Below are 57,671 nucleotides of genomic sequence, written 5' to 3'. Positions count from 1 at the left end.
AGAACGGATGTAAAGGCAAAGCTTTCTCCTGTATTTTTAATGAGTCTTGATATGAATAATGAGGTGAAGCGTTTATTCCAAACACTTTCACTGAGATTCGTCTTTTCCATACACAAATCCTTTCAACTGTTCTACAATTACATATTTCACCTTAAGTTTTCTTGTTTTCATACTATTTGTTTGAAAATTTGAACTTATTGTTTTTTATTATAAAGAAAAAAGAGGCATGACACATGCCTCTAAAGACTTATTCATACCGACTCTTAGTCAATTGCTTATGGCTTTCTTTGGTAGGTCCAAACGCGGTTATGGTTCGAGTTATCCGGAAAGACGTCGCCTGCTTTGAGCTTAATCTTTAAAGGATCTTTCACCATACTTCCAGTTTCGCCGATCTCGACATAGACACCGTTATTTGGTGCTTTATTCCCTGATTTAAACTGATTCCTCTGACCCATTTCCATCCTCCTTTCTTGATTGATACTATTATGTCCCGTCACTTGCTTCTCCAATCCTTTATGCAAAAAATCCCTACTCATACGAGTTGGGGACAAATATGGCTTATTTCATTTGATACATGAGCTCTTTAATTAACGCTTTTTGCACATGCAGACGATTTTCTGCCTGCTGAAATACTTTTGAATGTGGTCCGTCAATAATGTCAGTTGTCACTTCTTCTCCGCGGTGTGCAGGCAGACAATGAAGAAAGATATAATCCTTTGATGCATAACGCATAAGATCATCATTGACTTGATATTCTTTAAATTCAGCCAGACGTTTCTCGGTTTCAGCTTCCTGCCCCATGCTTGTAAATACATCTGAATAAATGACATCAGCCTGTTGAACAGCGGCTACAGGATCTGTGGTGACGATCACTTCTGCGCCTGATTGTTTTGCAAACTCACGTGCTGTGTCGGTGACTTCTTGAAGTGGTTCATAGCCTTTTGGTGATGCGACAGCAATATCACAGCCTAGCTGCGAACAGCCGACCATTAGGGAGTGAGCCACGTTATTTCCATCACCGATATACGCCACTTTGACTCCTTTTAATATCCCTTTTGCTTCTTTAATGGTCAATAAATCAGCAAGTGCCTGACATGGGTGTGAGTAATCAGTCAATCCGTTGATAACAGGAATGGACGCATATTTTGCAAGTTCCTCTACCTTCTCATGTTCAAAGGTCCGAATCATAATGCCATCTACGTAACCAGACAATACCTGCGCTGTATCACTAATGGCTTCTCCTCTGCCAATTTGCAAATCGGTTGAGCTGAGGAAGAGCGCATGTCCCCCTAGCTGCGTCATTCCCGCTTCAAACGACACACGGGTTCTAGTTGAAGATTTTTCAAAGATCATCGCTAACGTTTTCCCTTTGAATAAATCTTGATATGGCTTCTGTTTCATTTCTTCCGCTTTTTCAATTAAGCAAGCAATGTCATTGATAGAGAAATCTTTTAACGATAAAAAGTCTTTTCCATATAATGAAAGTTTCACGTCAACTTGACTCATGCCGTCACTCCCTTTTTATATAATTCATGAAGAGATACTGGTGACACATCTCCATCTTTCCCTTGAATGCTTGAGCTGTTTCATATTCGGTTAGTACTTGAACACCTTGTGTGAGGGCTTTTACACTGCTCTTTTGCCTCTTTATCATCCCCTAAATGAATGTGAAGGGATTTGAGGAAGGTTCAGTTCATCAAAAAGCTGATAGAATAAATCACGATCTTCTAAAGCATCTAGTGTGTCAAAGGACGTCGGCTTTTTCTAAACCTTCTGCAGCGTTGATCGCTGTTTGATCGCTTCTACAACGTTTAAAATATGCTCTATTATAATTGGCTCAAAATATAAGCGATCGACAATCTCATAGTCAGTACTTACTGTTTCTGGATTGTTGTTCATCATGATTGTTTCAAATCCATGCTTCTGCAGGGTGAGAACCCCATGAACCGCACTATAATCAAACTCGACCCCTTGCCCAATTCGCGAACCGGACCATATCCAATGATCAATGCACGCTGCTTTGTTTTCTGTTGATGCTCTCTATTACTTTTCCAAAATACGGGGAATAGAAGTAATTCGTTTTCGCATCGAATTCCGCAGCACATGTATCGACTATTTAAAATGAAGCGGCAAAGTCATATGCTTGAACACATGTAAGAAAAATAGATCATTTTTCGTCATTTGATGAATCGTTCAACCGTTTCTTGTCTGAAAAGAAGCCATGACAGCGAAAAAACGACGATCGTCTAGTGTTTTGATTAATTCAACCAATTGTTCAGTCGATTGTTCTTTCAGTTCTGGAAAAAATTTAAATAACCTTTCATGCTTGTGTGTCACCCCAAATTGAATAATTAATTATATAAATGCGTTTTTATGCGTTCTGGTGTAAAAAAATTACACCGTCACCTTTTCATTTGCTAAAACTTGAATAATCGCTTTTATCGCTTGATCCAACTCTGCTTTCTTCACATTTAGAGGAGGTAATAATCGAATAACATTTGGACCAGCTGGAAGTACGAGCAAACCTTGCTCTCTAAGAGCTGTGATGTAATCACCGACTGGCTGATGACACTCGATCCCTGCCATTAATCCTTTTCCTCGTACTTCTTTTACGCTGTTCAACTGTTTGACATCTTGCAGTTTTGTTAAAAGGTAAGCACCCTTTTCTTTGACTGCTGAAAGAAAGTCTTCTTTGAATATTACATCAAGAGTTGCGTTCACAGCTGACATGGCGAGCATATTTCCACCAAATGTTGTTCCGTGTGAACCTGGTGAGAATGCGTCTCCTAAAACTTTTTTTCCTATAACCGCACCGACTGGGAAGCCATTTCCTAGTCCTTTTGCTGCTGAGATAATATCAGGATCAAGTCCCGCTTGCTCGTATGCAAATGCTGTGCCTGTGCGTCCAATGCCCGTTTGGATTTCATCTACGATGAGAAGTGCTTGATGCTTTTCACAAAACGCTTGAACTGCTTTTAGAAATTCTGTTGTAGCTGGATTCACTCCCCCCTCACCTTGTACAACTTCCAGCATGACTGCGGCAACATCCTCGACTTCACACGCTGATATGGCTTCAGGGTCATTAAACGGTACATAATGAAAGCCTTTTAGCATCGGTCCAAAACCGGTTTTGATTTTATCTTGACCTGTGGCAGCCATACCAGCATACGTACGCCCATGGAAAGAGTGCAAAAATGTCAGAATATTTGTTTTCCCTGTGGCTTTACGCGCTAATTTTATGGCACCTTCATTTGCCTCAGCCCCGCTATTGCAGAAAAATACGAGATCCCCTGAACTGTTTGCTGCCAGCTTTTCCGCTGCTTTTTCTTGAAGTCCATTTTCAAATAGGTTCGATACATGCCAGACTTGATCAAGCTGTTCCTTGATGGCTTGATTCACCTTTGAATGATTGTGACCTAAATTTGTGACCGCAATGCCTTGAATAAAGTCTAAATACTTTTTCCCATTTGTATCGACTGCCCAAGAACCTGCTGCCTCTTTAATTTCAACATTCCACCGGCCATATGTTTGAAAGAGATGACTCATAGGACCGCCTCCTTTTGTTTCACAATTCGTGTTCCTTTAAAGGTTTCCCCTGTCAATATACTGCCTTTTCCATTTACGATCATGACTTCATCCACATCTCCTGATAAAGCACTTAAAGCTGATTGTACTTTTGGAATCATTCCCCCGGAAATAATTCCTTCATCAATGAGTGCTAAAGCTTCTTGTTCTATGACGACGTCTAGCAGCTTACCATTTTTTAATATGCCTTCAACATCTGTGACAAACATAAGCTTATCGGCTTTCATGGCTCCTGCGACAGCTGATGCTACTAAATCGGCATTCACATTTAAGGTTTGGCACTCTTCCGTCATAGATAGCGGTGCAATGACCGGAATGAATTGTTTATCCATTAATGCTTCTGCCATCTCAGGATTGACTTCTTTGATTTCACCAACATACCCGTACACGTCTTGATTGAGAAAATCGGCTACAAGCATCTGTCCATCTTTTCCAGATACGCCGACAGACGAAATGTCATGCTTTGCTAACTCTGAAACGAAGTATTTATTGATCGTTCCCGAGAGGACCATTTCGGCTACCTCTAACACAGGCTTCGTTGTTTTACGCTGTCCATCAACAAATTCCGTTTTCACTTCTAATTTTTGCAGCATGTTGGTGATTTCAGGACCTCCTCCATGTACGATCGCTAGTTTAAATCCAGCAGCTTGAAGTGAGCAGACATTTTCATAAAAGGTTTCTGAAAGCTCTCGAATGACACTACCTCCACACTTGAACACGATCGTTTTATCCATGACTCTCCCCTTCATTATGTGCGATAGCTCGCATTAATTTTCACGTAATCATAGGTAAGGTCACAGCCCCATGCTGCCGCTTCACCTTCCCCTTCATTCATTTGAATCAAAATCGTGATTTCATCCTGCTCTAGATACACTTTTGCTTCCTCTTCTGAGAAAGGCTGCGGTTCATTCTGTTTAAACAGACATTGTCCGCCTAAATAGACTTCAACCTCTTCGGGTGAAACGGAAGCTGCGCTATGACCGATCGCTCCGATGATCCGGCCCCAGTTTGCGTCTGTTCCATATACGGCTGTTTTCACAAGACTTGAACCAACGATTTTTTTCGCAATGATGCCTGCTTCTAAGTTATTTTTAGCGCCAACGACTTTTGCTTCGATTAATTTGGTTGCCCCTTCTCCATCTCTTGCAATCTCTTTCGCTAAATCCTCACAAGCTAGTTTTAAGCCTTCTTTAAACAATGGCCATTCTGGATGCTCTTCATTCAGCACATCATTTTTTGCCATTCCATTTGCCATCACAAGTACCATATCATTTGTCGATGTTTCTCCATCGACAGTAATTTGATTAAAGGTCACGTCTGTAATGTCACGAAGCGCATTTTGTAAGGCTTCCTGTTCGACATTTGCATCTGTTGTGAGAAAGCCAAGCATGGTAGCCATGTTCGGATGAATCATGCCAGAGCCTTTCGCTGCGCCAGAAATCAGGATGTTTTGGCCGTCTATCGTAAGGGTGTATGTTGTATTTTTAATGACCGTATCAGTCGTTAAAATCGCCTCTTCAAAATGGCCCTTTTCTGCTTTTGCTTCTTTCAGCTGAGTGATGCCTTTTTTGATTTTATCCATATCCAGACATTCTCCGATGACACCAGTAGAAGAAACAGCAATGTAATCAGGCGCTATCCCTAACATGTCTGCACAGGCTGCCTGCATCTCGTATGCATCCTTCAATCCCTGCTCACCGGTACATGCATTGGCGATAGCACTATTGACAATCACACCTTTTAATTGCCCTATCTTCTTCAAGCTTTTTTGTGTAACTTGTAGAGGCGCAGCTTGAAAGTGACTTTGTGTGTATACAGCTGCACTCGCTGCTGGTACTTCACTAACGATCAAGCCCAGGTCTTTTTTAGAATAGCGTAATCCAATGTGAATCCCCTTTGCTTCAAAGCCTTTTGGTGATGATACGTCCCCGTCTATTTTGATAATGCTTTTTTCATTTAATTCGATCATGTTTGTTGTCTCCCCTGTTCTTATGGATAAAGAGGTGTCATTGTGAGACCCGCCTCTTCATGTAAGCCTTTGATGATGTTGAAGTTTTGAACCGCTTGGCCGGCCGCGCCTTTCATTAGATTGTCTATGACGGACACGATGGTCAATCTACCTGTTCGCTCATCTAAATGAAAGCCAATGTCACAGAAGTTACTGCCATATACTTCTTTTGTTTGTGGATACACTCCATGATCTCTGACTCTTACAAAATAGGAATCTTCATAAAAGCCGTTCATACGCTTCATCAATTCTTCTTTTGTGACATCTGATTTCAATTGTGTATACATCGTCGCCATAATTCCTCTTGTCATCGGGACAAGATGCGTTGAAAATGTGATGTTCGCCGTTTGCGGATTCCATTCTCTTAATACTTGTTCTATTTCAGGTGTATGCTGATGTTCATTCACCTTATATATTTTAAAGTTGTCGTTTAGTTCTGAAAAATGCGTTCCAAGTGAAGCAGAACGTCCGGCACCGGACACCCCTGTTTTCGCATCGATGATGATCATGGATTCATCGACTAGATTTTGTTTTATTAGCGGTGCTAAGCCAAGAAGAACTGCAGTAGGAAAGCAGCCTGGGTTTGCAATGACTTCCGCCTGCTCAATTGTTTCCCGATTCAATTCAGATAAACCGTACACAGCTTGTTGAATGGATGCTTCATCTGCTGCCCTTCGTTTATACCAAGCTTCGTACGTTGCTCCATCTTGAATACGCAAGTCACCTGATAAATCAATGATCGGCACCCCTTGATTCATGAGCTTTGGCGTGAGTTCACTTGATACGCCTGCTGGTGTCGCTAAAAACACAGCATCTGTTTCTGGCACGATGGCAGCCGGATCAATCGCTTTTAATGTTTGATCTTCAATGTTTGTCAGATGCGGATAAGATTGAATGTATGATTGCCCAGCACCACTTGATGAATACAATATACATTCCTCCACATGTGGATGGTGTCTTAAGATACGAATTAATTCCACACCACCGTAACCTGTAGCACCTATAATACCTATTTTCAACGTGAATACACCTTCTTGATCTTTGTGAAATTATTTAACATTATAACATGTATAAAAATTAATTCAATTGTATATTTAATATTTGTTTTTGTTTTTTTTCATCAAAAAATCCTCATATCTTTGTGAGACATGAGGATTTATCTTTCGTTTTTGATATTGATGTCCATGAGCTCACTGCATAAATATAATAAGGAGCTTGCATAAAAAATGAAATGAACGGTAAACAATCAACATCCATTCCGCCAAGCATAATGGCGATGAATGAATAAAGTACTGTCCAAAAATGGTAGTGTCCGACTTCTTTCATTCTTTTCTTCTCAGTTGTCAGTTCGGTGACGAGCAGTTTCTCCCCGTGCTTTTGAAACCACCAAGTGAAAGCTAATCATATATACACTTGCTCTACTTCTGTTATATGTGGAAAAAGTAACAGAAGAAAAGCCATTCCAAACGAAAGAATCATTAAAAAGAGACGCCTGTCGGTTTTTCAGGGAGTTTCCCTAATCATAAATGAATCAACGCACCACTTAAACCAAACAGACCGTGGCAAGACCAAACTGTGAATAACTTGATCCAACAAAAGAATCTTCCCATTTTCTTTTCATTATAGATACTCCGTTCTATAAAAATTACATCTATTATTTCAAGCCATTCTTTTCCCTTACCTTAATTTTCCACAAAAAAAACCTGGTACGAGTCAAACTCATATCAGGCGTTCTTCATATCAGGTTATTGAATTCCAAGAGCGATTTTTGCGTATCTTGACATTTTGTCACGTGTCCAAGGCGGATTCCATACGATGTGAACTTCTGTTTCTTTCACATCAGGCAGGTCACTTAATGCTTTTTTGACTTCATCTACGATAATTGGTGCAAGAGGACATCCCATTGATGTTAAGGTCATCGTGATATCTGCTTTTCCATTCTCATCTAAATTGACATCATAGACAAGTCCAAGGTTGACGATGTCAACATTTAACTCAGGATCAATCACCTGTTCTAGGGCGCCTAAAATATTTTCTTTCATTGCTTCATCCATGATATCCACTCCTTTTTCCACTAGTATAACGTACTTTCTCTTTTGGCTAAATATTTGTGCTTTTCAGATGTGTGTCAAACCAGTCAATTGTTTCAAACATCGCTTGTCTGGTGACCTTATGGCCTGCTTGTTCATCTATGATAAAACGAATCAGGTGCGGGTCTTGCTCATATTGGGTTGCCGCTAACTCGTCATATAGTGCTTTTGCGTGGCGATAAGGGACAACAGGATCGTTTTCCGCATGCCAGAATAAAAGTGGTCTTTTGTTTAATCGATCCGTTTGCAGCGTTAAATCATAAGGACGAAGGGCGTTTAATTGCTGATGCACCTTTTCGTCCGTGATGTCTTTCATCAGACCTTTATGACGCATGTCCATAATTTGCGCCTTAAAAAAAGTGGTATATTTCGGACTGCCCATCAGGCTGACAGCCGCCTTGATCCAATCATGCTTAGCAAGTGCGCCAAAGGTGGTGATGCCTCCCATGGATGTACCAGCAACGCCTATTAGGTCCGCTTCAATCAAATTTTTTTCTTGAAAACGGGTTTTGAGTATGTCGATTTCACGAATTTCATTCAGGACAATTTCCCAAAATTTCGATGCCAATTCCTCTAAGCTAAGATTTTCTGATCTTACACCATGATAAGCACAGTCTGGCAAAATGACTCTCATACCTTTTTCCGCCAAATGAAAGGCGAAGTGTAAGTTGTGCTCGCGTGCACTTGTAAACCCATGAATAAAAAATACAAGTGGCAGCAGTTTGTCTTTATTTTCAGCTTTTACGATATGTAAAAATGGAATATCGTGTTCAATTTGCTCATCAATGCTGATCACAGCCTATGAATCCTCCTTATCATTCCCGTCTTTGTTTATTTTAACATGTAGACAATGAAGATGTGATAAAGATACACTATAGATAGAGGCGCCGCACTAATGGCCTCCTATCACTTACAGATCAAAGGAGATTTTATGGAGACTAAACCTTATTTAATCGCACTTGACCTGGATGGCACGTTATTAAAAGATGATAAAACCATTTCTGCGCATACACTTGACGTCATTCAAAAAGTGAAAGACAGCGGGCATCATGTATGTATATCAACAGGCCGACCATTTCGTTCCAGCTCTCCTTATTATCAACAATTACAACTTGATTCACCGATTGTGAACTTTAACGGAGCGTTTGTCCATCATCCTCTTGATGAAAAATGGGGTAGATTTCACACATCACTTAATCTTCAAGTCGTCAAACAGCTTGTGGATATTAGTGAAGAGTATAAAGTTCACAATGTGTTAGCTGAAGTGTTAGATGATTTGTATTTCCATTATCATGATGAAAAGCTCATTGATATATTTAATATGAATGCAAACAAAGTAACCGTTGGAGACCTTAGGGACAATCTTGGAGAGAATGTGACGAGTGTCTTAATTCATGCAAAAGAAGAAGATGTCGGAGCCATTCGGAGCTATTTAACAGATGTTCATGCAGAGGTAATTGATCACAGACGATGGGCTGCTCCGTGGCACGTGATCGAAATCATTAAAACAGGCATGAACAAAGCCGTCGGACTGCAAAAAATCAGTGATTATTATGGCGTTCCGCAAGAACGGATTGTGGCATTTGGAGATGAAGACAATGATTTAGAAATGCTTGAATTTGCTGGATGCGGCGTTGCGATGGGAAACGGGATTGATGCAGTAAAACGTGTCTCAAATGAAATCACAGATACGAATGAACATGATGGAATTGCAAAATTCCTAACGAATTACTTCTCGCTTTAATTTTTCCATTCATACATAGCCGAAGGAAGCGGGCATACTACCGTTAGACAGGTTGACCTGTCAGCTTGTGTAAAGGGGCGGATTCCGAATGGGTAAAAGAAGCAAATCGAAACGCTTTATACAACAAGGTAAAGATTCAGTCAGTCTACATGACTCGCGTTTTCCTTATCGTTCTACACTTGAAGAAGTTGCAGACAGACGAGATATGAAGACTGATGCTTCTGGAGGTTCATTGTGAGAAACGAACTTTTTGACCAAGCCAAATCATTTACTGAAGAAGCCCTTACTTCTTCATTTTCATCTGGGTTAGAGCGTCAACAGGCTGTAAAGCGAGCAAAAAATGCCGTATCATCTGCATTTGCCAACTCGACAGATGCAGAAAGAAACCAGTTGCATACCTTCCAAGACCTGCTTGATGATCTTTAACGTAAAAAAGCTGTCCTCTATCTGGTCAAGGACAGCTTTTTTATTCTCATCAAGCAACACGGTTATTTTACTTGGAACGTTGTCTTTTCTGTGATTTGCTTCAGCCCTTCTGCTTTTCCTTTAAACGTTACATCCACTTCATACATTCCAGGCTTCACACCGTTTGACCAAGTATCTTGAAAATCATACGTTTCATCTCTCTTAAGCACAAAAGATTGGATGGCCTGTGTGAACATACGATCTTTCGAGTAACGATATTGTTCATTCCCGTTTTCGTCATACACACTTAGCTCGAATATCTGGCTTGTGTTAAATGTAAATTCAATATCTCGATCTAATTCATTTTTCAGTGACATGTTAAATTGAACCGAAGAACCTTTTTGGACGGGGTCTACTGTGAGTACAACTGTTTTTTCTCCCATTTGACCGGATACCTCCTTGTCTGGTTCGTTCTTTTTTTGTTGTCCCCAAGCTGCTAAAGCAAATAGAACGAAAAGAAGCACAAAACCTTTTTTCATCTTATAACCACCTTTTAATCTCGTCTGAAAAATCCAAGAATATTGGTTGTTTGAACAATATTTGTAAAGGCCTTTGGATCAACTTCCTTTATAATTTGTTCAAGTTCATACAGCTCATACCTCGTAATGACAATCACCATCATTTCTTTTTGCTCGTTGGTAAATGCGCCTTTGGCAGGTACTGTCGTAATGCCTCTTACCATTTTTCCATAAATAGCTTCTTTGATCTCATCAGCTTTCTTTGTCACAATCATCGCCGTCAGCTTCTCATGTCTTGTATGGATGGCATCAATGACCCTTGTGGTCACATATAATGTGACAAGCGTATATAATGCTTTCTCCCAACCTTGTAATAATCCTGCTGTAAAAATGATAATTCCGTTTAAAATAAAGAAATATGTCCCTACTGGCTTATCCTTCCATTTTGCTAAGATCATTGCAAGGATGTCGAGGCCGCCTGTTGATGCTCCGTATTTCAGCGTCATCCCAATACCAAGTGCAGAAATGACACCGCCAAACACAGCATTTAACAAAATATCCTCAGAAACGCTCGTCTCTGGTAAAATACCGAGGAAAATGGTTGTCAGTGCAACACTGATAATGCTATACAAAGTGAAGGAGCGGCCAACTTTCTTCCAGCCTAAAATCCCAACTGGAATATTTAATATAAATAATAGGATCCCTGTTGATAAATAAAATGGCGCATATTGATCAATGAAACTGGATAACAGCTGGGCGATCCCTGTAAAACCGCTCGCATAAACGTCAGCTGGGATTAAGAATAAATTCAGTCCAATCGCATTAAGTAATGCACCAATGACGACGACAATGAGTTTTTTTGCTTCTCCAATAAACATATTGTCATTCCTCCACTTACCATTCTCTCAATGGTTTTCCCTAAAATTTAGAATTTGAACACGAAAAGATGATTTCTATGATATAGTTAGTCTAAAAAAGATGTTAATATGGCTAATTTCTTTTAGAAAGAAGGGATTTTGATGACTGTTCATATCATAGCAGACAGTGCTGCTGATCTGCCTCTTTCTTATTATGATGAACATAACATGACACTCATTCCGCTGCGTGTGCTACTTGGCGAGCAGGAATTTGAGGATTTGATCACCATTGAACCTAAACAAGTATTTGATGCGATGAGACAAGGCGCAAGTCCAAAAACGTCACAGGCTTCACCAAACCGGATCAAGGAAGCCTTTGTTTCTGTCGCACAAACCCATACATCTGCCATTTATGTCGCCTTTTCATCAGAGCTTTCAGGTACATACCAAACAGCTGTGATGATGGCAAACGAAGTGAAGGAAGAATACCCAGATTTCGATCTGCGAATCATTGATTCTAAATGTGCTTCACTTGGCTACGGACTTGCTGTCAAACATGCTCAATCACTTGCCATTGACGGTACAATACAAGAAATTGAAACGTCTGTAAAGCATTTTTGTGAATCTTTACAACATATTTTTACTGTAGACGATTTATCGTATTTAGCAAGAGGCGGAAGAATCAGTAAAGCGTCCGCATTTGTTGGTGGTCTATTAAGCATTAAACCCATTTTACATGTAGAGGATGGAAAACTGATTCCGCTTGAAAAAATTCGTGGACGTAAAAAACTGCTAAGACGCATTATCGAGCTGATGAAAGAGCGCGGAACGGACTGGTCAAACCAAACAGTTGGCATTAGCCATGGTGATGATCCTGCACTTGCGGAAGAAATGAAACAATTAATTGAAACAGAATTTCATCCAAATGAAATAGATATTCATATCATCGGTGCAGCTGTTGGGTCCCATTCAGGCCCTGGAACGCTTGCGATCTTTTTTACAGGCAAACAATAAAAAACACCCTTCCCCAACATCACGGGAAGGGTGATTTTCTTATGAAAGCTTAAATCGATGAACAGTTTCATTTAGCCTAGTCGTCATACTCATTAGCTCTTCTACCTGTTTGTTCATTTGATGGAACGATTGTAGCTGTTCATTGGCTGAGGCAGAAATTTCTTCGCTGCCTGCTGCTGTTTCTTCTACAACGGAACTAATATTTTCAATTGAATGCAGCACTTGGCCACCAAGCTCTGTCGATTGAATAATTTGTTCATTTAAAAATGCCATTTCTTGTTTAATATGCTGTGCTTTTGTTTCTATATTTTCAAAGGAGTGTGAGGTTTTGTCCATCGCATCCTGCTGTTGAAGAGAGAGTTTCACTCCTTCTTGTACAGTTTGACTAATGGACTGAATGCCTCTTTCAATATGACCGACCATGTCAAAGATTTGTCTTGTTGCCCTAGACGATTCATCTGCAAGCTTACGAATTTCATCTGCTACAACAGCAAAGCCTTTTCCAGCTTCTCCTGCTCTTGCCGCTTCAATCGCCGCATTTAGCGAGAGGAGGTTTGTCTGGCCCGCAATGTCAGAGACCGTTTTGGCCATTGCAGAGATTCCACTTGCGTATTGAGTAAATTCTCCTGCTGACTGCTCAATTTGTCTTGTTGCATGTGTATTTTTTTCAATCACTACTTTTGTTTCTGTTAACGTGTGCTTTCCGCTTTCCACTGCTTCAATAGCATCCTCTGTACTGCGGATGACTGTATGTGATCTCTCCGAATTTTTACGTCCATGCTGATCCATTTTCTCAATTAAACGAACGCTATACTGAAGATCCTCAGAAATGGCTTGTGAACCGTTTGCCATCTCGTCTGTGGATACAGACACTTGATTCGCTGATTCCATCAGCTTTTTGTTTTCATCGTCTAACTGGATCGAAAATGTCTCCACTTGACTTGATACATTGCTAATTTCTTTAATGAGACTTATGAGCTGATCTGTCATTTGATTGAATGATTCATTTAAGCCGCCAATTTCATCTTTACGCTGGGTGTTCATCCGCTCGACAGCCAGGTTTCCTTCTGCTATCTGCTTTGCTCGGTAAGAGAGTGATTTGATTGGTGTCACAATGGATCTCGTTAAACCAATATTCAAAAAGACGGCAATGACCATCAGTGTAAGAGCTGCGACTGATGCGCTTGTGATAATCCACTGCACGTTTTCTGCTGTATTCACTAAATTTTGTTCATACGCTTCTTGAGCTCTTTTATTCATCGTATGTACGTCGTTTAAGACACCATCAATTCTTGCTGCTACAAGTCTTGCATCGGATGCATTTTTTTCACCAATGGCATTGTTCGCTTCTTTGGTCCACGTATCAAACTTTGAATTTAGCCTCGTTAATGCTTCTTTATTCATTTTCCCTGCATTTTTGTTTAACGTTTGCACATTCTTTTTTGCTGTAGAAATATCGTTTTGAACATCCTCGAGCTGTTCATCTGAGAGTGTCAACGAATAGTTGGTCATAGCTTGTTCGACACTTTCAAAGCTTGCTTTCGTTTTTTGTACGTTCAGTAAGGTTTGAACTTCTGTTTCGTTTGATGATTGAATCTTTGTCATGCTAATAATGATAAAAGCGATGACACCAACCGCTAAAAGAAGTGAGATCAGTGAGTTGAGCAAAATTTTGACATTTAAGCTCATGATGATGCCCCCTCTTCTTTCAGAAGCGTCTGCTTCAGTCCATTTATTTTTTTGGTCAATTTTTCAGCATCTTTGAGCACTCGAATTCTTGCCATATCGATTCCGTCATTGCTTAAATCATAGACAATGTGACCGCTTTTAATTTGATTGTTCTTTACAAGCTCTTCGCTGAATTGATAGACCACTTCATCGACTTTTTTGACCATGGATGAAATGACGGCTTTTTCAGCTGTATAGTATTGATCACTGTCCACACCGATTGCATATTTGCCCTGTGATTGCGTTTCTTTTAATACACCAACACCCGTATAGCCTGCTACCGCATATAAAACGTCTGCTTTCTTTTTGATCATTTCTTTGGCTATTTTACTGCCTTTGCCTGCGTCACTAAACGTACCTGCATAGGTGGATAATATCTTGATTTTCGGGTTCACAAATTTTGCGCCTTTTTGAAATCCTTTTTCAAAACGGTGGATCACATCTGCATCGACGCCGCCAACAAAACCAATGACATCACTTTTCGTTGTCATGGCAGCAAGTGCTCCAGCTAAATAGCTTCCTTGCTCTTCTCTAAATGTCACTGAGGTGATATTTTTCAGTTCAGATACGGCATCAATCAGCAAGAATTGCTTCTTTGGATATTTTTTTGCTACTTTTTCTAATTCCTCTTGGCCGCTGAAGCCTATACCAATGACGAGGTCATTGCCATCTTTTACGAGCTCTGTCAGCCCTTTTTCATATGTATCAGTTTCTGCAATTTCTCTATAATCAAATTCAATGCCAAGCCCGTCACGTGCTTTTTCTAATCCTTTAAATGATGAATCGTTAAATGATTGATCACCAAGACCACCATCTGTCAGCATAACACCAATCCGCTTCACATTTGATTTCGGTGGTCCTCCCTGTTGATTGCTGCATGAGGCGAGCACTATAACCATGGCTGCCATCAGAAGTAATGAAATCTTCACTTTCATCCAAAAACACACTCCTTTTATCATCCTTACTCCTTTCTTATCGGATTTGAGGAGCGTTATTTCAATGATAAAAAGAGGTTCTTCACTGAAAAACCCTATTATTTATAACAAAAATAAAAAAAGTGAGGAAATGCTCACTTTTTCTCGTATGTCCAGCCTTCTTTTTGGTAGGCTTGATCATTTTTCATCAGATGACCTAATGCTCGTTTAAAGGCAGCTTTGCTCATTTGAAATCTTTCTCGGATATCTTCTGGGTCACTTTTGTCCCAGTAAGGCATGGCGCCATTCCGGCTTCTTAGATAGGTCAAAATTTCTTCTGAATCGATAGATAACGCATCTTGTTTTCTAGGAAGAAGGGAGACATTCACAGTTCCATCTTCCTTCACCGCAATCACGCGGCCTGTAACGGTCGATCCCAATCTTGGTTCTTCCTTTCGTTCTGTACGGTGGATAAATCCTCTCACCCCTGTGTCTGTCAACATAAAGGAACCTGTTGCAATTAAGCGATAAATCGTCCCCGTAATTTCTTTGTTCATGAAGGTATCCGGCGCCTCAGTAAACAATTCGCTGATCACATCTTCAGTGGCTGGCTTTGCGAACATTCTACCGTAGCTTGTGACTTTTAGCATACAGTATAGTTTGTCTCCCTTTTTTGGCCATGCTTCCTCAAAAGGCGGAAGATGTTCTGTTGCAACAAGTGCATCCTTTGACAAACCAACATCGACAAATGCACCCATGTCTTCTACAACGTCTACGACTTCTACCCAACCGTATGTATATGCATTGATTTTAGGTATTTTCATCGTAGCTGCCAGTCTTTCACCATGATCTACATATAAGTAGACTTCTACTTCATCTCGATCTTCAATATCCTCTGTCATCTCACTGCGGTGTAAGAGGACAGAATCTTTACCATCTGTTAAAAAATAGCCGTACTCCATCTCTTTATCTATTTGCAAGGTCAATTGCTCACCTGGTCTCATGTTCTCTTCCTTCCTATCTACCCATTAAAGAGCGTTCGTTCATCATTTGATTCACTTTATTCTACTATACTTCTTTCAACATGAACATCTCTAGTTCTGTTAGCTAAAGTGGACAAACTGCACTCGATTTATACCCCATGCAACTCAACTCTTTGATTTGTCTGTTCAATAAAATTTCTTCTTCACCTATTTGCATGATAAGATAGACGCAATATCTACAAATGGAGGTCATGCGTTATGGCAAAAGAAAGTTCATTTGATATCGTATCGAAGGTAGAGCTCCCTGAGGTGCAAAACGCCATTCAAGCAGCGCTTAAAGAAATCAAAAACCGCTATGATTTTAAAGGGAGTAAAAGTGATATTTCACTCGAAAAAGAAGAGCTCTCTCTCATCTCTGATGATGACTTTAAGCTTGAACAGCTAAAAGATGTGCTTGTGACCAAGCTGATTAAACGAAATGTACCAACTAAAAACATTGACTACGGAAAAACCGAGCATGCCCTAGGCGGGACAGTCCGTCAGCGCGCCAAGCTGATTAGCGGCATCGATAAAGACAATGCCAAAAAGATCCATGCACTCATTAAGCAGTCTGGCCTTAAAGTAAAATCTCAATTACAGGATGACCAAGTGCGCGTCACAGGAAAAAATAAAGATGATTTACAAGCGGTCATGTCACTCATGCGAAAAGCTGATTTGCCGATTGATGTCCAATTTATAAATTTTCGATAAATTTCAAATTTTCCATTGATTATTTCCGATTTTTTCGATACAGTTGATGGAAGTTCAATTCATTGACATGTTCATAGCGTTTTCTTATCAAGAGAGGCAGAGGGACTGGCCCTGTGAAGCCTCAGCAACCGGTGTAGTAGAAATAGATGTTTCTATGACCAAGGTGCTAAATCCAGCAAGCAACTGCTTGGAAGATAAGGAGAAGAATTTCGATACAGCCAAAAGTCTTCTTCTTATCAGAAGGCTTTTTTGTTTTTTTGTTACATAGAAATAAGGAGGAACACAATGGGCCTATTACAAGACTTACAAAATCGCGTACTGATTGCGGATGGAGCAATGGGAACACTTTTATATTCTTATGGCATTGACCGCTGCTTTGAAGAATTAAATTTATCAAGAGAAGGAGAAGTGAAAAGAGTTCACGAGGCGTATGTTCAGGCTGGAGCTGACATCATCCAAACGAACACGTACGGTGCGAATTATATTAAATTATCCCGCTACGGCTTAGAGGAAGAAACGAAACGCATCAATACAAAAGCGGTACAAATTGCTAAGGCAGCTGCTCGCTCTGCTTATGTACTTGGAACGATTGGCGGCATTCTAACGTTTAACAAAAATGCGTACTCTTTAGATGAGATTAAACGAAGCTTTAGAGAACAGCTGTATATCCTATTAAATGAGCAGCCTGACGGATTATTGCTTGAAACGTATTATGACCTTGATGAGGCAAAGGCCGTTCTCCAGATTGCACGTAAAGAAACGACTCTTCCGATTGTCATGAACGTCTCCATGCACGAGCAAGGTTTTCTGCAGGACGGTACACCGCTAAAAGACGGTTTATCTGAATTATCCTCTCTTGGCGCTGATGTCGTTGGCATCAACTGCAGGCTGGGCCCTTATCATATGATTCAGGCACTCGAAAGCGTACCACTTTTAGAAAATTCCCATTTATCTGTCTATCCTAACAGCAGTCTCCCATCCCTTGAAGAAGGCAGACTTGTTTATGATACAGATAATGATTATTTCCGAAATAGTGCACTAGCGTTTAGAAATCAAGGTGCGCGCATCATCGGCGGCTGCTGTGGAACGACGCCTCAACATATTAGCGCCATGGCAAAAGCGGTCAAAGATTTAGGACCGATCACAGAAAAAGAAGTGAAAGTTTTAAAAGAGGAAATCATTTCGATTCAAGACCAGCGCACAGAGCCAGGCCTTGACGAGCTGGCTGTTAAAAAACGATCGATTATCGTAGAACTGGACCCGCCAAAGAAGCTGAACTTTGAAAAATTCCTTGTCGCAGCGAACGAATTAAAGAGTGCAGGCATTGATGCCCTGACGTTAGCTGATAATTCTCTTGCTACCCCGCGCATTAGCAATGTGGCTTGCGGCGCTTTATTGAAACAGCAGCTTGATATACGCTCACTTGTCCATATTACATGTCGTGATCGTAATTTAATCGGACTCCAATCCCATTTGATGGGACTTGATACACTTGGATTAACCGATATTTTAGCGATCACAGGCGACCCGTCTAAAATTGGTGATTTCCCAGGTGCAACGTCTGTTTATGATTTAACTTCCTTTGATTTGATCCGTCTGATCAAACAATTTAACGATGGACTTTCTTTCTCTGGGAAGCCTCTTGGCAAAAAAACCAATTTTTCAGTGGCAGGCGCATTTAACCCAAATGTGCGCCATATTGATAAGGCCGTCAAACGGCTTGAGAAAAAAATAGAATATGGTGCTGATTATTTCATCTCACAGCCTGTTTATTCCGAGGAACAGCTTGTAAAAATTCATGAGGAAAGCCGTCATTTGGATAAACCGATTTATATCGGCATTATGCCTTTAACAAGCAGCCGAAATGCAGAGTTTATTCATCATGAAATTCCGGGCATCAAGCTGTCTGACTCGATTCGTGAGATTATGGCAAAGGCAGGAGAAGATAAGGAAAAGCAGCGAACAGAAGGCTTAGCGATTGCCCGATCTTTATTAGATACAGCCTGCGAATTGTTTAATGGCATCTATTTAATTACCCCTTTCCTTCGATCAGATTTAACAGCAGAACTCACGACCTACATCCATCAGAAAGAAAAGGAGTCAAACACACATGTCAACTATCACTGAACAGCTCAAGAAACGCATCCTCGTCCTTGATGGTGCTATGGGTACAATGATTCAAAATGCCAATCTCACAGCAGAGGACTTTGGCGGAGAAGAATATGAGGGCTGTAACGAGTATTTGAATATGACAGCCCCTCACGTCATCTCCACGATCCACCGTGAATATCTTGAGGCCAGTGCGGATTTCATTGAAACGAATACGTTCGGCGCGACAAAGCTCGTCCTTGATGAATACGAACTTGGTCATCTCGCCTATGAACTCAATGTACGAGCTGCTCAGCTTGCAAAGGATGAAGCAGATCGTTTCTCCACACCGGAGTGGCCTCGTTTTGTTGTAGGCGCAATGGGGCCTACAACAAAAACATTATCTGTGACAGGCGGCGCAACTTTTGAAGAGCTCGTCGCAAACTATGAGGAGCAAGCCCGTGCTCTTATTGATGGCAAATGTGATGCCCTTCTTTTAGAAACAAGCCAAGACATGCTGAATGTAAAAGCAGGGTTTAAAGGTATTCAGGAAGCCTTTCACGCTACCGGTAATCAATTACCACTCATGGTGTCAGGTACGATTGAACCAATGGGCACCACTCTTGCTGGTCAAGATATTGAAGCCTTTTATATCTCACTTGAGCATATGAAACCAATCAGCGTTGGCCTAAACTGTGCAACTGGTCCAGAATTTATGACAGACCATATCCGCACACTCTCCTCCATCGCAAAGTCGGCTGTCAGCTGCTACCCAAACGCTGGTCTCCCGGATGAAGATGGTCAATACCACGAATCCCCTGCTTCTCTTGCTAAAAAAATCGCCGCATTTGCAAAGGAAGGCTGGTTAAATATCGTTGGGGGCTGCTGCGGAACAACACCAGCTCATATTCAGGCATTGTCAGATGAAGTGCGCTCGCTTCAGCCGCGAAGCATGTCTCAGGAATCCTCTCCTCATACCGTATCAGGAATTGAGCCACTCATTTACGAAGAAGCCATGCGCCCGCTTTTTGTAGGAGAGCGGACAAATGTTATTGGTTCTCGCAAATTCAAACGATTGATTGCTGAACAAAAGTTTGAAGAGGCGTCCGAAATAGCTCGTGCTCAGGTGAAAAATGGCGCTCACGTCATTGATGTGTGTCTAGCAGATCCAGACCGTGATGAGGCAGCAGATATGGAAGGCTTTTTAAAAGAAGCCATGAAAAAGGTCAAAGCCCCTTTTGTCATTGATTCAACTGATAAACATGTGATTGAAAAAGCGCTCACCTATTCTCAAGGGAAAGCCATCATCAATTCCATTAACCTAGAGGATGGAGAAAAGCGGTTTGAAGAGATTCTTCCGCTTGTAAAACTATATGGCGGCGCACTTGTTGTTGGAACAATCGATGAAACCGGGATGGCTGTGACAGCAGAACGGAAGCTTGAGATTGCTGTTCGTTCCCATGACCTGCTAACGAAGAAATACGGAATTCCTGCAAGTGACATTCTCTTTGACCCCCTTGTCTTTCCAGTAGGCACTGGAGACGAGCAGTATATTGGCGCTGCTGAAGAAACGATCAAAGGCATTCAACTGATCAAAGAAACACTGCCTGAATGTCTCACGATTTTAGGCATCAGTAACGTATCTTTCGGTCTCCCGCCTGTTGGCAGAGAAATCTTAAATACCGTCTATTTATATCATTGCGTCCAAGCAGGACTTGACTATGCGATCGTCAATACTGAAAAGCTTGAACGATTCGCTTCGATTCCAAAGGAAGAAATCAAGCTAGCTGAAACTTTGCTTTATAAAACGAATGATCAAACACTTGCTGAATTCACTCAATTTTATCGCGGGAAAAAGAAAACAGAGAAAAAACCAAAGGTCTCCTTATCACTTGATGAGAGGCTGGCGCTATACGTCGTAGAAGGAACAAAAGAAGGGCTAATCGATGATCTATCCCTTGCCTTAGATCAATTGGAATCACCTCTTCATATCATCAATGGACCATTAATGCAGGGAATGGCGGAGGTTGGACGTCTTTTTAATCAAAACGAATTGATTGTGGCTGAAGTGCTTCAATCTGCAGAGGTGATGAAAGCATCCGTTTCATATCTTGAGCAATTTATGGATAAGCAGCATGCAAGCGGAAAGGGAAAAATTCTTCTTGCGACAGTTAAAGGAGATGTTCATGATATCGGGAAAAACCTTGTTGACATCATTTTGAGCAATAATGGTTTTCAAGTGGTCGATCTCGGGATCAAAGTAACACCTCAAACATTGATCGAAGCAGCACAAAAGGAAAAGCCAGATATGATTGGATTATCAGGATTACTTGTCAAGTCAGCACAGCAAATGGTGCTAACCGCTCAAGATTTACAAAAAGCGAACATCTCTGTTCCTATTTTGGTCGGCGGTGCTGCGCTTTCACGGAAATTTACGAAAATGAAAATTTCGCCTCATTATGATGGACCCGTTCTTTATGCAAAAGATGCCATGGACGGCCTATCATTAGCCAATGAGTTAAAAGCGAATCCCATTCAATTTCAAAGCAAGTCCTCAGCGGAACAAGAGTCACTCACTAAGGAGAAAGAAGTGAAACAGCCGAAAGCCGTCATCGAATTACTAGAAAAACGAGCAACATTGCCAGAGGCTCCGGTTTTTACGCCTGAGAATACGAAACGCCATTATGTGCGGGATATTGATTTGCATCATATGATACCTTATGTGAATGAGCAAATGCTCATCGGTCATCACCTCGGCTTAAAAGGAAAGGTCAAAAAATTATTGGCTGAACAGCATCCAAAAGCATTGGAGTTAAAACAACTTGTCAACGATCTTCTTCAGGAAGGCAGAGAGAAAAATTGGTTCGCGCCTGCATTTGTTTATCAATTCTTCCCTGCCAGTTCAAACGGGAATGATCTGCATATTTATAATCCAGAAGCACCTGAGCACATCATTGAAACGTTTCAGTTTCCAAGACAGGAGAAGCTCCCATACCGCTCCATTTCAGATTATGTGCGGAAAAACGAAGAAAATGAGAAAGATTATATCGCCTTATTTGCCGTCACATCTGGTGCTCGCATACGTGAAGTTGCCCAGCAATTTAAGCAAGAAGGTGATTATTTAAAAATGCATGCTGTTCAGGCTCTGGCGCTTGAGCTTGCAGAAGGGTTAGCGGAAAGAACCCACCAAGTGATTCGTGACAAATGGGGCTTCCCTGATCCAGTCGATTTCACAATGGAAAAGCGGTTCCAGGCCAAATATCAAGGGCAGCGCTATTCCTTTGGCTATCCAGCTTGTCCAAATCTTGAAGATCAAGAAAAGCTTTTCAAGCTGCTTCAGCCTGAAAAAATCGGCATTCATCTGACAGAAGGCTTCATGATGGAACCCGAAGCATCCGTTTCAGCGATCGTCGTTTCTCATCCAGAAGCTCGATATTTTAATGTTCATTAAAGCAGGACCTCCGTTACTGGAGGTTTTTTTGATAAATAGTGGAGTAAATATAAATTTTTACTTTTATTTAGCTATATTACAAATGACAGTACTTCACTTGAAAGGAGATGTTTGTCATGTTCAAAAAGAAGATAGGGTTCTTATGCTTACCGGCCTCTTCATCGCTACACCTCTCTTTCAATCACCTGCAGAAGCAAAGTAAAGCATCTACGAAACAAACAAAATATTAAATGGAAAAATTGGAACACCTTTACCCTGACTGTGATTATGCGAACAATGATACGATGGAAAAAGCTCAATTCTTACAGCATTCTCTTCATCTCAACAAAACGTATTTATACCATGAGGATAGCATCTCTTCTATGGAGGAAAAGAAAAGCAGAACGATCCGGCGCTTCTCTATTTCCTTGTCTCTCAGGCATTTTCTTACAAAGCAAAAAAGCTGTAGACACTTGATGTCTACAGTCTTTCTTTTACTTCTCGCAGGCTGATGAGAGAACATGAGCGAGTGCATTCGTGACCTTCCCGTGCTCTGACGCATGCGGACGGTCATCTCCATCCTTATAGCCATAATCAATCATTCGATTACGGTTTAAGCAAAGCTTTGTCAACTGAGGCTGGAATAGATCAAATAATTCAAAACGATCCTTCAACTGCGGGAATTGCTCTTGATAAAGCTGAATTTCTTCCGCAAGCAATCGCCAAAGCGTCTCTTCATCTAACAGCTGATGATTGTCTAGCACATTTGATACGTAACGCAGGTTACAAATAAACAGTCCTGTAAAGATAAATTGTACAAGACCTTCCGGCGGCTCACTGCGCAGCACTTCTTTTAAATCATCTTCTAGAGATGCTAATTCAGGCAGCGGCTGATCACTAATATTCACATCATCAACGAAATCTTTTATCGCCAAACGATGCGGCTGGTGATCTTTTAACACAAGAATCGTATTTTGCCCGTGCGGTGAAAAGACCGTTCCGTATTGGTACATAAAGTGCAGCAGTGGCGGCATGACGACATGGAAGAATGACGACATCCATTCTTTTGCTGTGAGACCCGATTTTTCAATGAGCTGTTTAATATACGGCTCTCCTTCATGATCTTCATAAGTAAATGCCGCAAGTGTAACAGGGCTCTCCCCTTCATCTAAGTACGTATAAATGCTTTCTCTAAAAATCACACCGAGCATTTCAAGGTATTGATACGGCGCACCAGGCAGTTTGCTGTAGTATGGATGATCGACATTGATACTTGCATTTTCACCTGGTAAAATCACGCGGCATACGTCAGATAAAAATGAGTCTTGATCGGCAATCCCTTTAATATGAGTTGTAATACGAGGAGCGATGACTGTTCGTTCTGACGGAAGTCCTCGGTACACAAGTGTATTTAAAATACTCATTGGCAATTTAATATGATGCTTGCCTTTATTTGAAATATTTGTAAAGGTTCTGATCGACTGCTGAGGAATATATTGATCAAGCCCCTCTCCTAAATACACAATGCGGCTCATGGCCAAATCTTCGGGGAAATGCTGAATAATCATATGCGTCCACTGCCATTTATGAACGGGCATCATATAATAATCAGCAGCATTCAACCCTTCATCCTTTAACACGCGTTGAAATTGACGAATGGTCACTTCATCTAATTCTTTTGCTATCACTTGTTCATAGCTTTCATGTTCAATCGCATGGAATGTGGCAAGCTCGCGGTGCACAGCAATCCAAGACAACTGCACACTTTCTTGCATTTCAGGTGCACAGGTTAAGTAATCATCGTAACTGAATCCAATGCGCCCTTTGTTATACACAATCCAAGGATGTCCTGTCATCTCCCCTTCAATCCATGCGTAATCGGTATCTGTCAGTTCATCCGCACGAAGTGCCTTTTTGGACAGCAAATGAACATCTGCCAGCAGGGTATGGTGAAGCTCTTTAATCAGATGGCCTGTTGTGTCAGAAGACATTGGTATGAGCGGCTGGATGTCTAGTAAAAACACAATGGCATTGACATCCTTCGTCCATTTTCCGTCTTGACAGCACTCTATCGATTCAGCAACCGTATCATAACTATCAAACAAACGAGGTTTTGCGAGATAGCGATACTTCTTATGTTCATGAATGATTAACTCATATTTGGCGATACCATCCTTTCCTTCTAGCTGAACAGGATGAAGCATGTCCTCATACATGTATTCAGACAGCATTTTTGCCACCATTCGCTGGTTTGCCTTTTTCCAAGCAGCAGGATTTACTGCTTTTTTCAATTCATCTTGTACATTCATCGCTTCATCTCCCTTAACCTTTCATTTCTTCAAATGTGTTTGCGTTCTTGTGTGTACCAAATGTCTGGAAGACGTGTTTTTGGTAGAGTGGATACACGGTTTGACGAGCAAGTTCATTGATAATGACACTATTCCGATAAGCCCCAAGTCCTAAATCTGGTGCCCCGATCCCATGTGTATGAAGCTCTGCATTTTGCACAAAAATATCATTTTCACCCATTGTGTTTGTTTTCAAGCGATATTCACGTTCGACTTGGAATCTTCCTTGATCATCCCATTGAATATGATGGGCAATTGGAGCAATAAACGGCGGCAATACCGATTGATAGCCCGTCGCTAAGACAACAATATCCGTCTCATGTGTAAAGGATTCCTCTTTTACCCATTGAGAGCAGGAAAGTGACAAGCCACCCGCTGTTTCCTCAATCAAGTGAACCTCTGTCATCGCTTGCAGCACTGTGTTCAATTGTTCTCCGCAAGCAGAACGTTCATAAAGCAAGTGATAAATATCACGGATCATTGCAGAACTGATCCCTTTATACAGTAAGTCTTGCTGCTTTAATAATGCATCTTTTTTTGATTGCGGAAGCTCATAAAAGAAATCAATATAATCTGGAGAGAAATATTCAAGACCAAGGTTCGAATATTCCATTGGGAAAAATCCTTTAGAACGAGTAAACCAGTGAATATCCTTCCCCTCATCATCTGATAAAATGTCATAAAACACTTCTGCCGCACTTTGACCAGAGCCGACGACCGTTACAGATTTTCCTTTGAAACAACCTTCTTTTTTTCGTTTTAAATACTCCGATGAATGAAACACCTTGTCTCCTAAAGCTGGCTGGAGCGATGTTGGTATGGCTGGCTGTGTACCAATTCCTAAGACGAGATGCTTACTTTCAAATACCTCTACTGTTTGATCTTTCACATGACGGACATGGACTTCATATCGCTTTTCCCCTGATTTCCCGATCAATGAGACAGATTCGACCTTCATACCAAACCTGCAAGAGTCTAATTGGTCAGCGACCCAGCGGCAATAATGACTGTATTCCTTACGCGGGATATGAAAGTCCTCTAAGAAGTAAAATGAATACAAACGGTTTTGCTCCTGTAAATAGTTGAGAAAGCTGTATTTGCTTTTCACATCTGCCATGCTGACAAGGTCCGCTAAAAATGGGACTTGCAGTGTGGTCCCTTCAATCAGCATACCGGGATGCCAGTGAAATGCTTCACTTCTTTCAAAAAACAAGGCGTCAATTTCATTTACTTCTTCAGATAAAGCGGCAAGCCCGAGGTTAAACGGGCCAATACCAATCCCAATTACATCCACTTCATTATTTTGCTTGTTGAACCGCATCATGGTTATACTTCCTTTCAAATCGATCTCGATCACAAAACATCAAAAGACCTGTTTTATCCGGCAAATTCACTGGCTTTATCCGCTCGAAGCCGCATTTTTCAAAAACATGGATCATTTTTTCATTGCGAATATCGGGTTCAGCAACGATTTTTTCTGTTCGTTTGTTCTGTTCAAATTGAAATGCTGTCATTGCCTGTAGCAAAGGAGCGGCATACCCTTTTCCAATATAATCCGGCTCCCCTATTAAAAGGTGAATTCCTTGATCATGCAAAGAAGGCTGATAATACGATTCAATCACATCGCCTTTCACATTGTACGCCTCAAAATAACTCATTGGAGTCCCGTCAATCGTTCCTAAATAAAGGGTTTGATGCGGATCATGAATCGCCTGGTAAAAATGCTTTTCAAAAGCAGGAAACGGAATATTCAAATGCCAAAACGGATGAACGTACTCTTCTTGCATCCACTTGTGGACAAGCCGGACGTCCCTTTCATATTCAGCGCGAATGAACCTAATACGATGTTTCATCCAATTAGAGCCTCCTTATGAAAGAAAAGTGGATTCAACACAGATGTGTATCGAGACTGTGTTTCCAGCGAACCCGTCAGCTCATCCATATCTTCAAATCTTGTTAGCAAATTCGCTTTTGAAGGTAGTTCCTTTGAGCGGAGCAGGCTGTTTGTTAGGTCAGAAGCACCATATTTTTCTTCATGAGCAAGCAGTGTGTCTTTAACAAGTGCCAGCAAGTCTTCTTCCTTTGCCAGCCCTTCTGTTCCAAAACCATTAATCAGACCAAATAAATGATTAAAGAAGAAATAGTAACGGAGTCTCTCGACTGCTACATCATCTGCACAAATGGTTTCACTTCTGACGCTCAAGTTTTGGACAAGATTTGCGAGTAGATTCTTTTTAGATTCACTATAATAGTAGCCTTGGTTGTCACGATAATAGAATGTGTCTGGGTAACCAGCCTTCAGCTGCACCACAGCATTTTGCTGATGGGCTTCCAGCGCAAGACCATACGTTTCAAACAACCAAAGCATCGGCTCTAACGAAATAGTTAAATAGTGTCTAAACCAATCTTGGCTGACTGCCTCTGTTGATCTACCTTCTGCATCTGCTAGTTCATGAATGATCCCTGCTAAGCGTGATTTTCCTCCATACGCATGATCCTGACATAACCCAGCGATTAAGCTGGCCTCTTTTTCATGATGCAAAAATGGATTTTGACGAATGACCACCTCAAAGCCAGATTCCGTCTCATCTCCTTGAATAGATAGATACGCAGGATCTTCAATCACCCGAAATCCAGAGAATCTGTCATATAAAGAAACGCCCAATTCTGTTTTTAATATGCGAGACATCTCCACCCCACGATCAAGTTCCTTTTGTTTGTTGACGCGCAAGGAGTTCGTAATTTTCACAGGGACAGAGAATTTGAGCATGTAAGCAGAATCCTTTTGATAGACGGTTCTAAAGGAAGAGGTCGCTGTGTATTCAGATCCTAGAGGTCCTAGATACGTCAATCTCCCGTCCTCCACATAACGCTTTACAAACACCTTCTCCATAACCACTTTGACTTGGAGTGGATGGATCGGAATAAGCACATATTCTCCGCTTTCTGTTAGTGTATGCAGCCTCTCTTTTTCATCCGGCATCTGGCGTAAGAGCTCCTCTAGCATGAGGTTTGCCGCAGACTGTGAAATAGAAGAATCCTGAAGCACAATAGAATGATGTGCTTTAAAGTAATGAAGCTGGAAAGATCCTTTAAGCTCAGGAGAATAAATCTCTTCCTCCGCTTCTGTCATTCCTTGTCTACTTTTTGGTGTAGGGTGCGTTAAATGTCCAAGGAGTAGTGACTGCTCCGCCTCGATATACTCAAAATCAGCTTGAGAAAGAGCAGCTTGATCACGTTCTCTCGCCTTTAAGAATCGTTCAATATTCCGGCAGCTTAAAATGATGCGAAGCATGAACTCATCCTCTGTATCTGTGCGGCCATATTCAATGAGAAGTTCCTTTGAACATAAAGCAACAAGTGTTGTGTAATCGACTATCGTTCCCTTTTGTTCACTGCCTTGCGGGCGAAATCGAATCGGAAAATCAAATAGATGACGTCCTACAGATGAAAAATATCGAATCGGAATCACGAGTTCAAGATCTTGCTTTGCTAATTTTGCCACGAATACAAGTGAGCCGTCTAATTTGGTCTCTTTTTTTGCAGATCGATCGATTCCTGTTTCACGTAAAAAACAGTTTAAAAAGCTTTGCATGGTTGCATTTTCAGCCATTTGTTTATATTGACTCAACGTAGTACCCTCCCGGATTGAATATGAGCGATCCCGATATCGACGATGTCAGAAAGGATTTCTTCTATATGTGTGATGGTCGTTCTCGGATTTAACAAAGTGAATTTTAAGCATGTATGACCATTTACCACTGTTTTTGCGACGACAGCAGTACCTGTTTGGAATAATGTCCGATGAATGATCTTATTGATGTCATCCGCTCGCTTTTCATCCATAAATCGAAACACAACTGCATTAATTTCTGGCTCAGGATTGATCACTTCAAGATAATCATTCTGCTCAATGAGAGCAACCACATCCTGCGCAAAATGGATCGTATGGTCAATGATGTCACCAAACCCTTCTTCCCCAATCAGACGAAGAGAGAGAAGTAATTTCAGTGCGTCAAAACGGCGCGTCGTTTGTACAGATTTATTGACGAGATGAAGAATTCCTTCCAGCTCATCTTCCTTTGGATTGAGATAATCTGCATGATAATCAATCAATCCAAAATGTCTTTTATCCTTTAGCAAAAATGCCCCGCAGGAGATCGGTTGATAAAATTGTTTATGAAAGTCGATCGTCATTGAATCAGCAAGTTCAATGCCGTCTAGTTTACCTCGGTAGGTTTGGCTTAACACAAGGGCGCCGCCATATGCAGCATCTGCATGAATCCACAAACCGTATGGCTTGGCGATGTCATACACATCTCGAACAGGATCAATACTGCCAAAATCAGTTGTTCCGCAAGTCGCCACTACTGCAAATGGCAGCAGGTCATGTTCCTTTAGTTGATTGAGCTTCTGCTTTAAATCGTTCAGGTCCATTCGATGATGCTTATCCGTCTCAACAAGCACGACTGCCTGTTCCCCTAGACCTAGCTGGGATGCTGATTTCTTCACAGTGAAATGAGCATTCTTAGAGCAGAGAATCCGCATACGGTGAGCTTCGCTTGGTAAACCTTTCTGCTGAACATTCCATTGCCATGTGTTTTCGCAAAATGCATCTCTCGCAAGAAGCAGCCCCATATAGTTAGATTGGGTTCCCCCACTCGTAAACGTCCCATCTGCTACATCTCCATAAGAAAACTTCTTACATAGCCACTGAAGGATGTCCTCCTCAACCAAAGAGGCAATGCCACTTTGGTCAAAGGAATCCATTGATTGGTTAAAGGAACTCACCAACACCTCTGCAGCAAGTGCAGGGATAAGAGGTGGGCAATGAAGATGCGCCAAGCATTTAGGATGTGATACATCAATTAAATGTGGCAAAAGGTGTTCTTTTATATCTTGAAAGACAGATTCAATGGGTTCTCCAGACGGTTGAAATTGAAGTAATGATTCGACACTAGCCGCTAATTTCCCAGGCAATATTCCGCTGTACGGTCCTTTGTCTTTTTGCCACTCAGCAAGTAAGATGTCGATTGATGTATGGAGAGCTGCTTGGAAGGATTCCCTCCCAATCTGGCTTTGATTAATAAATAATGAATCAACAGAAGACTTAGTTGACTGCATCGTAAACTGCCTCTTTAAAAATCGCGATGACTTTTTCAAGCTGTTCTTCTTTCATGATCAATGGCGGTAAGAATCGAATCACACTGCCGAAACGGCCTCCTGTCTCAACAATTAAGCCTTTATCGAAGCAATTCTTTTGAATAAGGCTGGCTAGCTCTGGATACGCTGGATAACTTCCGTCCACATCCTGTTTCTCATTTGGATTGACTACTTCAACGCCGATCATTAAACCTCTTCCTCGCACATCACCGAGAGCAGGTACTTGTTTTTGGATGTCTTTTAGGCTATCCTGCATACGCTCACCCAACTCTTCCACATGATCAAGAAGATTTGTTTCTTTTATAAATTTAAGCGTAGCGGTTCCAGCAGCCATCGCCATTTGATTTCCTCTAAATGTGCCAATATGTGCACCTGGATTCCATTGATCCAAGTCTTTGTCATAAATGACAACTGAAAGCGGCAGACTCCCTCCAATTGCTTTTGACAATACAATGACGTCTGGCACAATGCCTGCATGTTCAAAGGCAAACATCTTACCTGTTCGGCCAATGCCTGATTGAACCTCGTCGATAATGAGCGGAATTCCTTTTTCTTGTGTGATTCGTCTCATTTCTTTCATCCATTCAATGGATGCTGGTATGGAGCCGCCCTCGCCTTGCACGGCTTCAAAAATCATTCCTGCTGGTGGAAGAATACCACTTTCAGGGTCATTTAATACACGCTCAATATAGGAGCTGGAAATGCGGTGCGAATCTTTACCGCCAATCCCAAATGGACAGCGGTATTCATATGGATAAGGTAGGAAGTGAACATCTGGCATTAATCCTTGCACTCTTTCCTTTGGAGACAAATTCCCGCTTAATGACATCGTGCCGTGTGTCGCACCATGATAAGCCCCATGAAAAGAGAGAATCGAACGATTTCCTGTCGCTGTTTTGACTAATTTAATCGCTGCTTCTATTGCATCACCGCCAGTTGGTCCACAAAATTGAATTTTCGCTCTTTTTGCAAACTCCTCCGGCAGGCTAGAAAAAATCTCATTCACAAATTCTTCTTTAATTTCTGAGGTTATGTCCAACGTATGCAATGGCCTTTTTTCACGAAGCATACGTTCAATAGCGTCTATCACAACCGGATGATTGTGACCAAGTGCAAGTGTTCCTGCACCTGCTAGACAGTCATAAAACTCTCTGCCATCCGCATCTGTCACGATCATACCTTCGGCTTTGTGCATGGCTAATGGGAATCGTCTAGGGTAAGACCTTGCATTAGATTCTCTTTGAATTTGCTGCTCTAAAAACTGCTGGTTTTTAGAAATGGTTTTGATGGACATAATAAAACACTCCCTCAATTGATAAAGATTATCATTTTCATTTACTATACTAGAGGATGTGAGATATAAAAGTCAATTATATTCAAAAAGATAATCCGAAAAGCATATGAATGCAATATTCTCTTTTTTACGATTATTTTCGCTTATCTTTCACAAACATCTACTGTCATAAGGAAATGAATCGATTGATGCCAATACTTTTGAAAAAATTACAAATCAATCTTCCCGGTTCTTTTGTTCTACTGGTCACTGAGTACTTGTTTTAGACAGAGAATCTGGATGAAATGAATGAGAAAAACAAAGAAATATAGTAATTTTTATGGACAGTCATTTGTCTTTGTGACATATAGTGCTATTTTAAAAAGCGACGGATTCACAAGAGATACGATGTATGTCACCATCGGAATGAACTTGTTAAACGGTGCCGGTCATTTTTGGTCCGTTTGGCTTCCCAGTATTAAGTGCGATGGTTGTTGCCCTTTTAACATCATTTACTCGGTTCATAGGATTCATGACCATGATCTTTATGTTTCGCCACCAAATGGGGTTTCGCTTTTCAGTGAAATGAATGTTTCATATTCAGCGGACACATTTGAAACAACTGATAAAAATCGGAATTTTCTTCTGCTGGAGAGCAACTTTCTTATAACGGCTCCCAAATGATCATACGCTGTATATTATTCGATTCTGCCTCCACAGATGTATGAAAAGCTTATATTGGGCCATTGCTTTATCTTTGACGCATTTACTTGCTTTTTTCACTACCAACAGCGATATCTTTCAATTGCCGTCACACTGCTCCTATTGACGATTATATTAGAACCTGGACGTTCTTTTAATATGGTCATCATCAACTCCTTAGGGGCAGGTGATGACGAAGTTTCCAGTGTAATGGCGATGGTTTCAATTTGGGGAATCGGCCTTCTGATTGCTTATATTTTAGGTTTTCAGCTTGAGCTAGAACTGATTGGGGTTTGAATTTCTTTTATCGTGGATGGATGAATGGGGAAGAGGCATCTTCATGTATTGGTGATGGCGTCTAAAGGTATGGACGGAGCATCGCTTCCACATAAAAAGGACTGCGGGTGCAGTCCTTTTAAATTTTTGACATTGGGTTAAAATGATCTTTATTTTAGCCCTTTGTTTCATTACATCATATTTTCTAAAATAAGTGCTTTTTCCTGTTTTGAAATAAATGCTCGCTGCGTAAAGACGCGATACTCATTTTCTCTTGTTTTATCTAAAATGGCCTTATAAAAATGAGCAGCTGCTTTTACTGGCACACGTGAATAAAGAGGGAATTCATGAAGATGGTCAAAAAATTCCTCATAGTACGCCTCTGCCTCAAAGGCAATATATTCCCATACGTGCTGGAATGCTTGATTGACGACCCCTTCTTGCAATTCTTTCTCTGTATACCCAAATTGATTCATCACTTGTTTTGGCAAATAAATGCGATCTCTTTTAGCCTTATCCTCGCCAATATCACGAAGGATATTGGTCAGTTGCATGCCAATACCTAGCGAAATCGCTGCTTCTTTTAGCTGTTCCTTTTTACGCGGCGCAATGAACGGAAGCAGCATTAATCCAACTGTACTTGCGACATGATAGGAATAGATGAGTAGTTCATCTAACGTTTCATACCTTTGTTGCTCTAAATCCATTTCCTGTCCTCGCAGCAGGTCGCGGAACGGAGCTTCATCCATAGGGAACTCTTGAAATGTATGCTCTAGCGCCACCCACATTGGATCATTACGGTCTACCTCACCATGTAAGAAACGATCAAACGCCTGCTGAAAGGAAGCTAGCTCCTCCTTTGGTGAAGGAGACTCATCTACAATGTCATCCGCTCTTCGGCAAAAGGAATAAACGGCCCAGACAGCCTGTCTTTTCTTTTTAGGCAGCATGGAAAAGGCACGGTAAAACGTTTTAGAATGTGTTTGTATGGTCTCCTCACATACTTTCAATGCTGTTTGTACATCAACCACTTAGCTTCACTTCCCTTCTGTCGTTCAAATCCTTTAGTAGCACAGAAGCCATGAGCTTCGCACTTTGCATCACGATGGGTACCCCTCCGCCAGGGTGGATGGAGGCACCTACCGCATAAAGATTGTCTGTCTCTGCCACCTTCACTTGCGGGCGAAAGACACCTGATTGGAACAAATTAGGCGCAAGCCCAAAGCTCCCCCCCTCAAACAATCCCTCTCGCATTGAATCCTCAGGTGTTCTTACTTTTTTCCACACAATCGACTCTCTCAATTTCGGAAAGCCTCTTTTCTCAAGACGATCTATCATTTGATCAACAAAGTCTGTCTCCTCTGCCCAGTTGATATGATCTCCTGATGGAACAGGAATCAGCATATAAAGGACACTACAACCTTCTGGAGCAAGAGATGGATCAATGATTGATGGATGAAATGTATAAAAAGATGGATCTTGAGGGACCGTTTTCGTTTGAAAAACCGCTTTCATATGCTGATCAAAGTGTTCTCCCATAAAAAATTGATGAACAGGTGCTTGATGGTACACCTTGTTTAATCCTAGATATACTATCACGCAGCCACAGGATGGAACGTATTTACGCCGGTCTTGTTCATGTAAACCAAGCTGTTTTAGCGCCGCTGGATAATCTCCATTTATGACAAACGCATCGGCTGCTATATGTTCATCATTTACTTTTGCCCTAACAGCCCGTTTCCCCTCAAACTCCAATTGCACTACTTCTTCATTTCGTCTTACATGCACCCCCATCTCTAGTAGTCGTTTCTCCAATATATCAACTAAACTGGCATATCCGCCTTTTAAATAGTAAATTCCGTGTGCAAGCTCACTATATGAAACAAGCGAATAAATCGCAGATGCTTCATACGGGTTTCCACCGACATAGAGGGTTTGAAGTGCGTATGCATCTCGCAAGCGTTCATCTGAGAAGTATTTTTTTAGAGCACTTTGAACCGTTCGGTATGCTTTTAATTTCATCAAAATCTTCATGTTTGCTTTTGTAAAAAATGTACGTTTTTCATGAAACGATTTTTCTAAAAAAGCTTGCTGCCCTTCTTGAAACTGATCCGTCATTTCTTCCATAAATTTCAGAAACCCTTGATCTTCCTTTGGAAACACACGTCTGATTTCTTCAAGCTGACGAAGCCCCTCAAAGTATTTCGTATAGGAGGTTCCATCCTGATATTGAATCGTGTACAGCGGATCAAGCTGCAACAGATCAAGAGATGTTTCGTCAATTCCTACCTCATGTAAAATCCCTTTTAACATATCAGGAAGCAGGACAATAGTCGGACCTTCATCTACTTTAAATCCTTTCTCACGTACAAAAGCAAGTCTCCCTCCAAGCCGTTCATTTTTTTCGACAAGGGTAACATCATGTCGAGCTTGTTTTAAATAAAGCGCTGAGATCATTCCGCCAATACCGCCACCTGCGATCAATATATGTTTTATCATGAGGCGCTCCCCTTTTCGTGATGTGGTATCATTTTGCGCATATGTTTCTCTTTTGAAAGAATAGCATTTGTCGTGATTCGTGCTGATTCTAAAATAGTTGGCAGCCCGCTTCCTGGGTGTGTTCCCCCTCCAACAAGCCAGCAGTTCTTCAATTCATCAAATTCATTATGCGGCCTTAGCACCATCATCTGCGAAAGCTGGTGACCGAGGTTAAATGTTGACCCTTCATACACGTAAAGATCTTCCTCCCAATGTTTCGGAGTGATCATCCTCTCGACTTCTATATGCTGTCTAATATTTTTAAAGCCACTTTTTCGCTCCAGCGTATCTAGCACAAGTTCTCTGAATTCATCTTGATGCGCTTCCCAGTCAATACCACTTTGATTATTGGCAACTGGTGCTAAAACGTAAAGAGCTGACTTTCCTTTTGGCGCAAGCGAGTCATCTGTCACACTTGCATTTTGAATATATATAGACGGGTCATCTGGCAGCTCATACGTTTTGGTAATTCCTTTGACGAATTTTACGTAATCATCCGAAAAAACGATCGTATGATGCGGCTCGTCATACATTGTATCTAATCCTAAATACAGCATAAAGGTGGAGCAAGAGAATTTTTTCTTTTTCAATTTCTTCTCGCTATATTTCTTTAAAAGACCTGGCTCTACAAGCTTCGTCATCACATGAGCAAAGTCTCCATTTACGACAACCTCATCTGCCTGTATTTCTCCCCCAGATTCTAAGCGAATGCCCTTCACTTTTTTGCCTTCAGTCAGCAACTTTTCGACTCCAGATGACAGATGAATGCTTGCTGCAGATTCAACAGCCGCCTTTGCCATCGCTTCTGACAGCTGATTCACACCGCCCTTGGGGTGAAAAACGCCTGTATCATGCTCCATAAACGAAAGGATTGAGAACGCACCTGGGCATTCCCAAGGTGACATTCCTAAATACTTTGATTGAAACGTAAATGCATATTTCACCGATTCATGCGAGAAATAGTCTGATAGCACATCATATAAGCTCTTATTTAATGAAAGCTGTGGAAGTGCTCTGATGACCTTCGGACGCAAGTAATGATGAAAACGGTCCATTTTACTTTGTAAAATTGGTTTAAATCGGTCCATTTTTCGCTTTGTCTCGTTCATAAATCGTAAATAACCATCTCCCTGACCAGGTGCAAAGGCTTCTAACCGTTTGTACATTTCGTCTCGATCTCGAATTATATCAAGCTTCTCGTCTTGAAAGATCAATCTATACATTTCTTTTAATTCAATAACATCAATATAGTCATAAAGATTTTTGCCAGCAAAGGTGAACAGCTCCTCTGCAATATGAATCATGCTGAGAAAGGTAGGACCTGTATCAAACGTGAAATCACCAAGTTGAAACTTAGAGTTACGTCCGCCAACAAAGGGCTGTTTTTCATATACAAGAACGTCATGTCCTTTGCTTTGTAGCATCATAGCTGCCGCAAGGCCTCCTGGTCCTGCTCCGATCACAATGATTTTCATTATCCTTTTTCCTCCAAATTAATTCACTTTAAGTTCATTATAAAAATGAGGAATGTTAGATCAACTTTTGATGTAATCTAAAACTCATGTTATGAGCCGACTCCCTTTCAACAAGTGCAAGAAAGCCGACTCTTTGTTATGCGTCTATATCAATTCGATATGTTTCAAACCAATGATGAATCTGCGCCAGATGGGCGATCAGTTGCGGACCCTTCATTAATTGGCCATACCAAGGAACTTGAAAGGAAGCTCCTTCCGTTTCAATCAGCCGTTTCAATTGTTGTGGATCTAAAAACTCGTGAAGCACAGAATCCTTTTGTGCAAGGCAATCTGTTAACATCTCTTTTACTGCCTGGGTATAGTCTGGATGATGTGTTTTTGGGTAAGGACTTTTCTTGCGATATAGCACTTCATTCGGTAAAATTTCCTCTAATGCTTTTCTTAAAACCCCTTTTTCTCGATTTCCATGCATTTTCATTTCCCAAGGAATATTCCATACATATTCGACAAGGCGATGATCTGCAAATGGGACACGCACCTCAAGGCTTGCACCCATACTCATTCGATCTTTTCGATCAAGCAGCGTCGTCATAAACCAAATCATATTTAAGTAAAAAAGTTCTCTTCGGGCTTTATCTATGCCAGTTTCTCCATCTAAAAGAGGTGTTTCTGCCACGGTTTCTTCGTATTTGCTTTGTGTATATTCCTTCAATGATAGTTTCTTTTGCCACGATTTTTGAAGAAGCTGCGTACGGGCTTCAGTCGATCTCATCCACGGAAATCCATTCGTTTCATTTGCCATGTGAAACCACGGATAGCCTCCAAAAATTTCATCAGCACATTCACCTGACAAGCCGACAACGAAATCTTTTTTGATTTCTCGGCTGAACCAAAGTAAGGAAGAATCAATATCTGCCATACCCGGTAAATCTCGAACTTCAACAGCTTCCTTCAAATAAGAAGCAAGCTCTTTTTGACCGATGACACAGCTGTGATGCCTCGTTTGAAATGCTTTGGTCATGTGATCAATCCATGGGCCGTCAGCATTCGGCTGGAATTGACTGGCCTCAAAAAATTGATCATTTTCTTCGTAGTCAATGGAATACGTATGAAGTGGTGCTTTCCCTATTTTTTCAAAGTGCTTTGCGACGATAGCGGTAATGGCACTAGAATCGACTCCACCAGATAGAAATGTACAAACAGGCACATCAGAGACGAGCTGCCTTGTGACGGCATCTGTAAAGAGATACTTGACATGCTGAGCGGTGTCATCCAGTGAATCTGTATGCTGCTTGCTTTTGACATTCCAATACCTCCACACGCGCAGGCCATCTTTTGAAAAGGTCAAAGCATGGGCAGGTCTCAGCTCTTTCACACCTTTAAATACCCCTTGCCCAGGTGTTCTAGACGGCCCTAAACCAAAAATCTCCGATAGCCCCTCACGATCTACTTTAGCTTTCATATCAGAATGAGCAAGGAGTGCTTTGATCTCAGAACCAAACAAAAAGGAATGATGACGTTCTGTATAAAAAAATGGCTTGACGCCGAGCCGGTCTCTACCTGCAAACAATAATTCCCTCTCACTATCCCAAACCACAAATGCAAAAATACCATTAAAATGGGTTACACACTCTTCCTTCCATTCTGTGTAGGCGTGAAGTAGAACCTCTGTATCAGAATGTCCAAGAAAGCGATGTCCCCTTTTTAATAATTCCTTTCTTATATCTTCTGTGTTATAGAGCTCTCCATTGTATACAATCGTATACGCATGGTTTTGATGAGTATACGTCATCGGCTGCTTTCCGCCTTCTACGTCTACAACCGCTAACCTTTTATGCCCGAAAAGAACATGCTCACTTTTCCACGTATTTGTATCATCTGGCCCTCTTTTAGATAAAGTCTCTGTCATTTGATTAATTACATGATCCTGTTGGATGAGCTGCTTTTTAAAGTCTGCCCAGCCTGTTATTCCACACATCATCATCAGCTCCCATCCGTTTTTCATCAAGTCTTCTCATTTAGCCTTTCTTAGTTTATGCATCGTCTCCTTGATAGTTGATTTGTCCTTTTTTCCCGGCGTATAGGACAAGCATCATTTGGTAAGAAAAAGAAGCTTTCGCCAATGGAGAAACGAATGATCATCTTCGGCACTGTAGCCAACGATGGTGTAATGGGGTATTTACTCATTGAAAACGGACAGTTGATGGAGATAAAAAGTGGTGAAATGATTCATTATACAACGTCTCTTACCGAAGGGTGGCTTGACTTGCTCTTTTTTGTACCTGAAAATGTCTTATATCAAATCATTGAGAACGTAGCACAGCTTGGCTTTTCCGCCTACGATAGTGTCTTCTCCTCCTTTCATCCTTTTCATTGCGTATCTTTCTTTCAGTTTTAGGCAGATACACAATCGCTTGCACTTCAGTGTCACCATGAGTCCGCCGCCGTTTTGAATGGACTACACCGGTCGATTTCTCAGTTTGATGTCACATTAAAAAGAAGACAAAAGGGCACTGCTTCATAAAAGCAATGCCCTTTTTATATTAAAAGATATGAAAACCGATCGGCAGTCGTAAGCCGAGAAGTATGGTCACAATGACGATCACGATAAAGCCAATAAAAACTCCTGTCACCGATTTTCCTTTTTTCTTTCGTACAAGGATCAATTCCATTAAGCCGATCACAAGGATACCAAGTACCATTTTCCCGATATACTCGCCCTGGAATCCTGGAATTTTCATTCCTGTACGAACATACAGTTCTGCGCCTGTTGCGATAATGAGCAAGTAAAATACTCGCACGATCATATGGACAATTTTAGAACCTTTGTCATTTTTACCCACTAAAGCAAAGGCCACAAAGAATAAAATAATACCTAGCACCCACGCTGTAATATGTAAATGTGTTCCCATCTGTTATTTCCCCCTTTATCATAACAAGTACCTTCTCATCGTACCATGAAATAAGTTGGACACAAAGCGACAATCCTGTGTCAACATGCACTTTATTTGACGCGATTTGATAACGTTCCAATCGGTTCAATGGTGATTTCAATATGATCACCTGAAGCCAAAAACTTTGGTGGTTCAAAGCCTTTGCCGACCCCCGACGGTGTACCCGTTGCAATGATGTCACCTGCTTCTAGCGTCATCCCTTTTGAAAGCGTTGAGACAATGTCCTCAATTGGGAAGATCATTGATTCTGTACTGGCTGACTGACGTACCTCTCCGTTTACCTTTGTTTCCACATGCAGCGTGCCATGATCCTCAACCACTGACTTATGGATAATATAAGGGCCTATTGGACAGGATGTATCTAAGCTTTTGCCGATAAAGAATTGTTTATGTTTTTTCTGCAAATCTCTTGCCGTCACATCATTTAAAATGGTGTAACCGAAGATATAATCGTGTACCTTTTCAGGCGGAATATTCTTCCCTGATTTGCCCATGACGATGGCAAGCTCCCCTTCATAATCCAATTCACTTGTCACATCTTTATGAAGAAGGATGTCCGCTTCGTGTCCAATCACAGAGGTAGGTGCCTTTGTAAAGATCATCACGTCCTCAGGTATATCTGCTGCACTTCCCATTTCCATGACATGATCTTGATAGTTCTTTCCGACACACATGACGTTTTTAGATGGCTTCGGAATCGGCGCATGGAGTTTCACATCCGAAAGCGGATAAACATAAGAGCCGCGGTTTTCCTCTTTCTTCTCAGCCCAATCAAGTAGCTGTCTGACGTGGTCCACAAACTTGTCCCCCATGTTGATGCATTCAGATAAAGAGTTTGGCAGCGTCTCAAGCTCAAATAGTTTGGCTTCTGCCTTTTTGATGTCCATCACCCATTCATCATCAATGGCTACCCCAATAAAAATACTGTTATGTATCTCACCTGTAAAAAACTTCATGTCTTCCCCTCACAATCTTCATTTCGCTAAGTTATGATGTCTCATTTTATTTCTCTACAAAATAAAAAAAACCCTTTTTTTATCATACTCTCTTTTAAAAAGGGTTTCAAAAATGATGACCTGATGTTAGCGGTAGCGTCGATACTCCCACATATTCCCTTGATCCCATTTTCGATCAACATTTCCTCTGTTTCGGGAATGATGCTTCTTCCTCCCGCATCCTCGGCAATAGTGACTTCGTCTGTGGTAATGAGAACGTTTAGATCGATGGCTGCGGTGTGACTTTCGGCAGCTTTTCTTATGATGAGATCTGTATTTGCTCCGGCATGATTTTTTCGGTTCACTCTTTTTGCTCCGGCATGATTTTCTACTTTTACATGATTTTTCACTCTTCACGCTTTTCTTTGAACAGCGGCTTTTTTTAGAGCGATAGCTTTTGTGGCTTTTTTTGCTCCGGTGTGACTTTCGGCAGCCACATCCACCAAAGAACCAATGACAGCACTTTGAATGACGAGAACGTGATGATTTGTGTGAATGTCTCGATTCTGGTTCACGATCTAAGTGATGGTCACGTCCCTCACTTCTAAGTGAATCAACTGCATGTTCAATATGTGAATGATCAAATGTGCTCACGAACATTTCCCCTCCCTAGTCTTTGCTTTGACAAAACAAACAGACAAAGCTGTTTATCTTCTCTGCTTTATGTTACGAGAATCGGTAGACAAGTGTTCTTGGCGAATGCCTCTTTCTTGGAAAACTCCATGAATACCTATCAGCGGGTACAGGACATTCCTTCATTTTCATATAGTAAAGAAGAACATAGGAGGTTGATGCACGCATGACCACAGAACCTTTAAAACAACTTGATATCTGGATTCATCCAAAGGATCTTATTGAATTACGAAAGGACGTATGGAACGATGAGCCTGTGGAAGCGATTCTTAAAACCGGTCACACCAAATCATATGTTTATGCTTCTTATCGAGGATCACACATTAGAAAGCTCAAGAAAAAGTCCTATCAAATTCAATATAGAAAACCAAAGCAAAGACAAGGCGAAGCCATTTTTCACTTGAATGCAGAGTATAATGACCCTTCTATTATTCGAAACAGGCTATCCTTTTATTTTTTTGAACAGATAGGCGTGCTAAGCCCTGCAGCTTCTCATGTGTTTCTGACCATAAATGGAAGAAAAGAAGGCATTTATTTGAAAATAGAATCCGTCGATGAGCTATTTCTTCAAAAACGACAGCTAGTTGGCGGAGGCATCTACTATGCAGTGGATGACGATGCTAACTTCTCCCTTTTGAGTTCGTTTGATAAAAAGCCAAAAAAACATCTTCTTCTTGGTTACGAGAAAAAAGTGGGGACATCCAAACATGACGAACAACTAAGCGAATTTATTTACTTTCTGAATACTGCAACAGACGAAGTGTTTGCGAAACACATTGAGCAGTACCTGGATGTCACACAATATTTCCTTTGGCTGATTGGTGTCGTATGCACCCAAAATTTTGATGGTTTTGTTCATAACTATGCCCTTTATGTGAATGACCAAGGGAAGATCCAAGTGCTTCCTTGGGATTATGATGCGACATGGGGCCGGGACATTCATGGAGAAGAAATGGCGTTCGATTATATTCCAGTGAGCGGCTTTAATACATTGACAGCTAGATTACTAGATATTCCTTCATTTAAGAAAGCCTATTATACTCTTTTTCAGCACGTACTAGATGCACATTTTTCTGAAGAACCCCTTTGTCCCATGATTGAGAAATGGCATGCCTCCATTGAACAACGATTGGCCGATGATCCGTATATGAAAGATCGAAAAAAGATACTGCAGTCAGAGCGAGGGCTAATTCGGCAGTATATCCACAAAAGACGACGTTATTTACAAGATGAGATAAGAAAAGAGATAGCTGGCATGTAAGAATGCTTTCGAATTTTGTCACTTTATTACTCATATTGACGAAACAGCTTTTTTTATAGAAAAATAAGGTATAATAACCATATAATTCTATTTGATAAAAAATTGTGAGAGTTGGCGTCTGTTATGATCAATTATGAAATTGAACAAAAAAGATTACATTTGATTAAGACTGCAAAAAAATTCGGTATGAATGCCGAAGAAACTATCAGGTGCAGTCAAGAGCTTGACACACTCTTAAATAAAGGCATCAAATACACCTCTAAAGAATGCTCGAAAAAAGGGTAAACCATACACCTAATTCCTCTTATCAAAAGCTTTCAAAAAGACAATCACACATTAAAAGACCCATCATAAGCTATGGTGAAACGCCCAAAATCAAAGTGCCCTAATTTATAAAGGATGTGCACCGCTATGCCGTCTATTGTTGGCGCCTTTAAAGTAAATGCCGTCGGAACGAGCGGAGTCGTTCATGTTGGAGACTGCATCACCATTTCTCCAAATAGTCAGGTTAAAACGTTTGCTGGCGCAGGCAGTTTTAACACTGGTGATCAATTGCGCATTAGCAACTATAAAAGTGTGACAAATACGTACGACAGTGATGTCATTGATCAGCCGCTTGTTGGTAACTTGTAAGGAGTGAGAATCTGTTGAACTTCTATATTAATCAAGCGATACAAATTAATTATTTACGTGTGGAGGCTGTGAGTAACTCATCTGTTCTGCAAATCGGGAGTGCTGGGTCCATCAAGGCACTTTCAAACCTGTATAACACAGGTAGCTATGTAGAAGCAGCACCTGAGGCAGCAGGCACTCAAGGAATTGTAGAATCACAAGGTCCACCTTTTGTACCGCTTCAGTCACCAACAACTTAAGTTCATCTGCAATCCCCGGAGGTGTATGTAAATGTATGACTATCAAGGCAATGCTTCACAAATGTATGGCATCATTCAAAAGCAAACACAACAAATCATGATTCTTGAAAAAAAGCTTAACGAGCTTCAGGAGGAAATGCAAATGATCAAAGATAAACCGACAACCAATATTGAGCGAATTGATTATCAATTTGATCAACTGAAAATCGTGCGGCTGGAAGGCACATTAAATATTGGCCTCAATCCATCAGATCCAAATAGTGTTCAAAATTTTGAAGTGGGCCAAACAACTACCCCGGGTATTGGAATGATGCAGCAAGAAATGGCTGATCAATTTTTCAATCAAACACGCCAGCTTGTCGATGCATTTTTAAATGAAGAAGCACCAGAACTTCTTGAGGAGCTAGAACAGCGATATGAAGGCACACTTGATGATAGTAACAAACACCATATTATAGAGGACATTCGAAAGCAAATTGATAGCAGAATTAAGTATTATGCGGGACAGCTGCCACAACAGGAAGATATGACCCCGCTGCAGCGCTCAGAACAAATCGCTGAATATGTGAAGCATGATGTCAAACGAGCGATTGAGCACTTTTTAGCCCATATTCCAAGTGAAATGAAAGGAGAGGAAAACGGATGAATTTCACAGTCGTCAACCGCAACATCGAGACCGGAAGCATTAAAATAGTCGGGGTGTCGTCCTCTTCTCTATTTATCATCGGGGATACAGACCATGTACAATTATCCTCGATTTTTGATACACCGCCAGAATCACTTATTATTGGCCCGTTTGTTCCTCTAGCACCTCGATAATGATTAAGCGCACATCTCAAGTGAAGTTCACGAAGGTGAATTCTATCGGGATTTCGAGTATTGTTCAAATTGGTGATACACAGGAGCTATGCCCGAAGGTCAAGGTGTTAGCTGTTCAACGAACGATTAGCTTGTTTTATGGCAATGAAGGCGAAAATTTAAACACAAAAGAATTTGAAGTGTATTATCAGCCAATTCCATTGATGCTGCCTGAACGATCAGTCAGAACGGCGTTTTACCATGAAAAGCCGTTAATTAAAGTTTCTTCGATACATGTAGAAGGGGTGTCGTCCTCTTCTATATATCAAATCGGCTCTACGCATGGAATAAATGGCGTTGCGCGAGTGAGGCATATTCGACAGTTAATTAGCAGCAATGACAGTCCAACAAACTCACAAGTGGACCTACCTGAGCATATGATGGTGATATGACTTCTAATAAAGGATGTCGATTATGCCAGCAATTGTCGGGCCCATTTACATTAACTCTATTTCTGGGGGCGTTGTAAACGTCGGTGACTCATTTTACCTTTCGCCTAAAAGTTCGTCAAAATCTGCTTTAGGCTCTGGAGCAGGGAATACCGGAGATTTCTTAATATTAAATAATGGCATTAGCGCCACCAACTATGTGGATCCTGACTTAAATGATCAGAATATGGTAGGCAATGCATAAAGCGACTCCTCTATTCCCATTTCATTTGGAGGAGCGCTTTTTTATGCTTATTTCTTTCTGCGTTGTCTTGATTTTTTTGTTTTGACCAGCTTGCTTTCCGGCTGTTTGCGAATCCATTTGATGTACGGAACAAACGTTTTATCTTGTCTTAGCACATCAAGCGTGTTCAAACGTGCGGCAAGCTCCTGGTTTGTATAGAGGGCATGAACTTATTTATGGCAAGGGATGTACAGGAAGGCAGTAAGTAAAATGCCCCATCTTCTTCTCTTGACGTTAAGTGATGTTCCGTGAGCAGAACCTCTTGTCTTCCGCACATTTCACATAATCACCCTGACATCACCTCTACATTTACATTAATTCCATTGATACCGTCGTCCCTTTCCCACTTGGATCTGCTGGGTGGACAATCAGTTTCTTCGGCAGTCTCATCTTCAATTCTTCCACATGGCTGATCACACCAACCGCTAAATTTTGAGACTGTAGCTTTTCTAATGCAGTAATAACCGTATCTAATAAATCTTGATCGAGTGTACCGAATCCCTCATCAAGGAAAAAGAATTGCAGGGGGAACTCACCTCTTAGCTGGATTTGCGTTGAAAGGGCAAGTGCAAGCGCTAATGACGTCAGGAAGGTTTCCCCGCCAGACAAGCTGGACACCGGACGTCTTACGCCCCCATTGGCATCATCACGCATCACAAAGCCGCCTTCTGAGTCGACTTCAATCGCATACCTTTGTCTTGTCAAAATGCCAAGTCGAGCTGATGCTTCACGGCTCACACTGTCTAACTGTTCTTCTGCTAGGAACTCAACAAAACTATTCCCTTTAAAAACGGTTTGCAGTTTATCTAGCCGGTCAATTTCTTGCTGCAATTTTTCCAACCGCTCATGAATGCTTGCAAAGCGCTGATGATTTTCTTCAATCACACGCAGGTGCTCATGTGCAGACCCACTTATCACTGTCGCTTCTTCCAGATCCTTTTCTGCCGCTTCTTTTCTTAACTGAATGTCTGTCCACTGATCTTCATCTAGCGATTCATCTTTCAACAATTCAGAAATTCGCTTTAAATTTGCTGCACATTGCTTTCTTTTATCCTCAAATTCTTCAATTTCCTGTTTGGCAGTATAACGTACAGCTCGATCCATTAAAGCAGGCTCAACTTCCTGTGGCTTATGAAAATCAGAGGACTCTGTTTCTTTTTGCCACGCTGCCTCAGCTTCTTGTTTTCGATGCTTAGCCTCTTGAAGTTGACGCTCACTGCTTGAAAAATGGCTCTGCGTTTCACGAAACAATTGCTGCACATCCTTTAATTGCTGATATGACTGCTGTTCTTTTTCATTCAAACAGGTGAGATATTGTTCAACCTCGTTCAGTTCCTCAGAAATAGATGAGGCTTTTAAAGGATATCGCCCTAAATCTGTTTCATACTGATGAATGAGCTGCTTTTGACTTTCTAGTTGATGTGCTAGTTTATCGAGCTCCTTCTCTAAAGTGTATATGGTTGTTTGCAGTTGCTCTTTTACCTGCTGTTTTTCTTCTAAAAATGAAATACTTTTCTCAATACGCTCTTTATAGCCTTCCGCTTGTTGATCCTTTTCATCTATTCGCTTTTGCATTTCTTGCACATGGCTCAATATAAAGTCCGGGAAAGCCTGTTCAAATTGTGTTATTTGCTCTGAAAGCTCAGATTGAAGCTCTTTAATCAGCACCTCTAATTCTTGGATACGCTGCTGTTCAAATTTCAATTGATCTTCTACTTTGCTCATCTCGGCCGCTTGATCATGGGTTTCATCCATTAGACGAGCTCGTTTGCTTTCAGTTCCTAGAATATCTTGTTTCATCCGTTTCCACTCTTGAATCATATGATGCAAGGACTGCGGATGTTGCACTGCTTCTGACGCTGCGGCTACTTCTGGACTAGGGGCTTTTTGAGATAAAAAGGAGAACTGCTTCATTAATTGATTGGCGTGCGTTTCTAGTAGCTGCTTTGCTACATAGATGTCTCTAGCATATTCCTCTGCTACCTTCAGCTCTTTGTCCATCCTCTGTATCACTTCATCGATTTGGACAACGGTTTCCTCATGATCATTGACTATCGCAACCTTTGGATCATGATGAATTGCCCCACAAACGGGACATGGCTCACCATCTACTAGCTCTGCCGCTAATTCTATTCTTAATTCTGCCGCTCTTACAGCATCACGTTGTGTTAATTTTTCGAGCTTCTGATTTTGTTCTCTTTTGCTCCATTCTGTAAGAGCTCGTTCAAATTCACATACATAAAAATAGAGTTGTTCAATCGCTTGAAACGATTGGTCTATTTTTTCATGATGATTTTTTTGCTGTTTTTGAAGCTTTTCATATGCTTCTGCAGTTTGTAAGGATTGCTTTTTTAGGTCCTCGAGCTTTTGTTCTTCCTTTTGAACGCCCAGTTTGATTGTTTGAACATTTTCACTTAAACGCAATGCCTCCTGTATTCTTTTCCGCTCTTTGACAGAGACTTGCAATTGCTCTAGTTCGCTCTTTAGCTGTGTTTGTTTCGTAAGAGCACGCTCTAATAGAGATTGGAGCTTCTCTGCTTCTGCTTTTTTTTGTATCAATTGCTGCGCTTTTTCATTTTCTTGCTGCTCTAGTCCTGTCTTTTCTTGAAGAGCCTTGTCTTTTTTCCGTTCGATTTCCTTTAACTGAATCAGCTGCTCTTTCTTTTGGAGAAGCTCTGGCTCAGTCTCAATTTTCTTTTGCCGTGCTTGCTCATACTCCTGCGTCATTTGATCATAGATCGTTCGTTGATGAAGTAAATGCTTTTCTGCTTCCTGCTTCTCTTTTGACGCTTGAGAAAGCTGCTTTTCAGCCTTCGTTAATGCATCAGCATATGGCTTTAATGTCTCTGCCTGCTCCGCAATACTGAGTTGTATTTTTTTCTCTTCCATCGTTGGTGCTAACAGGTTGAGCTTGTTTTGTTCAGTTTCATATGCCTCTTGTTCCCTTTGATACTGCCATATCGCTTGTGACTTTGTAAAAGCAGTTAATGCTTTGTCCCGCGCTCGTTTTTTCTCATGAAAAATGGCTTTTGCCTGCTCAGCCACTTTCTTTGCTTTCGCTAGCGCTTCTGGTCCAGCTTCCCCTAATCCATTGAGTTCAGCCAATCGCTCATTTTTCTGTCCATACTGATTCTGGGCTTTTGCCCTCAAACGCTTGACGAGCTGATCACCATACTTCTCTAAATTAAACAAGCGCTGAAGCATTTGGCGTCTCTCGGCTCCTTTCAATGAAAGGAATTCTGCAAACTTCCCTTGGGGTAACACAACCGCTCTTGTAAAATCATCAATTGTTAAACCAAGTAATTCTTCTATTTTACGATTGACCTCATTCGCTTTATCTGCAAGAACTGTCTGCGTATCACCGATTTCAATCAGTCGACATAATGTTGTTCTGACCTTCATTTCATCTGCCCGCTTGAAAGCCCGTTCAACTTTATAAGAAATGTGATGCTCCTTTTGCAAAGCGAATGTAAAGGAAACAGACAGCTTTTCTTCAGCTTGGTTCAAAATACCATGTGTATTATTTAACGCACGTTCGACTTTGCCATAGAGTGCTAGTGTCATGGCATCTAATATGGATGACTTTCCGCTTCCTGTTGGTCCAAAAATGCCAAACACACCTGCATCACATAAGGAGCTAAAGTCAATGGTTTGCTCTTCTCTGAAGCTATGAAGTCCTTTAATGGTTAGCGTGATCGGCTTCAAGTCGCTTCCTCCTCTTACATGTCATTGGCAAGCTCTAAAAACAGCTTGACTGTTTTTTCATCAGGCAGCGCGCCACCTGTCTGGCGTTCATAAAATGTAACGAACCGTTCTTCGATCGAGAGCTTTTCCTGTTGTTTGTGTTTTTCAATTTGCTGTAGTTCTTTGAACTTTGGTCTAATGTGAACAAAACCATTATGCTGCTTTCGGAGTTGATGGATCTCTTCAATTGACAGTTGATCTGTTAAATGAATCTCTAAATCAATCCAAGCATGAATATCCCGTTTTTCATCTAACCACTCGTGTACTTGACTCAGTCCCTCAGTCGCCTTCCACTTCACAAGTGGTTTACCACTTGATAAAAATACTTCCTTCCAGCTTGCTTTCTCATTAGGCTTTGCATCCACAATGGTGACTGATTTGGAATAGCCTGATTCTGAAAAGCTATAGGCAAGGGGCGATCCAGAATAGCGGGCAATCGTTTTCGCACGTTTGATTGTTTGCGGACGATGCAAATGACCAAGTGCGACATAGCAAGCGGCTTCAGGCAGACTTTCAGCCGCAACGGTATATGCACCTCCTACTTCAATCGGTCTTTCTGAATCTGTTTGACTTCCTCCTGCCACATAAATATGGCTTGTTGCCATATTGACCGTATCAGCCTGGAATTGAGTGCTTAAATGTTCAAACGCTTGTTGTATTTTCAGATTATAATGATCACGAAGCCGTTTCTCTTCAAATGTTTCAGCCAGCACCTCGTTTAGCCTAGACTCGGACGGATAAGCAAGTGCTGCAATAGATAGACGTTCACTTGAAGAAGGAACATCGACGCGGATAATGTCATTTGTCGGATATCCAATTAAATGAATCCCCTGTTCCGTTGTTAAAGGAGATGCGGCTGATAAACGATCTGGATTATCATGATTGCCTGAGATCACCACAACCTGACGCTTGCCTTTATCAGATAATGCTGACAGACTTTCATAAAAAAGCTGTTCTGCTCGAGCAGGTGGATTGACTGTATCAAAGGCATCACCAGCCATCACAATGACACCAATTTGTTCGTCCTTGACGATTTGATACAATTCATCTAAAAACTCAGCTTGTTCGTCAAGCCGGCTTCTTCCTTCAAGGGTTTTCCCTAAATGCCAATCCGCTGTATGTAGAATTCTCATGTAATTCACCTCTCATTCCGATACATTTATAAGAAAATCTCTACATTTCCATCAAAGAAATAGAGAATTTTCTCCTCTAATGACCTGTTTGTTAAACGTTCTACCGCTTTTGCATATAACGCTATTTGTGTTTCATAGCGTTTTTTCAAAATGGGTTTAGCTGCCTCAAGTCCACCTGCATACCTTCCCTGTACTCTATCTGTTTTATAATCAAGTAAATAAAGCTTTCCATCTACTTCAAACAAACAATCAATCATTCCTTGAATCAGCACAGGTTCATCCTCTGCATCAATATGGCTGTATACCTCTTTGACAGGTAAAACCATACTAAACGACACTTCTCGTTTCACCCAGTCCGCTTTCTTCAGTTTTTGACCAATTGAAGTAGAAAAGAAGGCAGTAATTCCTTCTCGATCCATTGACTGGATTTGCTCGTCTGTTAGTAAGTCTCGCTCTTTTAAAGAATCGAGCAGTTCTTGTATACGAGATTCATCATAGATCTCATCTGAAGGAAGCGGAATGTGCTGCATCACCGTATGCATTGCTGTACCTTGTTCTGCGGCAGTGAGTGTTTTTTTCTTCATAAAAGCCGGCCGGTCATACAATGTCGCACGAGCTTTTCGAATAGAAGAAGGCACACTGTATTCATCCTGTATTTCTTTCATCCTTTTCATCTCTGAAACAGACTGCTTTGTACTCACTTGAGAGGCCGCTAAATAGGGGTATTGCCATGAAAGTCTAGCTGCTACCTCCTGCTCATAGTTACCATGTCCTTCAACAGGCAGACCTTCCATTAATGCTTGTACCACTTCGTCTTGCTCCTTCTTTTCAGATGACACATCTTCTTTTAGAAGATCTGAGGCTTGAGTAAATGAGATGTTGAATGATGATGGATGTTTGAGAACAACGTCGCCTGCTTCTTCTAAAATAGTTAACATCGCTTGATGACGGATGAGGGCAGGCCCAATAAAATCCAAGTATGTTTTGGCTTGATATCGTTCAAAATCAGGGAGGAGCCACTCTTCTCTATTTGCGGCATTTTGCCATTTACTTAATGCTTTCACCTGATTTTTAACGGAACCGACCAAGAATAACTTTTCCTTGGCTCTTGTAAGCGCCACGTATAAAACCCTTAGCTCTTCAGATAGTAACTCTTTTCTCATCTTTTTTTTCATCGCAACAAGCGGTAATGTCGCATAACTTATTCTCAGCTCTGGATGAATATATTTGCTTCCAAAGCCTAGTTCTTTATCAAGCAAGTAGGACTGATTTAAGTCCATCATATTAAAGTTCCTGCCGAGCCCTGCGGTAAAGACGACTGGAAACTCTAAGCCTTTACTGCTATGGATGGTCATCATGCGGACAACATCCTCTGTTTCACTGGACGTTTTCGCCGCTCCTAGATCATCTCCCCGCTCTTGCATTCTTTCGATAAACCGAAGAAACCGAAACAGCCCTCTAAATGCAGCCTTTTCATACTGCTTTGCTCGATCATAAAGAGCACGGAGATTCGCTTTTCTCTGCTTCCCCCCTGGCATCCCACCAACAAAATCTACATATTGTGTGTCGCGATACACTTCCCAAATCAATTCTGCTACCGAATGATTCATAGAGAAATCACGCCACTTACGCATCAGGCGGAAGAATTGCTCTAGTTTTTTGCATGTAGGGTGATCAGATTGTGTCACACTCATGAATGCCTTCACAGCATCATAATAAGTTCTTTTTTTATCAGTTGTTCTAATAAGTGCCATTTCATTTTCGTCTAAATGAACAATAGGTGATCTTAAAACAGCTGCAAGTGGGATATCCTGATATGGATTATCGATCACTTTTAACAGGGAAAGAATCACTGACACTTCTATTGCTTCGAAATAACCAGAGGAAAGATTCGCATAAACAGGGATTCCCTGCTTCTTCAATTCCTCCATCATTTGCGGAGCCCATGGCATGGACCGAAGCAAAATCACGATATCTCGATACTGCAAGTTGCGGGTCATTTGCTGTTTTGCATCGTACACTTGAAAAGGCTGTTCAACCATTTCTTTTATTTTCCTAGCAATGACTCTCGCCTCAAATTGTACGGTCTCTAGTTCTTCTCGTTCTTCATTGCTTTCTGCTTCGTGTTGATCTAGGTGTACAAGGAGCATTTCTGTCGCTGTGTCTTCGCTTTCAGGATAACTCGCTCCAAGCTTTAATTCAGCTTGTTCATCATATTCAATTTCTCCAACTGTTTCTCCCATCAGCTGTTTGAACAGAAAGTTTGTACTGTCTAAAACATTAGATCGGCTGCGGAAGTTTTTATTTAAGTCAATTCTTTTACCTGTTTCGTTGCCATCTGCTTTAAAGTGTTTATATTTGTTTAAAAAGAGCATCGGCTCAGCAAGTCTAAAGCGATAAATAGACTGCTTGACATCACCAACCATAAAAAGGTTGCCTTCTGAAGGATTTTCCCCTTTAGACAGAAGCTTTAAAATCGTTTCTTGTACAAGGTTCGTATCCTGATACTCATCGACAAGCACTTCTTCAAATTGCTGTTGATAGTATTTAGCCGCTTCTGTTTCGATCAAATTACCTTCCGCATCCTGCTTAGCTAAAATGCGTAAACAATAATGCTCTAAATCCGAAAAATCCACAATTGACTTTTCTTGTTTTGTTCTTTCGAAACGCTCTCCGAACTGGATGACAAGCTCCACAAGTGTTTCCACAACTGGCTTCATTTCAGCCAAACTTTTTAGATGCTGGACAGGACTTCGCATAAAGTATTCATCTTTTAGCTTTTCTAATTGTTTTTTTGCTTGATTGCGTGCATCTGTGGCTTTTTCTAACAGAATAGGGTCATATTCATCCCCTTTGCACGTCTTTAGCCTTTTAAAATTGATGTTCGGCAAGATCTCATAAAGCTTCTCAAAATCTTCTTCATGTCTCATGAGTTGATTCACTTGCTCTAAATCATCTATAAAACTCTCTGCTCTCGGTGCTGAACCACCCGGCTCTTTTGATAATGCAAGAGCTTGTTCAAGCAGCTCCTGACAACTCCTTAAAACGAGAGAAATATCCTCTTTTATATATGGATAAAACGGTAATTCTTCTACTTTTGTTTGTGCATCCACATCATAAAGAGACAGGAATGCCCGCAACCATTGCTCCGGAGAAGGATGAGACCTAGAAAACTCATAAACCCGTTTCACGAGCCATTGCAGGTCTAAGTCATGGCGATCTGACGTGTAACGATCAACTAGTTCAAAGAATGATGGCTTTCCAGCCTTATACTCATCCTCAAATAGCTCATCTAACACTTCATCTCCTACTAATTCTCCTTCTGTTTGATCGACCAAACGAAAGCCTGGATCAAGGTCAATCTCATAGTAAAAGGTGCGAAGAACTTGCAAACAAAATGAGTGCAAGGTAGAAATATTGGCACGATTCATAAGTGACAGTTGTCTTCTCATATGAAGCGACCCGGGATTTTTGGATAATTCTTTTTCAAGTGCTTCAGTGATCCGATGCTTCATTTCTGCCGCAGATGCATTCGTAAAAGTCACAACGAGCAGCCGGTCCACATCAACTGGCTGCTCAGGCCGAGTCATTTTTCGAATCAGCCGCTCAACCAAGACAGCCGTTTTACCTGATCCTGCTGCCGCAGCAACAAGGATATCTTGTCCTTCTGAAACGATGGCTTCCCATTGGTCATCCGTCCATGTACTGTTATTTGGTTTTGGAATTTGCATACTGATCCCCTTCTTTTTTGATCCGATCTATCATGACATCATCTTTCTCAGAAGTGAGCACCCTAAATTCATTATCCTCTATTGATTCATCAAACTGACAAATAGACTTGAATGAACAAAAGCGGCAAGCAGTTTGATCCTTCAATTTATATGGATTAATGTCTACCTCACCATTCGTAATTCTTTCTCCTGCCTCTTCAAAAGTGCGCCGAACGTGTTTTGTGAGTATGTGAAACTGCTCTTCATTTAAAACCGCCGAATCAGATCGAAACGACCCATCCTTTTTCAAACCGGCTTGAATGACTTGTGATTTTCCTGATTCAAGCGTCTGATCCATCAGTTTCACTGCCTCTACATCTTCGAGCAATAGACCCTTCATTTTAAATTTCTTGAATATTTCCTGCTCAATTTCATCCTCTGCTAGCGGAATTGGAGCTTGAATGAGAGGATCGTGAAGATGGAAGTACAAAATTCCTGCAGGTGTCGCCTCCATACCAAGCCACTTTTTAGAATAAGTAATCGTCAGGTCTAAGTAAGTGAGCATTTGCAAGGCCAAACCGTAATACACTTCTGCTAGGTCAAGCCCTTTCTCACTCGACTTGTAGTCGACAATTCTCAAAAGCAGTCCTTTAGAACCCTCTGCTTTATCCACTCGGTCAATTCTCCCAACAAGCTCCATCGTGCAGCCATTTTTCAATTGAAAAGTAAACGGAGGCAGAGGACCTTGACCTCCAAACCCTAACTCAAGTCCAACTGGAGAAAATCCACTCACTTTGGCATGTTCACTTAATATAGAAGAGACTCGCACAAGAATTTTTTGGAGCTTTTCTTTAATATAAGCATGCCGATTCGAGCTTAATAAAATTTCCTTTTGAAGTCGAGGAGCAAGCTGTTCAATCGCATGCCTTGAGTAGGTGACACAATCTTTCTTCGTTAAGTTTTTCCAATCTCTTTTTTGTTCAATGAGTATATCTGAAATATATTTTAAAGCTGAGTGAAACAACTGACCGATATCAGGTGCTTCCAATTTATAAAATTGTCGATCCTTTAGCTTTAATCCGTGGGAAGCAAAGTGGGAAAATGCACACGAATTGAATTCCTCCATCCTTGAAACACTGCCTTGAATATGATCACCGTAAAGCTCTTTTGTCACATGTTGTTTTAACCGCTTCGCTCTATTTGTAAAAAACAAACTTGACATAATTTTTTTTGATACGTCGCGAGAGGATGACGTCATTAAATTATTATATACACTCCACCATACGTCACTGATGGGATATTGATTGAGCCATTGCTGTAGCTGCGAGACGGTATAGGATAATGAGACATGTTCATTCGCTACACATTTTAATTGATCCTGATCATCCAGTTGTTCTGGATCTAAAACATAAAGAGCCTGCTGGTGATTTGGCATAAGTTCTTGGCAATACTTAATTAAGGTCGAAGGCAATAGCGAGCGTCCTTCCGCATCTGCCACTGAATAAGATAGATACAGGTGATGTGAAGGGCTTGATAAAGCTTGATAAATTAAAAATTGCTCATCTAGCAGCCGTTCCTTGCCTGTCTCTGCCAGCTCTGCTCCTGCACGCTTTAGCCATTCGCGATCATCCTCAGACAATACACTTTCATCAGAAGGTCGAGCAGGAACAACTCCATCATTTACGCCAATGATAAACGTGCACTTTACTTGATACATCCTCGATAAATCCATACTTCCGATAAATACTTGATCGAGTGAAGGCGGAATCAAAGCGAATTTTAGAGATTCTAGTCCTGTATCAATCATCTGTTGAAATAAAGGAAAAGATAGCTCTTCTTCTCCAAGCATTTCAACAAATTCATCCATTAATTGAATAACAGCATCCCATACTTGTCCATGCTGCAATGCTTCTGCTAATCTACCCGCTTCTTCAGACTCTAGCCTGGCCTTTTCAAGCTTCTCTGGCACTTGTACTTCCTCGAGAAATAAATAAATGTCCTCCACCATGTCCTTCACCTTTTGCGCCTTTTTCAACCTTTTTTGTAATTGAAAAAGGGGGGGAACAATCCACCCTTTTACGTCATTCAGCATTTGTTCCATTTCAATTTCTTGATCTGTTTGTCCAAAATCTCCATCTAATGATTGGAATCTTCGATAATGGAAATGGGAGCCATTTGTCCAGCGCTCTCCTTTTACACCGTATGCAATACAATAGTTTTCAAGCTGATCTGCCTGTTCTCTCGCTATGTGTTTGGATAGGTCCTGCGGGAATAGATACTCTGTTTTCATACAGCGAAACACGGCTTCATACTGCCAGTTCCCTTTGATAACATCCAAGCTCGAACGAATCAATTCAATGAGCGGATGGTATTGCATAGATTCATTTCCATCAATAAAGAAAGGAATATTGTAATCTCGAAAAACCTCTTTTAATGTATCTTTATAGTCGTCTACATGCCTTGCAGCAATGGAAATATCACGTAACCTGAACCCTTTCTCTCTCACTAATTCAAGAATGTCCCTCGCTATTCCCTCAATTTCAGCTCGTTTATTTGCACTTTTAGACACTGTCATTTGAGTTGTTTTTTCTTGATATGGCTGTAGCGGCCTCTGCTCATATTGGCTTTCTAAATAAGCAAGGTCTTGGGTAAGAAGATGTCGTTTATTTCTTTCCAATACCTTCTCAGAAATAGCCGCTCCACACTCTTTAGCAAGCTGATAGAGTTGAAAATACGTTTTACCTGTCATGCGAAATAAATCAAGTTCATTTGGCTGCGTGTCATGATATGAACGATCTACTGTGAGAGCAGCGGTTATTTTTGATGCATGTAACAGGAGCTGCTCAATGACGACGAGCTGCTGCGGCGTAAATTGATAAAAACCATCTATATAAATGTGCGCTGTTTTTAGTTCTTCAGATAAAGGGATTTGCTTTGCCAAAAGTGTCAAATAGTCTTCTGAGTGCACATACTCATCTTGTAAATACTGCTCCATCTGCTGGTAAAGTATATGTAAATCATGTAGTTTTTCTGCTGCCCGTCTTTCTTCTGTGTACGCTGATTGCATGCTGGACGCTGTAATTTTTTCAATATCCTCCGGCATCATGCAGTACCTTTTGAATTCAGCCATCGTCTTTTCTATTTGCTCAACAAATCCCAGCTTCTCACTCGCCTTTTTGAATACCTTAAACTTTTCTTTCTGCTCTTCAATCACTTTTCTTAAAAGCATTTGAATCCCCGAGCTTGTGACAAATTGCCGGTTCGCTCCACCAGTCTGCTGTAAAATAGACCAAGCAAGACGCGTAAAACTAAATACTTTGGCCCTGATCATACCGCCAGCTTCAGACGTTTTTGCAAGCTCATATTCCATTAAAAATGTCATTTGATCCGGTACTAAAAAAATGATTGGCGAACCCAACGGATCAAGCCGAAGTTGTTCTTTGATCTCCTCTAAGATTGTAGTCGTTTTTCCACTCCCCGATCTGCCTGCTAAAAACTGAATCTCCACGTTCCACAACACCTTTCTTATGTAATTATATTCTAGCGAAAATAAAGGTAAATAGCGATTTTCATATCACCTTCCCCATTCTCCTTTGTTAAAAGAAATAGGCACCTTTCCCAGCTCTTTTTCATATCATAAACCATCATGATCTAAAAGGAGGCTGACAATATCATGTATTACGGTTATTATGACTACTCACCATATGACATTCGCCAAAACACAAGGATCATTTCAGACCTTGAAAAAGCAATCAATGGCGAATATTCTGCGATCCAATGCTACGAAAAACTTGCCCTAAAAGCACACAATCCTGAAGCGAAAAAAATCATTCAAGAAATACGTCAGGATGAAGTCAGACACTATCAAATATTCTCAAGGCTATACTATTCTTTAACTGGTAAAAACCACAAACCAAGCGTCGCAGAACCTTGTCCAGATCAATTTAGAGAAGGTCTTCTTTTCGCATTCAAAGACGAACAAAAAACAGTCGATTTTTACTTAACGGTATCAGACTATGTCCAAGATCAAGGAACAAAAGAGTTAATGAGACGCATCGCTCAAGACGAACAGCAGCATGCTGTGTGGTTTCTATATCTTTTAACGCACCATGTTTCTTAGATAATCCTATTTTAATTGGAGATCGTATGTTCCGTCAAAAAATGAAAATATCTTTTCTTTCATTCAATATGTGAAATAAAGGGCTCTCATCAACGAAGCCTGTCTTCTCTTTCACTTTTTCTAACATCTCCTCTGCCATAATTAGCAGTAGGAGTTTTTTTCAAAGCAGTTTCAGTTCATGATTTGATTCCTTACTGGCCAGCACAAGTCAACATTGCTTCACAACTGTTTCTCGGTGCAACCATCGGTTCAAAAATGAATAAACAAATGTTTGTCAGGCTAAAGAACACCTTGATTGTGGCCGTTGTTAGCTCAGCCGGTCTGATTGCTGCGACTGTTCTCAGTTCAATTGCGACTGCTGAGATGACTGGTATTTTTATTATTACAGCCATTCTTGCTTTCTCACCTAGTGGAATTGCAGAAATGGCGACAACAGCGGTCACGCTTCACGGGGATTCCATCTTTGTTGTGGCTGTACAAGTCGTCAGAATTATTCTTGTGATCGCCATGCTGCCACCGTTTTTTCGGTTTTTAAACCATTTATTGGTAAAAAGACAGACTGATGATAAAGCGGCAAAATAAAAAAGAGGTGCCCTGTGAAGTGCACCCCAAATATTAGACACAGTCTAACATTTGGAGGTGCTTTTCTTTGGCTAAATTTACAATTGAAGATAAAACCAAAGCGGTAAAACGATACCTCATTGACCGTGGGAGCTTGCTTAGAATTGCAAAACAGATTGGCGTGAACAAAAGTATACTTCAATATTGGGTCAGAAAGTATCAATATCATGGCGAAAAAGCTTTTTCAAAGTCATATACAAATTATCCAG

General features: G+C 41.0%; 50 protein-coding genes, 5 pseudogenes and 1 riboswitch (1 of these 56 running past the window's edge). Of the genes and pseudogenes, 20 read left to right on the top strand and 35 right to left on the bottom strand.

Annotated elements, in window-relative coordinates; translation table 11 throughout:
* From LC033_RS07165 to LC033_RS07120, 11 genes and pseudogenes are all read right to left on the bottom strand, one after another.
* Nucleotides 1-110, bottom strand: partial view of an MFS transporter gene (locus LC033_RS07165; protein WP_226567586.1) — the beginning only. Its footprint begins 1,156 nt before the window's first position; only the first 110 of its 1,266 coding nucleotides appear in the window; the start codon lies at nucleotides 108-110; the stop codon falls past the left edge of the window.
* Nucleotides 111-275: 165 nt separating this feature from the next.
* Nucleotides 276-455: a YjzC family protein gene (locus tag LC033_RS07160; RefSeq protein ID WP_226567584.1), complete on the bottom strand. Its 180-nt coding sequence runs from the start codon at nucleotides 453-455 to the stop codon at nucleotides 276-278.
* Nucleotides 456-558: 103 nt separating this feature from the next.
* Nucleotides 559-1,506, bottom strand: a complete 948-nt coding sequence (gene argF / locus LC033_RS07155; RefSeq protein ID WP_226567583.1) for an ornithine carbamoyltransferase — start codon at nucleotides 1,504-1,506, stop codon at nucleotides 559-561.
* A 177-nt stretch (nucleotides 1,507-1,683) separates the two neighbouring features.
* Nucleotides 1,684-2,301 (bottom strand): annotated as a pseudogene (locus tag LC033_RS07150) (carbamoyl phosphate synthase preATP-grasp domain-containing protein); the annotation flags it as partial.
* Between the two features lie 93 nt (nucleotides 2,302-2,394).
* Nucleotides 2,395-3,546: an acetylornithine transaminase gene (gene argD / locus LC033_RS07145; RefSeq protein WP_226567582.1), complete on the bottom strand. Its 1,152-nt coding sequence runs from the start codon at nucleotides 3,544-3,546 to the stop codon at nucleotides 2,395-2,397.
* Nucleotides 3,543-4,319 carry an acetylglutamate kinase gene (argB, locus tag LC033_RS07140; protein WP_226567581.1) on the bottom strand — a complete coding sequence of 259 codons (777 nt, stop codon included), beginning with the start codon at nucleotides 4,317-4,319 and terminating at the stop codon, nucleotides 3,543-3,545. The genes argD and argB overlap by 4 nt, the downstream gene beginning before the upstream one ends.
* Before the next feature lie 14 nt (nucleotides 4,320-4,333).
* A complete protein-coding gene (gene argJ, locus LC033_RS07135) occupies nucleotides 4,334-5,554 on the bottom strand; it encodes a bifunctional ornithine acetyltransferase/N-acetylglutamate synthase (RefSeq protein WP_226567580.1) in 1,221 nt (406 codons plus the stop codon).
* 20 nt (nucleotides 5,555-5,574) lie between these two features.
* Nucleotides 5,575-6,612, bottom strand: a complete 1,038-nt coding sequence (gene argC / locus LC033_RS07130; protein WP_226567578.1) for an N-acetyl-gamma-glutamyl-phosphate reductase — start codon at nucleotides 6,610-6,612, stop codon at nucleotides 5,575-5,577.
* A gap of 137 nt (nucleotides 6,613-6,749) precedes the next feature.
* Nucleotides 6,750-7,214 (bottom strand): annotated as a pseudogene (locus tag LC033_RS17020) (MFS transporter).
* Between the two features lie 124 nt (nucleotides 7,215-7,338).
* On the bottom strand, nucleotides 7,339-7,647 hold the full coding sequence (locus LC033_RS07125; protein WP_226567576.1) for a metal-sulfur cluster assembly factor: 309 nt from the start codon (nucleotides 7,645-7,647) through the stop codon (nucleotides 7,339-7,341).
* Nucleotides 7,648-7,693: 46 nt separating this feature from the next.
* Nucleotides 7,694-8,479, bottom strand: coding sequence for a prolyl oligopeptidase family serine peptidase (locus tag LC033_RS07120; RefSeq protein WP_226567575.1), 786 nt, complete (start codon nucleotides 8,477-8,479; stop codon nucleotides 7,694-7,696).
* 135 nt (nucleotides 8,480-8,614) lie between these two features.
* Here LC033_RS07120 and LC033_RS07115 point away from each other — a divergent pair, with 135 nt between their 5' ends.
* From LC033_RS07115 to LC033_RS07105, 3 genes are all read left to right on the top strand, one after another.
* A complete protein-coding gene (locus tag LC033_RS07115) occupies nucleotides 8,615-9,427 on the top strand; it encodes a Cof-type HAD-IIB family hydrolase (RefSeq protein ID WP_226567573.1) in 813 nt (270 codons plus the stop codon).
* Between the two features lie 88 nt (nucleotides 9,428-9,515).
* Nucleotides 9,516-9,665, top strand: coding sequence for a competence protein (locus tag LC033_RS07110; protein WP_226567572.1), 150 nt, complete (start codon nucleotides 9,516-9,518; stop codon nucleotides 9,663-9,665).
* The gene (locus LC033_RS07105; RefSeq protein WP_024425070.1) at nucleotides 9,662-9,853 is read left to right on the top strand and encodes a DUF3813 domain-containing protein; all 192 of its coding nucleotides are present in this window, start codon (nucleotides 9,662-9,664) and stop codon (nucleotides 9,851-9,853) included. The genes LC033_RS07110 and LC033_RS07105 overlap by 4 nt, the downstream gene beginning before the upstream one ends.
* A gap of 62 nt (nucleotides 9,854-9,915) precedes the next feature.
* On the opposite strand, the gene LC033_RS07100 is transcribed toward LC033_RS07105, so the two are convergent.
* Both LC033_RS07100 and LC033_RS07095 read right to left on the bottom strand, forming a co-directional pair.
* Nucleotides 9,916-10,371, bottom strand: a complete 456-nt coding sequence (locus tag LC033_RS07100; protein ID WP_281430317.1) for a BsuPI-related putative proteinase inhibitor — start codon at nucleotides 10,369-10,371, stop codon at nucleotides 9,916-9,918.
* Between the two features lie 14 nt (nucleotides 10,372-10,385).
* Nucleotides 10,386-11,228, bottom strand: a complete 843-nt coding sequence (locus LC033_RS07095; RefSeq protein WP_226567571.1) for a YitT family protein — start codon at nucleotides 11,226-11,228, stop codon at nucleotides 10,386-10,388.
* Nucleotides 11,229-11,369: 141 nt separating this feature from the next.
* On the opposite strand from LC033_RS07095, the gene LC033_RS07090 reads away from it, so the two are divergent.
* Nucleotides 11,370-12,221: a DegV family protein gene (locus LC033_RS07090; protein WP_226567569.1), complete on the top strand. Its 852-nt coding sequence runs from the start codon at nucleotides 11,370-11,372 to the stop codon at nucleotides 12,219-12,221.
* A 39-nt stretch (nucleotides 12,222-12,260) separates the two neighbouring features.
* On the opposite strand, the gene LC033_RS07085 is transcribed toward LC033_RS07090, so the two are convergent.
* The 3 genes from LC033_RS07085 to LC033_RS07075 all read right to left on the bottom strand — a co-directional run bounded on the left by LC033_RS07085 (nucleotide 12,261) and on the right by LC033_RS07075 (nucleotide 15,867).
* Entirely contained in the window at nucleotides 12,261-13,910 is a 1,650-nt protein-coding gene (locus tag LC033_RS07085; protein ID WP_226567568.1) for a methyl-accepting chemotaxis protein, read from the bottom strand.
* Nucleotides 13,907-14,884: a BMP family lipoprotein gene (locus LC033_RS07080; RefSeq protein WP_226567567.1), complete on the bottom strand. Its 978-nt coding sequence runs from the start codon at nucleotides 14,882-14,884 to the stop codon at nucleotides 13,907-13,909. Before LC033_RS07080 ends, LC033_RS07085 begins: the two co-directional genes overlap by 4 nt.
* A 134-nt stretch (nucleotides 14,885-15,018) precedes the next feature.
* Nucleotides 15,019-15,867 carry a CvfB family protein gene (locus LC033_RS07075; RefSeq protein ID WP_226567565.1) on the bottom strand — a complete coding sequence of 283 codons (849 nt, stop codon included), beginning with the start codon at nucleotides 15,865-15,867 and terminating at the stop codon, nucleotides 15,019-15,021.
* Nucleotides 15,868-16,104: 237 nt separating this feature from the next.
* Between LC033_RS07075 and LC033_RS07070 the strand changes: the two genes are divergently transcribed.
* The 3 genes from LC033_RS07070 (at nucleotide 16,105) to metH (ending at nucleotide 22,135) form a co-directional block, all read left to right on the top strand.
* A complete protein-coding gene (locus LC033_RS07070; RefSeq protein WP_226567561.1) occupies nucleotides 16,105-16,596 on the top strand; it encodes a YajQ family cyclic di-GMP-binding protein in 492 nt (163 codons plus the stop codon).
* Between the two features lie 81 nt (nucleotides 16,597-16,677).
* Nucleotides 16,678-16,797: riboswitch (SAM riboswitch) on the top strand.
* An 84-nt stretch (nucleotides 16,798-16,881) separates the two neighbouring features.
* Nucleotides 16,882-18,723, top strand: coding sequence for a bifunctional homocysteine S-methyltransferase/methylenetetrahydrofolate reductase (locus tag LC033_RS07065; RefSeq protein WP_226567559.1), 1,842 nt, complete (start codon nucleotides 16,882-16,884; stop codon nucleotides 18,721-18,723).
* Nucleotides 18,707-22,135, top strand: coding sequence for a methionine synthase (gene metH, locus LC033_RS07060; protein ID WP_226567556.1), 3,429 nt, complete (start codon nucleotides 18,707-18,709; stop codon nucleotides 22,133-22,135). The genes LC033_RS07065 and metH overlap by 17 nt, the downstream gene beginning before the upstream one ends.
* A gap of 473 nt (nucleotides 22,136-22,608) precedes the next feature.
* Here metH and LC033_RS07055 read toward each other — a convergent pair whose 3' ends face one another.
* Genes LC033_RS07055 through LC033_RS07030 form a run of 6 tightly spaced genes read right to left on the bottom strand, consistent with a single transcriptional unit; the run spans nucleotide 22,609 to nucleotide 30,919 of the window.
* Nucleotides 22,609-24,423, bottom strand: coding sequence for an IucA/IucC family protein (locus LC033_RS07055; RefSeq protein WP_226567555.1), 1,815 nt, complete (start codon nucleotides 24,421-24,423; stop codon nucleotides 22,609-22,611).
* Nucleotides 24,424-24,436: 13 nt separating this feature from the next.
* Complete coding sequence (locus tag LC033_RS07050) at nucleotides 24,437-25,786, bottom strand: lysine N(6)-hydroxylase/L-ornithine N(5)-oxygenase family protein (RefSeq protein ID WP_226567553.1); 1,350 nt, start codon at nucleotides 25,784-25,786, stop codon at nucleotides 24,437-24,439.
* Nucleotides 25,761-26,315 carry a GNAT family N-acetyltransferase gene (locus LC033_RS07045; RefSeq protein ID WP_226567552.1) on the bottom strand — a complete coding sequence of 185 codons (555 nt, stop codon included), beginning with the start codon at nucleotides 26,313-26,315 and terminating at the stop codon, nucleotides 25,761-25,763. Before LC033_RS07045 ends, LC033_RS07050 begins: the two co-directional genes overlap by 26 nt.
* The gene (locus tag LC033_RS07040) at nucleotides 26,312-28,093 is read right to left on the bottom strand and encodes an IucA/IucC family protein (RefSeq protein WP_226567550.1); all 1,782 of its coding nucleotides are present in this window, start codon (nucleotides 28,091-28,093) and stop codon (nucleotides 26,312-26,314) included. Before LC033_RS07040 ends, LC033_RS07045 begins: the two co-directional genes overlap by 4 nt.
* Nucleotides 28,090-29,586, bottom strand: a complete 1,497-nt coding sequence (locus LC033_RS07035) for a pyridoxal phosphate-dependent decarboxylase family protein (RefSeq protein WP_226567549.1) — start codon at nucleotides 29,584-29,586, stop codon at nucleotides 28,090-28,092. Before LC033_RS07035 ends, LC033_RS07040 begins: the two co-directional genes overlap by 4 nt.
* The gene (locus tag LC033_RS07030) at nucleotides 29,573-30,919 is read right to left on the bottom strand and encodes an aspartate aminotransferase family protein (protein WP_226567548.1); all 1,347 of its coding nucleotides are present in this window, start codon (nucleotides 30,917-30,919) and stop codon (nucleotides 29,573-29,575) included. Before LC033_RS07030 ends, LC033_RS07035 begins: the two co-directional genes overlap by 14 nt.
* A 717-nt stretch (nucleotides 30,920-31,636) precedes the next feature.
* Between LC033_RS07030 and LC033_RS07025 the strand changes: the two genes are divergently transcribed.
* Nucleotides 31,637-31,897 (top strand): hypothetical protein, encoded by a 261-nt coding sequence (locus LC033_RS07025; RefSeq protein ID WP_226567546.1) that lies wholly within the window; start codon nucleotides 31,637-31,639, stop codon nucleotides 31,895-31,897.
* A 170-nt stretch (nucleotides 31,898-32,067) separates the two neighbouring features.
* On the opposite strand, the gene LC033_RS07020 is transcribed toward LC033_RS07025, so the two are convergent.
* From LC033_RS07020 to asnB, 4 genes are all read right to left on the bottom strand, one after another.
* Nucleotides 32,068-32,907, bottom strand: coding sequence for a phytoene/squalene synthase family protein (locus LC033_RS07020; RefSeq protein ID WP_226567545.1), 840 nt, complete (start codon nucleotides 32,905-32,907; stop codon nucleotides 32,068-32,070).
* Nucleotides 32,900-34,375, bottom strand: a complete 1,476-nt coding sequence (locus LC033_RS07015) for a phytoene desaturase family protein (protein WP_226567543.1) — start codon at nucleotides 34,373-34,375, stop codon at nucleotides 32,900-32,902. The genes LC033_RS07020 and LC033_RS07015 overlap by 8 nt, the downstream gene beginning before the upstream one ends.
* On the bottom strand, nucleotides 34,372-35,889 hold the full coding sequence (locus LC033_RS07010) for a phytoene desaturase family protein (protein ID WP_226567542.1): 1,518 nt from the start codon (nucleotides 35,887-35,889) through the stop codon (nucleotides 34,372-34,374). The genes LC033_RS07015 and LC033_RS07010 overlap by 4 nt, the downstream gene beginning before the upstream one ends.
* Before the next feature lie 136 nt (nucleotides 35,890-36,025).
* Nucleotides 36,026-37,867: an asparagine synthase (glutamine-hydrolyzing) gene (gene asnB, locus LC033_RS07005; protein WP_226567610.1), complete on the bottom strand. Its 1,842-nt coding sequence runs from the start codon at nucleotides 37,865-37,867 to the stop codon at nucleotides 36,026-36,028.
* A 144-nt stretch (nucleotides 37,868-38,011) separates the two neighbouring features.
* Here asnB and LC033_RS07000 point away from each other — a divergent pair, with 144 nt between their 5' ends.
* The gene (locus tag LC033_RS07000) at nucleotides 38,012-38,287 is read left to right on the top strand and encodes a DUF2777 family protein (protein WP_226567541.1); all 276 of its coding nucleotides are present in this window, start codon (nucleotides 38,012-38,014) and stop codon (nucleotides 38,285-38,287) included.
* Between the two features lie 145 nt (nucleotides 38,288-38,432).
* Here LC033_RS07000 and LC033_RS06995 read toward each other — a convergent pair whose 3' ends face one another.
* The 4 genes and pseudogenes from LC033_RS06995 to LC033_RS17595 form a co-directional block, all read right to left on the bottom strand.
* Entirely contained in the window at nucleotides 38,433-38,801 is a 369-nt protein-coding gene (locus tag LC033_RS06995) for a YisL family protein (RefSeq protein WP_226567539.1), read from the bottom strand.
* A 92-nt stretch (nucleotides 38,802-38,893) separates the two neighbouring features.
* Nucleotides 38,894-39,799, bottom strand: coding sequence for a fumarylacetoacetate hydrolase family protein (locus tag LC033_RS06990; RefSeq protein WP_226567538.1), 906 nt, complete (start codon nucleotides 39,797-39,799; stop codon nucleotides 38,894-38,896).
* 41 nt (nucleotides 39,800-39,840) lie between these two features.
* On the bottom strand, nucleotides 39,841-40,188 hold the full coding sequence (locus LC033_RS17600; RefSeq protein WP_226567536.1) for a hypothetical protein: 348 nt from the start codon (nucleotides 40,186-40,188) through the stop codon (nucleotides 39,841-39,843).
* A gap of 193 nt (nucleotides 40,189-40,381) precedes the next feature.
* Nucleotides 40,382-40,438: pseudogene (locus LC033_RS17595) on the bottom strand (hypothetical protein); the annotation flags it as partial.
* 199 nt (nucleotides 40,439-40,637) lie between these two features.
* Between LC033_RS17595 and LC033_RS06980 the strand changes: the two are divergent.
* The 8 genes from LC033_RS06980 (at nucleotide 40,638) to LC033_RS06945 (ending at nucleotide 44,095) form a co-directional block, all read left to right on the top strand.
* Entirely contained in the window at nucleotides 40,638-41,732 is a 1,095-nt protein-coding gene (locus LC033_RS06980; RefSeq protein WP_226567535.1) for a CotH kinase family protein, read from the top strand.
* Between the two features lie 123 nt (nucleotides 41,733-41,855).
* The gene (locus LC033_RS06975; protein ID WP_099680099.1) at nucleotides 41,856-42,017 is read left to right on the top strand and encodes an aspartyl-phosphate phosphatase Spo0E family protein; all 162 of its coding nucleotides are present in this window, start codon (nucleotides 41,856-41,858) and stop codon (nucleotides 42,015-42,017) included.
* Nucleotides 42,018-42,143: 126 nt separating this feature from the next.
* Nucleotides 42,144-42,365 (top strand): spore germination protein, encoded by a 222-nt coding sequence (locus LC033_RS06970; protein WP_226567533.1) that lies wholly within the window; start codon nucleotides 42,144-42,146, stop codon nucleotides 42,363-42,365.
* A 14-nt stretch (nucleotides 42,366-42,379) separates the two neighbouring features.
* Nucleotides 42,380-42,604 carry a spore germination protein GerPB gene (locus LC033_RS06965; protein ID WP_226567532.1) on the top strand — a complete coding sequence of 75 codons (225 nt, stop codon included), beginning with the start codon at nucleotides 42,380-42,382 and terminating at the stop codon, nucleotides 42,602-42,604.
* 31 nt (nucleotides 42,605-42,635) lie between these two features.
* Nucleotides 42,636-43,250: a spore germination protein GerPC gene (gene gerPC, locus LC033_RS06960; RefSeq protein ID WP_226567531.1), complete on the top strand. Its 615-nt coding sequence runs from the start codon at nucleotides 42,636-42,638 to the stop codon at nucleotides 43,248-43,250.
* Nucleotides 43,247-43,423: a spore germination protein GerPD gene (locus tag LC033_RS06955; RefSeq protein ID WP_226567529.1), complete on the top strand. Its 177-nt coding sequence runs from the start codon at nucleotides 43,247-43,249 to the stop codon at nucleotides 43,421-43,423. Before gerPC ends, LC033_RS06955 begins: the two co-directional genes overlap by 4 nt.
* A complete protein-coding gene (locus tag LC033_RS06950; RefSeq protein WP_226567528.1) occupies nucleotides 43,423-43,854 on the top strand; it encodes a spore germination protein GerPE in 432 nt (143 codons plus the stop codon). The genes LC033_RS06955 and LC033_RS06950 overlap by 1 nt, the downstream gene beginning before the upstream one ends.
* A gap of 22 nt (nucleotides 43,855-43,876) precedes the next feature.
* Nucleotides 43,877-44,095: a spore germination protein gene (locus tag LC033_RS06945; protein WP_003211468.1), complete on the top strand. Its 219-nt coding sequence runs from the start codon at nucleotides 43,877-43,879 to the stop codon at nucleotides 44,093-44,095.
* Nucleotides 44,096-44,142: 47 nt separating this feature from the next.
* Here the strand turns inward: LC033_RS06945 and hlpB are convergent.
* From hlpB to addB, 5 genes and pseudogenes are all read right to left on the bottom strand, one after another.
* Nucleotides 44,143-44,411: pseudogene (gene hlpB / locus LC033_RS06940) on the bottom strand (HNH nuclease-like protein HlpB).
* A gap of 32 nt (nucleotides 44,412-44,443) precedes the next feature.
* Nucleotides 44,444-47,839: an AAA family ATPase gene (locus LC033_RS06935; protein WP_226567526.1), complete on the bottom strand. Its 3,396-nt coding sequence runs from the start codon at nucleotides 47,837-47,839 to the stop codon at nucleotides 44,444-44,446.
* Between the two features lie 14 nt (nucleotides 47,840-47,853).
* Nucleotides 47,854-49,011 carry an exonuclease subunit SbcD gene (gene sbcD, locus LC033_RS06930; protein WP_226567525.1) on the bottom strand — a complete coding sequence of 386 codons (1,158 nt, stop codon included), beginning with the start codon at nucleotides 49,009-49,011 and terminating at the stop codon, nucleotides 47,854-47,856.
* Between the two features lie 26 nt (nucleotides 49,012-49,037).
* Nucleotides 49,038-52,742, bottom strand: coding sequence for a helicase-exonuclease AddAB subunit AddA (gene addA / locus LC033_RS06925; protein ID WP_226567524.1), 3,705 nt, complete (start codon nucleotides 52,740-52,742; stop codon nucleotides 49,038-49,040).
* A complete protein-coding gene (addB, locus tag LC033_RS06920) occupies nucleotides 52,720-56,229 on the bottom strand; it encodes a helicase-exonuclease AddAB subunit AddB (protein WP_226567523.1) in 3,510 nt (1,169 codons plus the stop codon). Before addB ends, addA begins: the two co-directional genes overlap by 23 nt.
* A gap of 165 nt (nucleotides 56,230-56,394) precedes the next feature.
* Between addB and LC033_RS06915 the strand changes: the two genes are divergently transcribed.
* The 3 genes and pseudogenes from LC033_RS06915 to LC033_RS06905 form a co-directional block, all read left to right on the top strand.
* Complete coding sequence (locus LC033_RS06915; RefSeq protein ID WP_226567522.1) at nucleotides 56,395-56,841, top strand: ferritin-like domain-containing protein; 447 nt, start codon at nucleotides 56,395-56,397, stop codon at nucleotides 56,839-56,841.
* 156 nt (nucleotides 56,842-56,997) lie between these two features.
* Nucleotides 56,998-57,423, top strand: a pseudogene (locus tag LC033_RS06910) (AbrB family transcriptional regulator); the annotation flags it as partial.
* Nucleotides 57,424-57,490: 67 nt separating this feature from the next.
* Nucleotides 57,491-57,671: transposase (locus LC033_RS06905; protein ID WP_226567521.1), on the top strand; the 181-nt coding region annotated here is incomplete at its 3' end.

The organism is Bacillus stratosphericus, from assembly GCF_020524495.1.
GTDB classification, from domain to species: domain Bacteria; phylum Bacillota; class Bacilli; order Bacillales; family Bacillaceae; genus Bacillus; species Bacillus stratosphericus_B.
This window is presented reverse-complemented; position numbering and strand designations above follow the sequence as displayed.

What these genes read in the sequence shown, in the direction of transcription:
- LC033_RS06990 (WP_226567538.1), bottom strand. Translation starts at nt 39,799, where the DNA reads ATGAAGTTTTTTACAGGTGAGATACATAACAGTATTTTTATTGGGGTA.
- LC033_RS07015 (WP_226567543.1), bottom strand. Translation starts at nt 34,375, where the DNA reads ATGATAAAACATATATTGATCGCAGGTGGCGGTATTGGCGGAATGATC.
- LC033_RS07055 (WP_226567555.1), bottom strand. Translation starts at nt 24,423, where the DNA reads ATGAATGTACAAGATGAATTGAAAAAAGCAGTAAATCCTGCTGCTTGG.
- LC033_RS07100 (WP_281430317.1), bottom strand. Translation starts at nt 10,371, where the DNA reads ATGAAAAAAGGTTTTGTGCTTCTTTTCGTTCTATTTGCTTTAGCAGCT.
- LC033_RS07065 (WP_226567559.1), top strand. Translation starts at nt 16,882, where the DNA reads ATGGGCCTATTACAAGACTTACAAAATCGCGTACTGATTGCGGATGGA.
- LC033_RS07050 (WP_226567553.1), bottom strand. Translation starts at nt 25,786, where the DNA reads ATGATGCGGTTCAACAAGCAAAATAATGAAGTGGATGTAATTGGGATT.
- LC033_RS06970 (WP_226567533.1), top strand. Translation starts at nt 42,144, where the DNA reads ATGCCGTCTATTGTTGGCGCCTTTAAAGTAAATGCCGTCGGAACGAGC.
- LC033_RS06950 (WP_226567528.1), top strand. Translation starts at nt 43,423, where the DNA reads ATGATTAAGCGCACATCTCAAGTGAAGTTCACGAAGGTGAATTCTATC.
- LC033_RS07035 (WP_226567549.1), bottom strand. Translation starts at nt 29,586, where the DNA reads ATGCAGTCAACTAAGTCTTCTGTTGATTCATTATTTATTAATCAAAGC.
- LC033_RS07070 (WP_226567561.1), top strand. Translation starts at nt 16,105, where the DNA reads ATGGCAAAAGAAAGTTCATTTGATATCGTATCGAAGGTAGAGCTCCCT.
- LC033_RS07090 (WP_226567569.1), top strand. Translation starts at nt 11,370, where the DNA reads ATGACTGTTCATATCATAGCAGACAGTGCTGCTGATCTGCCTCTTTCT.
- LC033_RS07110 (WP_226567572.1), top strand. Translation starts at nt 9,516, where the DNA reads ATGGGTAAAAGAAGCAAATCGAAACGCTTTATACAACAAGGTAAAGAT.
- LC033_RS07010 (WP_226567542.1), bottom strand. Translation starts at nt 35,889, where the DNA reads ATGAAAATCATTGTGATCGGAGCAGGACCAGGAGGCCTTGCGGCAGCT.
- LC033_RS07085 (WP_226567568.1), bottom strand. Translation starts at nt 13,910, where the DNA reads ATGAGCTTAAATGTCAAAATTTTGCTCAACTCACTGATCTCACTTCTT.
- LC033_RS07095 (WP_226567571.1), bottom strand. Translation starts at nt 11,228, where the DNA reads ATGTTTATTGGAGAAGCAAAAAAACTCATTGTCGTCGTCATTGGTGCA.
- LC033_RS07125 (WP_226567576.1), bottom strand. Translation starts at nt 7,647, where the DNA reads ATGGATGAAGCAATGAAAGAAAATATTTTAGGCGCCCTAGAACAGGTG.
- argF (WP_226567583.1), bottom strand. Translation starts at nt 1,506, where the DNA reads ATGAGTCAAGTTGACGTGAAACTTTCATTATATGGAAAAGACTTTTTA.
- LC033_RS07075 (WP_226567565.1), bottom strand. Translation starts at nt 15,867, where the DNA reads ATGAGACCAGGTGAGCAATTGACCTTGCAAATAGATAAAGAGATGGAG.
- metH (WP_226567556.1), top strand. Translation starts at nt 18,707, where the DNA reads ATGTCAACTATCACTGAACAGCTCAAGAAACGCATCCTCGTCCTTGAT.
- LC033_RS07000 (WP_226567541.1), top strand. Translation starts at nt 38,012, where the DNA reads ATGGAGAAACGAATGATCATCTTCGGCACTGTAGCCAACGATGGTGTA.
- sbcD (WP_226567525.1), bottom strand. Translation starts at nt 49,011, where the DNA reads ATGAGAATTCTACATACAGCGGATTGGCATTTAGGGAAAACCCTTGAA.
- LC033_RS06955 (WP_226567529.1), top strand. Translation starts at nt 43,247, where the DNA reads ATGAATTTCACAGTCGTCAACCGCAACATCGAGACCGGAAGCATTAAA.
- gerPC (WP_226567531.1), top strand. Translation starts at nt 42,636, where the DNA reads ATGTATGACTATCAAGGCAATGCTTCACAAATGTATGGCATCATTCAA.
- addA (WP_226567524.1), bottom strand. Translation starts at nt 52,742, where the DNA reads ATGCAAATTCCAAAACCAAATAACAGTACATGGACGGATGACCAATGG.
- LC033_RS06980 (WP_226567535.1), top strand. Translation starts at nt 40,638, where the DNA reads ATGACCACAGAACCTTTAAAACAACTTGATATCTGGATTCATCCAAAG.
- asnB (WP_226567610.1), bottom strand. Translation starts at nt 37,867, where the DNA reads ATGTGTGGAATAACAGGCTGGGCAGACTTTAAAAAGCAGCTCATCCAA.
- LC033_RS06975 (WP_099680099.1), top strand. Translation starts at nt 41,856, where the DNA reads ATGATCAATTATGAAATTGAACAAAAAAGATTACATTTGATTAAGACT.
- LC033_RS07160 (WP_226567584.1), bottom strand. Translation starts at nt 455, where the DNA reads ATGGGTCAGAGGAATCAGTTTAAATCAGGGAATAAAGCACCAAATAAC.
- LC033_RS07080 (WP_226567567.1), bottom strand. Translation starts at nt 14,884, where the DNA reads ATGAAAGTGAAGATTTCATTACTTCTGATGGCAGCCATGGTTATAGTG.
- argJ (WP_226567580.1), bottom strand. Translation starts at nt 5,554, where the DNA reads ATGATCGAATTAAATGAAAAAAGCATTATCAAAATAGACGGGGACGTA.
- argD (WP_226567582.1), bottom strand. Translation starts at nt 3,546, where the DNA reads ATGAGTCATCTCTTTCAAACATATGGCCGGTGGAATGTTGAAATTAAA.
- argB (WP_226567581.1), bottom strand. Translation starts at nt 4,319, where the DNA reads ATGGATAAAACGATCGTGTTCAAGTGTGGAGGTAGTGTCATTCGAGAG.
- LC033_RS07030 (WP_226567548.1), bottom strand. Translation starts at nt 30,919, where the DNA reads ATGTCCATCAAAACCATTTCTAAAAACCAGCAGTTTTTAGAGCAGCAA.
- LC033_RS06995 (WP_226567539.1), bottom strand. Translation starts at nt 38,801, where the DNA reads ATGGGAACACATTTACATATTACAGCGTGGGTGCTAGGTATTATTTTA.
- LC033_RS06915 (WP_226567522.1), top strand. Translation starts at nt 56,395, where the DNA reads ATGTATTACGGTTATTATGACTACTCACCATATGACATTCGCCAAAAC.
- LC033_RS07115 (WP_226567573.1), top strand. Translation starts at nt 8,615, where the DNA reads ATGGAGACTAAACCTTATTTAATCGCACTTGACCTGGATGGCACGTTA.
- LC033_RS07045 (WP_226567552.1), bottom strand. Translation starts at nt 26,315, where the DNA reads ATGAAACATCGTATTAGGTTCATTCGCGCTGAATATGAAAGGGACGTC.
- LC033_RS06945 (WP_003211468.1), top strand. Translation starts at nt 43,877, where the DNA reads ATGCCAGCAATTGTCGGGCCCATTTACATTAACTCTATTTCTGGGGGC.